The following is a 57,671-nucleotide window of genomic DNA, read 5'->3' as shown; positions in this document are numbered from 1 at the left end:
GCTACTAGCGATACCTGCCATGACGTCTTTATGTAGCTCGAACTTACGGCTGCTCGCATTAGGGAACATCGTGGCGAAGTTGGTACGAAACGTCTCACGCCCTTCATCAAGCGGGAACTCTTTTGCTGGCAATATTTGGAATTGTTCGATAGGTTTTGAGATATCTGGCAACTTGTGTAGCAGTGATAGTGACTCTTTGCCCATACTACTATCGTTGCCGCTCATCATTGTTTTGAGGTCATCAACGGTCAATGTCCGCTGGGTTTGCGGATTAAAAAAACGAATGGTCTCAATCTCATCATCAAACAAATCTAAACGTAGTGGAAACGGCTGACCCATGGCAAAGATATCAATGATACTGCCACGTACCGCGAATTCACCCGGCTCAAACACATTCTCAACGGCGCGGTAACCTGCCTTTGCCAACAATCCGCGCTGGGTATTGATATCAAATCGATCACCAACGCTCAAATCAAAATGCTGCCCAATCAGCCAGCTTGGCGGTGCTACACGATGCATTAATGCTTGTACAGATATCAATAGCACACCTGAAGTTGGCATATCGGTTAATAGATTGATACGCTCACTAACAATATCTTGATGTGGTGACAGCTCATCATAGGTCAACGTCTCCCAATCGGGGAACACATAAGCATCGACGCCGCAAAATGCCAATTCCGTCTCTATCTGATTGAGCTGGTTTTGGTCACGCGTCACCACAACTTTTAATCGGTCGGCAACATTCCATAGCGGTGTTTGCACCAGACTTGCTAGCCACAAACTGCTGACTGCACCATGCACAGGTGCCAGCCAACGCCGCTCGGCATTCTGGATAGGAAACAACTGCTGGTTAATTGGTTCAAACGCGTCAGTCAAAGCAGTGATAGGCATAAAGAGTAGGATCAATGTTAAGAGTCAGAGAGCTATTATACGAATATTTCAGCAATTACCAAAATTTATGCCGTAACGGTTTGTCACTTAGCATTTTTATTAAAAAACCAATAGCCAAATAGCTGATAAAGATTATATTCGTATATAAAGACAGGATGATTAAATGTAAAAACCTCAACGGCTAAGCTGAGGTTTTTGAGTGCTATTTATTAAGCTGGTGTTAAATTAATGGCTTGTCGCTAGCGATAATGCCATTATTATCGGCATAGACAAACATACCAGAATTTAGTGTTAAATCACCAAAGCTAATTTCAATATCGGTTTGACCTTCATCGCGGCGATTCGATTTACGCGGAATGCAACCAAGCGCCATAACACCGATGTCCATTGCTGCCATATCATCAACGTCACGGACGCAGCCGTACACGATAACCCCCGCCCAGCCATTATCAATCGCTGACTGCGCAATCATATCGCCTAACAGCGCACAACGCATCGAACCACCACCGTCAACGACCAATACCTTACCGTTACCATCTTTGTCTTTACCATCGCTATTTAGCAATGATTTGACGCGACTATTGTCTTCGAAGCATTTCACCGTCACAATTTCACCGCAGAACTTGTCCTTGCCACCAAAGCTATGAAAAGACTTACCTTCGATATTAGGCAAACACACCTGCGACTCAGGATTGGCATCCAATAAATCACAGGTCACAAAGTTCTCTTTATCCATTGTTATTGATTCTGGCATGTCTGACATAGTGACGCTCCTTGTTATGTATGATTGGTTATTCATGACTGATTATTTATGACTGGCGCTTAATTTTAATCGTTCCCTTAACTTAATACTTAGGCTATTTTTTAACTTTAGTCATCGCTAGCATTTGCTTATTTTCGATGATATCAGTGGTTTGGATAGCAGGTTCAGTACGGTATTTATTACGCTGATAAACATCATGCGCACTCATCGCCATGGCAATGGCAACGCGTTTGGCGGAAATGGGATGCAGTGACAATGATTCTGAAACTAAGGACGATATCAGCTGAAAGGCTTTTTGACCAATACTTTCAAGCGGACGACCTTTATGCTTGCCAAGTAACAAGGACGGGCGGAAAATAACTAGCTGCGTAAAACCTAGCGCCATAATAGACTGCTCAGTTTCAGCTTTTACGCGATTGTATAAAAACCGACTATGAATATCAGCATTCATGGATGATAACAAAAAGAAATTTTCAACACCTTTGTCTTGGCACAGTTTAGCAAAATTGACATTATAATCATGATCAACCTTTCGAAAGGCCTCATCGCTACCAGCCTGCTTCTTAGTCGTACCAAGACAGCTAAAAGCGTCCGTCTTTCGATCAACGCCAACACTGGCAAATATTTCAGCCAAATTATCAAAATCATTAACCTGATAAAAGCGCATGCTGGTATTGATATAGCGTGGCGGACGCCTTGCAATCACAATTAACGTGTCATAAAGCTCACTAAGCTGTTTGACAAGATGCTGTCCGACCAATCCTGTCGCGCCAATTACAATTGCTTTTCGCTGCATAGCCTATCCATTTATAGTGTGTTAGAAAATAGATGATAATGAAAAATCTGATTTTAAAGCCTATCACCAAAGCTTTTCATCTTAGGGCTTACCCTCATTTTGAAAATGGTGATAAAAATGAGATAAATCATAGTCAAATGAGGAAAATAGCGCAGATACTATCGAAATAGTAAACAGTATCGGGATATTAACCAGCTATTTGACATTTTTTTTAACATTGTTTGGCAAGATTCAGCCACTTTTAGCCCATTTAGAAGTCCATCGATTGAATTGAGGACATGCCCTAGTATCATACCTAAATTAACGCATAACTGAGGGTATTCTATAGAATTTATTGTAAGAGATTTTATCGGCTAAGCGATTTATTCACTCATAAGCGGTTTTTAGTGCAACAATATTGATAAGTATTTCAAAAAACAGCTGAGCAGAGACACAAAAACTGTCATATATATGATCACACAACTTCTTTAAGCATTAATCATCAAATATATTGTTCTAAGGGCGATAATTTGCTAAGATAACCGGCTTTACACGTTAACGCTGTTTAATTATTCCAAACAGTTTTGGCGCTTGCGATGCTCTATTGCTAATTTAGGTGCCTTTAATAACAGATAGGTACTTTAATATTAGACATCGACATCATGTTTGGCGAGACGGCTGCTCGTTACCGATGATGGTTAAACCCTTTTTTATTGTAATCCACATTCATATTTTTATCTGTCTTTATCAAGGAGATTCGCGTGGCTAATACTGCACAAGCTCGTAAACGCGCCCGTCAAAACACCAAACGTCGTCAGAACTCTGCGTCACAACGCTCTATGGTTCGTACTTACTTAAAACGTGTTGATGCGGCTATCGCAGCTAAAGATTATGACGCGGCTACCGAAGCTTACAAAAAAGCGGTACCAGTTCTTGATCGTATGGCTGACAAAGGTATTATTCATAAGAATAAAGCTGCTCGTCGTAAGAGCCGCCTGAACAAAACTATCAAAGGCCTACAAGCTTAAGATTGGTAACGTTTAGACCACATCTCGCCTTTATAGCGTGATGACTAAAACCTTGTCACTGGTTCTAATACTGGGGCAAGGTTTTTTTATGTCTGCTTGAAAAATGAGTAGTAATCTTTTCAATAGTATTTAGATTAAATAGTATTTAGATCCATTTCACCTCTGGTGGTAAGAGCAATGTATTAGGATGAAAGCCGGCAGCACGGTAATCTTCTAATAAAGTATGAATCGGGCGCACATATACTTCACCGCGCCAAACGAAGTGTGCACTGGCTTGTTCAAACGGCTTATCATCAAACCACAAAAACACGCCTTCCATCATCTTTGGCCAATCATTCCAATCAATCTCGACCACATCAAACATCACTGCTAAAAAAGCAGACAACAAAGTATCATGACTAACAGCAAGCATGAGATGCCCTTGCTGCGGCTGATATTGATAAAACAGCGATAAAATATCGAGACCGCCTTGGTAAGCGTTTTTGGTACCTTCAAGATTGCCTTGCAAAAATCGATTGATAAAGTTGAGCACGCCAATTTCTTTAAATACTGGATTTGCTATTTCAGGCTCAGTCACTAAGCTGCCAGGCTCGACCAACAATGACTGATGCGTAATATCACGTTGTAGTCCCGCACCTGCTTGCATCAGCTGCGCCGTGTCAATACAGCGTCCAATCGGACTTGAGATACTATCTACATCAAGCGAGTACGGTAAATGCCCTGCCAACCAACGCCCCCACGACTTCGCTAGTACTCGACCTTTAGGTGTTAAGGGTAATTGATAACTGGCAAAACCATTGCCATCAGAGCGTTCACGTAAGGAATGTCTGGTAAATAAAATCAGCCGTTTATCTTCAGGCAATAAGCTGACTGAGGAAATCATACTATCAGGCAAGTGTGAAGGCGCCGGAGCACTTGGAGTATGACTCGCAAGCTTTTCAGCAGACAGTTTTGAGGGAGTGTTATTGAGATATTTGCTCATGGTAACAAGCGTAGCAGATTTTTTGATATGAATGAACAAAATATCAGTTCAATTGTAATATTGCTTACGAGTCTAGGCGGTTAGACTTTAAAATAAGCGCTATTTTATATTCACTATTTTAAAAAATACGAATCAAGGTGACAAATAACTAAAAATATTTTTACTTTCAAGAGGCTAAAATTACTTAGCCGATATCAATGACTTTGTCCCACGCAAATGCTAATGCAGTGCTGCTCACCTCATTTGGATACGCACGTGGATTGACAATGATTCGTGTATTACCAATACGGTAATCAAATGCTTCGTGTGTATGTCCATGTACCCATAGTATTGGCGCCCAATCTTCATGCATCCAGCCAGACAAATCACTGACAAAAGCTGCATTACTTGGTAAATTCGCATACTTCTCAGACACCGATAATGGACTGATACTATGATGGCTCATCACAACAGTTTTTTTGCCAAGTGTTTTGGCGGTGATCAATGCTTGCTTTAACCATTGACGCTGCTTAGCATGGATTTGCATCGATACTTCAGGTGAAAAAAGCTCGCCTCCAGCATAGATTTGTTTATAGTCACGCATAAAGCGCATAGCAGCAGCTATAGTATCTTCATTGGCCTGATATTGGTAATCTGTCCATAAAGTACAACCTAGGATACGTATGTCACCAATATCAATATGTTGACACTGTAGAAAACGGACGCCTTGCTGCGACTGGGCATTATAATTATCCCAAGTCGCCAGCTTTTTATCAAAATGTAGTACATCTTCATTAAAGTATTCATGATTACCAGCTATGGTAATCACAGGCACTTGCAAACGTGCTGCCTGCTCTTGTAGCCATGGCATACCACTATCGCTGTTGGCAGTATCGCCCGCGACTAATACCACGTCTGCATCAGTTTTGGGAATATGCCCTAGCGGATGTGACTGACGCGCATAACTGTCAATATGTAAGTCACTTAAAATCTGTAATTTCATAAGTTCTAATATCATTAAATAAACGTAAATAGTTTAGCACTTTTTGATATACCTGCAAAAATTAAAAAAAGACAGCGGATTAGGCTGTCTTTTTTATCATGCTGACACTATAAAATGCTAAACACTTTGTAAATATAAAAATATTTTATAAGTATCTAAATACCTCGGAGTATCTTTTGTAATTTAGCGGCAGGATCTGCTGCCTGAGTAATTGAACGACCAATCACCAAATAATCAGAACCATCATCTAACGCCTGTTTCGGCGTACAAATACGTTTTTGATCATCTGCATTGTCGTCTAGCAAGCGAATACCAGGGGTAATCAATTTAAAATCTTGACCACATAGTGTCTTGAGCGTTTTAGCTTCTTGCGCTGAACAGACCACGCCATCAAGACCTGCTTGCTTGGTTAATTGTGCCAATCGACTCACTTGCGCATCTAGACCATGGGTAATACCTGTTTGCATCAATGCTTGATTATCCATAGAGGTCAGCACGGTGACAGCTATCAGCAAGGTATCAAAGTTACCGTCTAACAAGCGCTGTTTAGCCAATGACATCGCCTCTAAGCCTGCGCTGGCATGCACATTCACCATCCATACGCCAAGCTCAGCTGCCGCTAGTACCGCTTGAGCGGTAGTATTAGGAATATCATGGAATTTCAAGTCTAGAAATACGTCAAAATCACGCTGATGTAGCGCCTTAACTATCTCAGGACCACAGCGAGTAAATAGCTCTTTACCCACTTTTAAGCGGCATGATGTTGGATCTAACTGATCAGCTAATGCTATCGATGCCTCCATCGTCATATTATCTAAGGCAACGATGACTGGGGAATTCATTGTATTATTCATGGTTTTACCATATCTATATCAGAATTATCAAAACACTATATATGGACTGCTCATAGATCAGTACAAAATATAATTTAGTCTCGCTTTTGTTTGGTAAGTGTCGCGCCTTCATCTACAGTAAGTACTTCTGCGTCTTGCACTTGCACATTGGTTGCTGTCGAACCATAAACAGCTTCTTCCACCGTTGGCGCACTTGCTTGGCGATCAATGACAGCATTGGCTTGTGTCAGTTGCGCTTGCAAGTTCACATTCGCTTTTTGCAAACGCGAGATTTCCCACTTATTCTGTAAGACACGGAAGATAAGCAGTGCCAACAAGATGCCAATAACAATACCAAGCATAAGGCATAAAATCAGCAGCAATCCTAGATTCATCGTCGGTGCTTGCGAGAATAATAAATTTACGCCAACTTCGGTATTGTTTGCCAACACCAAACCAAGTGCATAAGCAAAGCTCAAAAACAGCAATACAAATAGTAAAAAGCGCATGAGACGTCTACCTCGATTTGGAATGTCGTTAGTGTTTTAAAAATAGCACTTTAAAACCTTCATCAACCCACACATTTATATGCTTATAAACTCACTAGTGATAAATTCTAGCAAAAGTGGCTGGCAAGCACTCTTGTTGGCAATTTTACCCAATAAATACTTTATAACACACTTATCTATTTGCTACTGTATCATTGACTGCTTCACGTAATGCTTTACCTGGTTTAAAGTGCGGTATCGCTTTGGCAGGTACAGGTACGCTTTCTCCTGTTTTAGGATTTCGACCCATACGGGCACGACGATGGTGCAGACAAAAACTGCCAAAACCACGAACTTCTACGCGTCCATCATTGGCTAACGTATCGGTCATCAAGTTTAATATTTCACGTACTGCATCATCGACTACAGTATCAGTCATATTGTCACAGTTCGCACTTAAATTACTAATAAATTCGGACTTGTTAATCGCTTGCTGCATTATTACGCTTGCCTTGTTGATTAATGGATAAGATGACTGTGAATTGAACCATCATTTTCGATAGCTGGTTACTTTTAAAACAAGCTATACATCAAGATCATAAGGATAAATAGCCATTCACTAAAACAATATCAGTGTCTTAAATAAGTAATAATTCACATCTCGTTACTCAATGTTGCAAATGATAGCGGATATTACGGTAAATGGAAATAAGAGTTTGCCTGTTTGAGCAAAAACCTCATTGATTAATAGTGCACTTAAAATTTAAGCAAAAAAAAAGCGACCATAGTCGCTTCTTTTATAATCTTATATCAATAACGTGCAGCTTACTGCATTTGCTCTTTGATCAAGTCACCAATTGTTTTTGGCTGTGCATCAGAACTGGCAGTAGTACTAGTCGTGCTAGTGCTGCTTAGCTCTTTAATCGCTTGACGCTCTTCAGCTTCGTCTTTCGCTTTGATAGACAAATTGATGTTGCGAGTTTTACGATCAACACTGATGATTTTCGCTTCAACGTCATCACCAACGCTCAAATGCTTAGTCGCATCTTCAACACGGTCACGTTGAATTTCAGAGGCACGTAGATACGCTTCAACTTCGTTAGCAAGCTCGATAGTAGCGCCTTTAGCATCTACTTCTTTTACTTTACCATTAATGATAGCACCGCGGTCATTGTTGACTAGGTATTCGTTGAATGGATCAGAGCTTAACTGCTTCACGCCTAGGCTGATACGGTTTGCTTCTGCATCTACTGACAATACCATTGCTTCAACGGTGTCGCCTTTATTGTAGTTACGGATAGCGTCTTCGCCAGTTTCGTTCCAAGAGATATCAGATAGATGAACAAGACCATCAATACCACCGTCTAGACCGATAAAGATACCGAAGTCAGTGATTGATTTGATCGTGCCAGTGATCTTATCACCGCGCTCATGTTTCTTATCAAACTCATCCCATGGGTTAGCTAGAGTTTGTTTGATACCTAGGCTGATACGACGACGTTCTTCATCGATATCAAGAATCATTACTTCAACTTCATCGCCCACTTGAACAACTTTTGATGGGTGGATGTTTTTGTTGGTATGATCCATTTCTGATACGTGTACTAGACCTTCAATACCTTCAGAAATCTCAGCAAAACAACCATAATCAGTTAAGTTGGTTACGCGTGCTTTAACCACACTACCTACTGGATAAGTGCCGCCAACGTTATCCCAAGGATCAGTACCAAGTTGTTTTAGACCTAGGCTAACGCGATTGCGCTCACGGTCAAACTTCAATACTTTAACTTTTAGGTCTTGACCAACTTCAACAACTTCAGATGGATGCTTGATACGGCGCCATGCCATGTCAGTGATGTGCAATAGACCATCGATACCACCTAGATCAACGAATGCGCCGTAATCAGTAAGGTTCTTAACGATACCTTCGATCTCGATGCCTTCTTCAAGCTTATTCAATAGCTCTTCGCGCTCAGCTGAATTTTCAGCTTCCATAACTGCACGACGGCTAACAACAACGTTGTTGCGCTTTTGATCAAGTTTGATAACTTTGAATTCTAGCTCTTTGCCTTCAAGATGCGTGGTGTCACGGATAGGACGAACATCTACCAATGAACCTGGTAGGAACGCACGTACTGAACCGATATCTACAGTGAAACCGCCTTTAACTTTGCTTGAGATGATACCTTTTACGATTTCATCATTATCAGCGATTTTTTCAAGGAAGTTCCAAGTTTCAACACGTTTGGCTTTTTCACGTGAAAGCAAGGTTTGACCCATGCCGTTATCAACCGCTTCAACCACGACATCAACGCTATCGCCAACTTCAACTTCAAGTTCGCCTTCTTCGCTTAAAAACTCTTCACGAGCGACGATACCTTCAGATTTCAGACCAGTATCAACAGTGATCCAGTCGTTATCAATGGCCACAACAGTACCAGTGATAACCGAGCCACGCTCGATATCCAGACCTGTTTCTTCGATGCTCGCTTCAAATAGTTCAGCAAATGATTCCATTATGTCTACCTTTGTATAGCCGTATCCTGTCCAGCACAGTACGGATCAAATTTATGATTGCATAAAACGAGAATACTGGTTTTATATCCCATACAATCATATATAAAAACGTTTGTTGTTAGTAAGCACATAACTTATTAAACTCACTAGCAACAACTGTCTTATATTGCAATGCCTTATACTTTTAAATCTCTATGATTTAGAAAGAATATTTTTATCACTCTCTAGAGATAATTAGCGTCTACTACTGTGATTTTATACTAAAATCAAGCGTATAGGAAACTTTTTCATACTTACTAACTTGTTTTTATTAACGATTAAAGAAAATACCTTTATCCTGACAATGTCTTTTCACTTGTGCATAAACTTCATCAGCATCTAAGTTAGAGCTATCTAGTAGTAGAGCATCTTCTGCAGGCTTTGATGGTGCAGTCGCTCGATTCTCATCACGATCATCACGAGCTTTAATTGTCGCTAAAATCGCGTCAAAATCTGCCGTCTGACCAGCATTTATTAACTGTGTTACGCGGCGCTCGGCACGCGCTTCAGCACTGGCAGTCAAATATACTTTTACATCCGCATCTGGGAACACCACCGTCCCCATATCGCGACCATCAGCGACCAATCCAGAACGAGTTGCCATATCTTGTTGCAACTTTAGTAATGCTTGACGAACTTTTGGAAATACGGCTATTTGTGATGCATAGCCGCCCACGGTTTCATTACGAACCTGCTCACCAACCGCTTCACCATTCACTAAAATATCAACACGTCCTGATGCATTGTTAGGTACAAAAGCAATCTCTAGGCGCTGCGTTAGTGCTAATACAGCCATCTCGTCAATGGCTTGGCCTCCGTCTGCCGCAACTAATCCCGCTTCAAATGCTTTGAGTCCAACGATACGATACAGAGCACCTGAATCTAGCAGTTGATAATTCAATGCTTGGGCCAAACGCCACGTCACCGTACCTTTACCTGCCCCACTTGGTCCATCAATGCAGATAACTGGATAGCGCAACACTGGCGCTTGGTTATCATTACTGCCAGAACTAAAGTTATCAAGTATAGCGTTATCAGCTGTAGAGACGGTCATAATACTCACTTAATAGTAGACGATACTGATACGACTTAGTGCATGCTAGCTGCAGAACAATATTTACTTATTTATCAAACGCTTGACAATTAATTCATCATTTCGTCATCAAATAGGGCGATATTATAGCAAAGAAACCTACCCATCACTAGCAGCAAGACCGATATCTTGTTAATTGCTTATGAATTGTCTTTCCTTTTTGCCGCTTTTCGTCGTTCACGGAAAAAGGTCTTAAGCATCTGGCTGCTATGCTCACGACATAAGCCATTATGTACTTCGATAGCATGATTATAAAAAGGCTGTATCGGTAAATTTATCTGACTACCAACCATACCCGCTCGTGGCTCGCTTGCTGCATAAACCAATCTATCTACCCGCGCATGAATGAGCGCTCCGATACACATCGTACAAGGCTCTAAGGTAACGTATAACGTTGTCTGTAATGGTAAACGATAGTTTTTTAAGCGCGCACACGCCTCTCTTAATGCAACAATCTCGGCATGAGCGGTCGCATCGTGACGCCCAATCGGTTCATTGAATCCTTGACCAATAATCTGCTGATCGTGTACCAGTATCGCTCCTACCGGCACTTCTCCACGCTCAGCACCTTGTCTAGCAAGTTTAAGAGCTAGGTTCATCCAGCTCATATCTTGAAGTGACCAAAATGCGCTGGCTTGCATATCTTCAATAACTAACTGACTATTTGCGGTTGGATATGGCTTCAAGCTTATATTTTGTTTATGTTTCATTTATTTTGACAACTATTGCGGTAATTGCCAATCGATAGGCGTTTGCCCATACTGTACTAGATAATCATTGGTCTTAGAAAACGGCTTGGAACCAAAGAATCCACCACGATTGGCAGCAAGTGGTGATGGATGTACAGCGGTCAGAATAAGATGCTTATCAGTATTGATATATTTGCCTTTTTTCTGGGCTTTACTGCCCCACAATATGAATACGGTATGTTCTGTTTGTTCATTAACCACATCAATCACCGCATCGGTAAACTGCTCCCAGCCTTTATTTTGATGACTATTTGGCTCACTTTCTCGCACGGTCAGAGAGCTATTTAATAGCAAAACTCCTTGCTGTGCCCAGTAAGTCAGGTCGCCATGTTTTGAGGGTGCGATACCAATATCACTCGCCATCTCTTTTAACAAATTATTGAGTGAGGGTGGCTTTGGAATGGCTTTGGGCACTGAAAACGATAAGCCCATTGCCTGCCCTGGTCCATGATATGGATCTTGACCTAGTATCACGACTTTAACTTGTGATAAAGGGGTCAGGTTTAACGCGTTAAATATTAAGGGTGCTGGCGGATAGATACTACTTTCTGATTGATAGGCTTCTTTTAAAAACGCACGCAAGTTGTCCATATTGTTAGAAGTTAACTCGTCTGCTAATGCCGTTTTCCAATCTTCTGGCAAGCGCACATTGTCTAAAATTGCTTGTTTTTGCGCTGGCGTTTTTGGCGTTTGTTCATCGAATAATTCCATAGTATGTCCTGTTATATTTGTTATCGATTAGATAAATATTGAATGGGGGGCGTGAACCAATCTCGCACATGAGAGCTCGTGATTTCATACGTTGGTTTTGTTATGAATTATAGCAATAAAAAAACGGCTACCACAGTAACATGGTAACCGTTGTTATTACATTAGTAGCAAAAACTTAGCTGGCGAGTGACTCAGAGTCTGGATGTGGCTCATGAGTCTCAACGACCGTCAAGATAATACGACTATCTGCTGATCCTTTATCTGTAGACTTATAATCCGTCTTACCACTGTACTTATCAAGCTTAACAGAATCACCATCTTGCTCATCATTAGCTTCAGGCTCTAAGGTAAGATGTACTACCCCACCATTGACCAAATCACCAAACAAAATCATACTTGCCAATGACTTTTTGATCTCATCTTGAATCAGACGCTGCATTGGGCGTGCACCCATTAGGCGATCATAGCCTTTGTTAGCCAAGTAATCGCGTACTTCGTCATCAATCTCTAAAGTGACTTGTTTATCATCAAGCTGAACTTGTAGCTCAACCAAGAATTTATCAACCACAGATACCACCACGGAGGTATCTAATGGGTTAAATTGGATGATGGCATCTAAACGGTTACGGAACTCTGGCGTAAAGACACGTTTGAGCGACTCTGTATTATCACGGCTATGGTCTTGCTGAGTAAAGCCCATTGAAGAGCGGCTAATACTATCAGCACCGACGTTGGTCGTCATAATCACAATGACTTGCTTAAAGATAGCCACACGACCATTGTTATCAGTCAACGTACCATGATCCATGACTTGCAGTAACAAGTTGAAGACATCAGGGTGCGCTTTTTCAATCTCATCAAGCAATAACACACAATGTGGATGTTGATTGATTTTTTCAGTCAACAAACCACCTTGATCATAACCGACATAGCCAGGAGGCGCACCAATCAAACGCGATGCAGTATGGGCTTCCATATACTCTGACATATCAAAACGAACCAATTCTACGCCTAACAAATTTGCCAATTGACGTGAAACTTCGGTTTTACCCACCCCAGTAGGACCGGCAAACATGAAGGAACCAATTGGCTTATCTGGTGCTTTGAGACCAGCACGTGATAGCTTAATCGCATCGGCTAATGTTTCAATTGCCTCATCTTGACCAAACACTAAATGCTTAAGATCACGATCTAAGTGCTGAAGAATACTCTTATCATCACTCGATACTGACTTGGGAGGAATACGTGCAAGCTTGGCAACAATCGCCTCAATATCTGCCACATCGATTTTCATCGGTGGTTTTTTCTTAGCCTTGGCAATTTTTGACTCACTGAACGATTTGGCGCGATCATTGGCTTTTGCAGTTTCCGCTTCATCCTGCATTTCGCTATCGCTATACGTGTCGCCATCGAGACCCTCAACATCGGCATCAATCTGAGCATCAAAATCTTGCTCTATATCCGCAATGAAGCTTTCTTCTGCATCAATATCATCAGCATCAGGAATCACGCCTAAACGCTTATAGGCACCTGCTTCGTCAATCACATCAATCGCTTTATCTGGTAAAAAACGCTCGTGAATATGCTTAGCAGATAATTGAACGGCGGTGACCAATGCTTCATCGGTATATTCAACGTTATGAAATTCCTCATAACGAGGCTTCAGACCGCGCAAAATATCAATGGTATCGTCGACACTCGGCTCTTTGACATCAATCTTCTGAAAGCGACGTGACAGTGCATGGTCTTTTTCAAACACTTGACGGTATTCGGTAAAGGTAGTTGAGCCGATACAGCGCAGCTCACCATTAGCAAGTGCTGGCTTAATCAAGTTTGATACGTCCATATTGCTGCTCATTGACGACCCTGCGCCAATAATCATATGAATCTCATCAATAAACAAGATTGCATTGGGCTTTTTCTTTAGCGCATCAAGCAGTGACTTCATGCGTTTTTCGAAATCACCACGGTATTTAGTACCAGCGATTAATGAGCCAATATCAAGGCTATAAATCACGCAGCCATTCAATGGTTTCGGTGCTTTATCATTAATAATCAACCACGCCAAACCTTCAGCAATCGAGGTTTTACCGACGCCTGGCTCACCAACCAATAACGGGTTATTTTTACGGCGACGACACAGTACTTGCGCGGCGCGCTCAATTTCAGGGCCACGTCCAATTAATGGATCCGTCTTACCTTCAGCCGCACGCTGGTTTAGGTTGGTCGCAAACTCAACCAAGGGATCTTTACTGGTTTTTTCTGAGGTACTACGGCGTTCACCCGTCATAGAAGCACGTGGCTCAGATGGCTCGTCTTTATCTTGACCATGCGATAAGTACTGGGTCAGCTCAAGACGGCTAATACCCTGCTTTTTGAGCAAATAAACGGCATAAGTATCGTGCTCTGAAAACATAGACACTAAAATGTCTGAGCCTTCAACAAGGCGACCACCACCAATAGATTGTACATGGAAAATAGCACGCTGCAGAATACGATCAAAGCTTTGGGTTGGCTGCGGTGACTGCTCAGTGTCTGCGTCTACCGTTGGCGTATGCTTATTGATATAAGCTTCTAACTCGGTACGCAGCGTTGAAACATTGGCATTACAGGCAGTTAGTGTATTGGCAGCGTGAGTATTCTCTAATAACGCCAATAATAGATGCTCAACAGTGAGGTACTCATGCGATTTTTGGCGCGCAAGTGTCATTGCTAAACGCAAAGAAACTTCAAGATGACGACTTAACATAACGACTTCCTACGGTTATACCTATCTTTATAATTGATAGCTTTATGAATGAGTTAGTAAGTAAATCAGGGCGACAGATGGATTGTTCAAGGGCTAAATCTGTATTATCAAAAGACTGCGCTAAATGATATTGACCATGTATTACTCAAGTAGCAGTGCTATCTACTTATCACCAATTAAGCGTTTTGATCACTCATACTTGCTTTTCTTTATCTCAACACGATACTTAAGAAGAGTCAATCTATTAACACAGACTAAAATGTATCAAGGCGTACTGCGCATCAATATTTATAGTAACGAAATAGTATGAAAGCTTCAAAAGCTGAGCAAATAAAGGAGAAATCGGTAATAGAATAATAAATGAGAGAATGAAAGATACAAATGACTTTTTTAAGCCATCAGCTGATTAAATTATAGAAAAACTCAAGTTAATAGGATGACTAGAAAATGATACGAGTGCAGCAATCATTTCTATAAAATTTAGACAGCTGTTTGATGTGATGACTTAATATAGATAAGGGTATATTAAAGAAAAATCAAGGTTAGGAAATTTTTATAATAAGGAATTTATGAGTGACTGCTTGGATACAGAGTACCTATCAAGCTCACAATGAGCGGTTTTTAGAGCTTGAAAGGGTTTCTAAACGATAAAACCATTGGAAATAATAAGATAGAAACACGAAAAGAAGATAGAACTTTAAATTCATGTTTACGCTATTTTCTTATTCGCCTTGATGTGGCTCAATCTGGGTCAATAATGGATAGCCTTCACGATGTGCCAGACTGTTTACTTTTTTGGCTTTGGTCTCAGCGATATCTTTAGGATAGATACCAGCAATGCCTTTGCTACTGTTATGAATCGTTAGCATAACTTCGACTGCCGAATCCATACTATGACGAAATTCGGACTGCAAAATATAAACGACGAACTCCATCGGCGTATAATTATCATTATACATAACGACGGCATACATAGGCGGCTTAGCCACTTCTGGCTCTGCTACCAGTACATCTGCTTGTGGCGAGGTTTCGCCTTCCGTATCGCCATCTTGTGCACGATGAGCAGGTATAGTTGGAAAGTGCCAATCAGCAACAGTTGGCAACGCTTGCAATAGGGTTTGTTTCATCATAATTGGCATACAAATTAATGGTTATATTTATAACGGAATAAAGGATGCTAGCAGAGGTTGGCAAACGCAATGCTTATTATAGCGCTCTTAAATATGAATAGATTAAGGCTCAATCGGGCTTTCGTCGACTTCGGGTAAATCTAAAAGTGATAGCGGCATATTATCAACTCGGTCGCCAAGCTTCCAATCATAGAGCTGCTCCACTTGTTGCCCGCCAGCTTGTAAGCTGAGTTTGACTTGTAACGGTTTAAAGCCTGATGGCATCATGAAACGACCACGAATACGAACGATACCTTCAATAGTATAAACTGGAGGATCTAGCGGCACCTCTACAAAATCATCGTCATTGAGCAACGTCAACGTTGGCTTTAGGCGTTTGGCTTTGCCATCGCTAGCAAGCATGCCTATATCGAAACCATATTCAAAGGCATTTTCAGGTAATGGCTCAATCTTTGCCGCTATTACTTGTAAAGGTATGCCGCCTTTGTCACGAAGGACATCAGCATATAATTCATTCAGTTGAGAGACTTGTCTATTCTCAACCGTTAATTCTTGCTGGTTTTCACGCAACTCTTTGATGTTCGCCAAGCTAATCGCCAGCTCCTGCTTAGCAGTAGCCGCTTGATTGGCCGCTATTTTATGACTAAGACGTAAATCTTCAAGCGCTTCTGTTGCCTCAGTGCTATTGATCATCGCTTGCTTGGTTTCAGTTTGCATAGAATGAAAGCCACGCTGATATCCTAATTTATGACCGAATATCAATCCAACAATGGCAGTCACCAATATGACAACGACAAAGAGAGCCAACACCAATGTGGATGCCCCTTGTTGGCTACCACCTACCTTAGTTACTGAACCAGCATTGGTTTTAAGAGAATGCGGACTACGCTCTAAATGATACAAATCAGAGTCTTTGCACGATGAAGGTGCGGGCTGTGAGCAAAAGCGTCGTACAAGCTTGACACGCATTTAGACAATATCTCTTAACAGTAATGGCAATATTATAGCGGAATTTATAATCAATACCTAGCACCATAAATGTGAATGATTTGACCACAGCTAAACATCTGCTACGGAACAATAGGTGCAAAGTTTAGACCCATTGTTTCATCGAATCCGAACATGACATTCATATTTTGTACCGCTTGTCCTGCTGCGCCTTTTACCAAATTGTCTTGTACGACAATCACTGTCAATTCCGCACGTTCATTGTCTTGATGCACAGCAATGCGTAAACGATTGCTGGCGCGGACACTACGGGTATCTGGATAAATACCTTTTGGCATGACATCAATAAACGCTTCTGATTCATAGCATGTTTCAAATATCTGCTGCCAATCAATAGCAGCACCCGCATCCGTCAGCTCAAGATGAATAGAGCTCAGCATGCCACGTATCATCGGCACAAGATGCGGTAAAAAACGAATGCGATGGGTGAACTGGCTGTCTAATAGCTGCGCCACGCCTTGCTCAATCTCAGGCAGGTGACGATGTCCTTCAACGCTATAAGCTTTAAAGTTATCAGTAGTTTCAGCATAATTAAGCGCAAGTGAAGCTTGGCGACCAGCGCCAGAAACACCAGACTTTGCATCGATAACGATGCGTGATTCCACCAGTCTCTCTGCTTGCTTATTTTGCATATCGATTATTGGTTTCAAACCCAAAATAGCAGTGGTCGGATAACAACCCGGATTACCGACGACTAAAGCAGTGGCAAGTTTATCGCGATTGACTTCAGGTAAACCATAGACAGCTGTCTTTAATAGCTCAGGACAAGCATGCGACTGCTGATACCAGTGCTCAAAATCGGACAGTGACTGCAAACGAAAATCAGCAGCCAAATCAATGACTTTCACACCGGCTTGCGTTAGCGCCTCTGCTTGCTTCATCGCTACGCCATGTGGCGTGGCAAAAAAGACCACATCACACTTTTGCAGCGTTGCAAGCGTCTCATCGCCCAAGTCGCTAAAGACAATATCTGATATACCGCGTAAGCTTGGAAATATCTCATCAGCGCGTGTACCAGCTTCGCTACGCGAGGTTAGCAAATCAATAGATACTTCAGGATGCGCAGATAACAAGCGAATCAGCTCAATACCCGTATAACCTGTACCACCAACAATCGCTGCTGAAATCATAAGATATTCCTTTTTATTTTACTTGGTAAATATCAGTGTTTGTTAAACAAATCTTAGATAGAAAGCTCGCTTATATGCCTGAACTTTGTCATTTTTAGATTCTAGCGGCTTTAGATTTTATAATCGTGCACCGCATCGATAAATACTTTGGCATTGTCAGGATTGACCCATTGCGTAATACCATGACCTAAGTTTGCTATATAACCCGTTTTTTCGCCGCTTGCATAAGCACTATCAAGCATTGCATTTACTTCAGCACGAATCGTCGCAGGTGAACCATACAATGTTGCTGGATCCAAATTGCCTTGAATGGCTTTACTACTCTGTAGTTTTTTATGCTGTTTGGTCAATTGACGCTGACTTTCAGCCAATACTTGGCGTGCACGATCAATGGGCATCGTCCAATCTAACCCTAAAACATCAGCTTGACTATCTGCTTGCACATCCAACCATAACCCACCGCCTTTGGTAAATAATACCACTGGTATTTGCGGATGGCGTACTTTTAATTCAGCGACGATACGCTTATTATAAGCATGAGAAAAATCGATAAACTGACGATGACCAAGCGCCCCACCCCAACTATCAAAAATCTGTAAAATTTGAGCACCAGCGACCACTTGTGCATCTAGATAATCAATGACAGAAGTGGCTAATTTATCTAATAATTGATGCAAAAAATCAGGGTTGCTATACAAAAAGCCTTTAGTATAACGATAGTCTTTTGAGCTGCCGCCTTCGATCATGTAGGTAGCCAATGTCCATGGACTACCAGAGAAACCAAATAAAGGCACTTGACCATTCAATGCTTTTCGGATGCTAGTCACTGCACGCATGACATAATCAAGAGAGTCATTGGGTTCCAGTACTGGCAATCTATCTAAATCTGCTTGTGTACGAATAGGATGTTTAAACTTAGGACCTTCACCCGCCTCAAAGTATAAGCCTAGACCCATAGCGTCAGGTATGGTCAAAATATCACTAAATAAGATAGCGGCATCTAAATCATAACGGCGTAGTGGCTGTAAAGTAACTTCAGTGGCGCGGTCCGTATCTTTGCACAGGCTCATAAAGTCGCCCGCTTCCGCACGAGTGGCTTTATATTCTGGTAAATAACGACCTGCTTGACGCATCATCCAGACTGGTGTGGTGTCTATTGATTCAAAGCGTAATGCCCGTAATAATCTATCGTTCTTTAAAGGCGCAAATTCTTGCTGGATCGAGTTACTATTGTCTGAAGCACTCATGTACAAATCTCCAAAACAACACCGCATTCATAATTATCAATGAATACGGTGCTGGATAAAATAAGTTGAATAAAAGAATATTAAAACGTTCAGATAGCGACACTCTATTACGAAAAGCCACACATGTTTAATGACGATTTATTGGTTAATAACCATTAAAAGCATTTAGGGTTTTAGAGTGTCATTTGCCGTTAATTTTTAATTGATAGTATCGTGCTTATAATTAAAATCGGATAAATACCATGAATGGTCTACATGGTCAGCGCTAAATTATCACGGTGTACCATGACCACACGCTCTTCATTATTACCAAGAATTCTATCAAACTGCTCAGTACGCTCACGAGCCACTCGGCAAGCATCACGAGAGGAGAAGTTCACTTGTCCAACCGCTAAACGCTCGCCCGTATCTTGATGCACCACCTCAACCACGTCACCTTCATCGAAATCACCGCGTACTTCCACAACACCGACCGGTAGCAAGCTCTTGTGATGCTCAACTACTGCTTTTGCTGCGCCTGCATCGACTATTAGAGTGCCTGACATACGTAAATGTGCGGCAAGCCATTGTTTGCGTGCAATGATTTTGTCTTGATCATTGGTGGTCAATAAAGTACCAACCGCTTCGCCTGATACCACACGAGTGATAACATCATCGATAGCACCGCTCACGATAACGGTTGGACAACCACCCATCGCTGCAAGACGACCAGCACGAATTTTGGTCAGCATACCGCCGCGACCAAGCTTGCCACCATCCCCTGCAATATCAAATAAGTAATCCGCCATCGCACGCTCTTGGCGAATCATTTTTGCATTAGGATTGTCACGTGGGTTGTCCGTAAACACCCCATCTTGATCAGTCAAAATGATATATAAATCGGCATTAACCATCGCCGCCGCCATCGCGCCCAAAGTATCGTTATCACCAAATTTAATTTCATCAATGGTAATAGTGTCGTTTTCATTAATAACCGGTAGCACGCGCCATTCTAATAATTGTGTCAACGCGCCCGTCGTATTGAGATAACGGCTACGATTAGACAAATCATCATGAGTCAGTAGCAGCTGCGAGCTTTGAATACCATGTTGGATTAATGCTGACCACCACGTTTCAATCAAACCCATTTGACCAATAGAAGCACAGGCCTGTAGTGCTGCTAGTTTCTTCGGGCGCTCCTCAAGATTCATTCGTACCACACCTTCAGCAACGGCACCTGACGATACTAGCAGTACTTCGACGCCTTGCTTGTGCAATTTAGCGATCTGCTTTGCCCACTCATATATGGCAGTTCGATCCAGCCCTCGACCGTTATTGGTTAACAACGATGAGCCAATCTTGACAATAACGCGCTGAATATCAAAGTTGCGAGTTTGTTTAATAAACCTTGCTTCTTCGGTCGTGTTTTCTATGTCACCTGCCATATAAACTCCTGTCTCTCATGTGAATTGATTACGGGGATTGATCTAAAAAATTCAAGTATATCAGCTCAAGCCTGTTAGCTTAAGGAACATAAATGACCTCAACACCATCTTCATCGTCATCGTCAAAATCAGCATCGTCGTCGCTTATATCTACACCTTCGCGAGCCGCTTTGCGGGCCGCACGATAGGCTTCACGCTGCGCCTCAGTGTTTAGACGTACTTCTACTTCTAAGCGCTCAAAACGGGTTCTTTGTGCTTCAGCGAAGATAGGATCTTCTAGTTCACGCTCACGCTCTAGCTCAATCTCATTCATTAAATGATATTTAACTGCATCAGTCCCTTCACCCATTAAGGTTGACGTGCGAAATACATCGCCTGCCCAATCAAGCTCGGCGACAATATGAGTACAAAGCTCATCTAACTCTTCGTCAGGCACCTGATCAATTTTGTTTAATATCAAAATCTGGGGCAAGTTGGATAACTCAGGCGAAAAACGCTCAAGTTCATTCAAAATAACACGAGCGTTGGCTACCGGATCGCTGCCATCAATTGGCTTTACATCAACCACATGTAACAGACGACGAGTACGAGCCACATGTTTTAAGAAACGAATGCCAAGTCCAGCACCTTCTGAAGCACCTTCGATCAAACCTGGAATATCTGCCATCACAAATGAGCGATGACGACCGATATCAACCACACCTAGATTCGGAACGAGGGTAGTAAACGGATAGTCAGCAACTTTTGGTCTAGCAGCAGAGACTTGACGAATAAAGGTAGATTTACCAGCATTAGGCAAACCAATCAAGCCAACATCAGCCACAACTTTTAGCTCAAATTTAAGAACTTTTAACTCACCTTCAAAACCAGACGTCGATTTACGCGGTGCTTGGTTGGTAGAGCTCTTAAAATGGGTATTGCCCAAACCACCATCACCACCTTTGGCAATCAGTAACGTCTGACCAAGTTCAATCAAGTCACCCAACACTTCGTCAGTTTCGGTATCAACTACCGTGGTACCGATAGGTACTGGTAAAAACAAATCATCAGAGCCCTTGCCTGAACAGTTTCTACTGTGGCCATTCTCTGCTCGCATAGCATCGTGACGACGGGTATAACGATAGTCCACTAGGGTGTTGGTGTTATCCTCTGCAATGACGTAAATATCTCCGCCCTTGCCACCATCTCCACCATCAGGTCCACCACGTGGGACATACTTTTCTCGGCGAAAACTGGCGATTCCGTTACCACCGTCACCTGCTTTTACCGTTACGACGGCTTCATCAATAAATCGCATCTTACGTTCCTTTATTTACACTCTAGTTTATAGACTCAATAGCAGTCATATACTGCTTCTTTTGCCTATAGGTATCTTTCAAAAAATAGGAGACTTACGTCTATGTTGCTATATATCATTGCTTTATCTGTGACAATAACACCCGATAACCAATTGGACTATCGGGTGCGGTATATATTAACTTAAAAAATCACATCTATTTGTCCATGCTAAAAGTGACTATTAAAGTACTTTCTTATAAAGAATACCTCAATATTAAAAACTCACTACTGCTGTACAAATGTATTAAGCTGGAATCTGTGTATAACTGATGCCTGCCATTTGTGTGGCTAAACGTAATACTTGCGTACTATAGCCAACTTCATTGTCATACCAGATATAAACAATGGCATGATTGTCGGTCAAAATAGTCGCTTGGGCATCGACAATACCTACATGGGTATCACCAACAAAATCCGTCGATACCGCTTCGGTAGAATCTGTATAAGCAATTTGTGTTTGCCACTGACTGCTATTAGATACTTTACGCATAAACTCGTTCAATGCATCAGCACTTTCTGGTGCTGTTTTAAGATTCAAGTTTAAAATCGCTAAGCTGACGTTTGGCGTTGGTACACGGATGGCATTACCCGTTAGTTTACCACTAAGCTCTGGCAGTGCTTTACCAACCGCTTTAGCAGCACCCGTACTGGTAATAACCATATTCAATACAGCACTACGACCACGGCGATCCGCTTTATGATAATTATCAATCAAGTTCTGATCGTTAGTGAATGAGTGAATCGTTTCAACGTGACCGTTTTCGATACCGTATTCATCGTTCAATACTTTTAACGTTGGGGTGATTGCGTTGGTGGTACAGCTCGCCGCACTGACGATTGTATCTTCACCGACTGTATCGTTATTTACACCATAAACAACGTTTTTAATCTCACCGCCAGCTGGGGCTGTTAATAGGACTTTTTTCACACCAGTCGATTGCAAATGCTTGCCAAGACCCGCTTCATCTTTCCAAATGCCCGTATTGTCAATCACTAACGCATCATTAATACCGTAAGTCGTATAATCAATCTCGCTTGGATCTTTAGCGTAGATGACCTGAACAAAGCGACCATTGATAATCAAGCCATTGTTTTCATCATCAACCACCACGCCACCAGCAAAGCTACCATGAATCGAATCACGCTCTAGCAATGATGCGCGCTTGGCCAAATCGCCAGATGCCGCAGGACGTACGACGATGGCTTTTAACTGCATACCTTTAGCACTTGACGCTTGTGATAATAGCAGGCGAGTTAAAATACGACCAATACGACCAAAACCGTATAGCACGACATCAGTCGCCGGATTAACCGTAGTGTCATCAACATTAACTGCTTGAAGTGCTGCTTGTAAATCACTGTCATTAGCGATTAATTGACCAACATCAACCTGTGCAGACTGAAGCTTATCATTAGCCGCTAGCGCTTTAACCATGGCTAAAGTGTCAGCGATATCAATAGATTTAGCGTCTTGGTTACGCAAGGCTACTTTTTGATGCAATGCCAATATTTGACCAACTGACGTCGTATTTAACGTGTCACCGAACAAGGTTACTTGTACGTCTTGCTCATTATAGAGCTTATTCAATAGCCCCATCAGCTCAATCGCTTGTTGCTCTTGATTGTTGTAGTTGCTTAAGTGGTCTTGATGTAATTGGCGTAAGGTATCAGCGTTGCTCACGAGAAACATCCTTATGGTCAGTAATGTGTGATCAGTAAATGATAGAGAATACAGATTAGATAGATTATGTGTGGTCTACGCAATCACTCTAGTATGGCAACCGCACGATATCGGTGTCAGTTATTGAGGTAGAGTATTGAGATCGCCTAGATTTTAGCCTAAAACGGCCTATTTTGCCAGTGATAACCGATCTGCTAGCGCTTATAAAGCATTTTATTGAATTATGCAGGTTATTATGAAAATAAAGGCAGCCAATTATGCTGCCTTATTGTTTATTATTGCCAGTATCAAATAGTGGATGATAAAGTACCACTACTATTTAACTCAGTATCTAGGGCGTGCCTTCATTTCAAAAATGGTGATAAAAACAAGATAAATTGCCGTCAAACAAGAAAAATAGCGCAGATAATATCGGGATATTAACCAACTATTTGACGATGTTTGGCAAGATTTGACCATTTTTAGCCCATTGAGATGACTATCGAGTGAATTGAAGACACGTTCTAGTCAGTGATGCTCGTTATGGAACGAGACTAACCGTTTGATTGGTCTGCGGGGTTAACTTAAATTCTTTTAAGTCATAGCCTTGCTGTTGAGCGATTTGACGATATTTGGCATAAGTTTCTTGAGTGACGTTTGGCGAACGTGCCAATAACCATAAATATTTTTTATCAGGTGTTCCTACTAAAGCAGTCTTGTAATCAGCATCACGTGCTAGTACCCAATAGTCTGCACGACCAACTGGCAACCAACGAATCCACGATGGTAAAAATGTGACCTTTAACTTACTGCCTGACTCATCAACAGGCTTAGCGATACCCTCAGAAGTAATATCAGAACCGTCTTTCTGTACGCATTTATTAGTGACTATGATACCTGAGCCGTCGGTTTTTTCAGTATAATTGGCGGTGACATCACTGGCACAATTGCGCTGAAAATACATGGGCAAACGACCTATCTCATACCATGTTCCTGCATACTTTTTTAGATCAACGCTATCCACTGTGGTCGGTGTGCTTGCAGACTTATGAATGATGGCGCTTGGCTTGATTGACAGTGTCTCTGTAGTGGTTTTATCGGTAGTGGCGTTAGCAGTCATGTCAGCGGTAGCATTGACTGGTGGCGTCGCCGCATACGCTGAGAATGCAGCTAATGGTATGATAATAGCTAGAGCTATACCCGTATGCTTGATAAGTCCATTCATAAATATACGCTCCGGTATTTCTTTGTATGATGAGTAATTAGAGGTTGATGATGAATCAGCATTTTGCGTTGAATGGTGGTTCTGTCCAGATTCTTTTTCGCTCAACTCTTGTGACCATTTATAATCGTTAGTGCAGTGACCACTATCCTTGGTACAGTAATCACTAACGAAATTACTGCTTTCGCTATGTTTTGAATCGCCGTCTTTGTTATTATTGCTGTTAGTCATAGTAGACTCTTTTGCCCGTAGTGGGCTCTTATCGGCGCTTTTATATCCAAAATAGTGATTTTTCGAAGACGTTTTTTTTGCCAAATGGGTAGAATATTGGTCATTTAGATTATCATGGTTGTAGCTAGCATCGTTGCTGGCGTGACCTGTCTGCCGTGTACTACCCTCATTCAGATGATAGTGGCACGACTGTGTAGTCTGCTTAGATTGAGAACCAGCTTCCTTTGTATCAGACCATGCTGATTGAGGTAACTTATTGGTTTTCATAGAGGTACCATTATTGATAGTGACTGTTAACTATTCTTCTTATATGCCCTATATATACTCTCATCTTCTGTGCGTCTTCAACTTTTAAAAATATATTGAATGTAAAAGCTGGCGCTGCAAAAACCAAATATTATGAGAGCAGTTAAGAGATATGTTGATAAGCAATTCGCTTATAAGAATATAGAGTAAGTACTCTTTGTTTAGGTGATATATATTAATGGCAGCTCAACTATTAAAACAGTGTCGCAATGTAGGAAAAAGCAACGGTTTGTAAGTAACTATGCGTTTATGCAGTAGAATAAATACCGAATAAACACATAGTTACTGATTGGATAAATATATTAAAAATCAATTATTTGCCCTGATAGATGCCAATTAATGGCAATTCTGGTTCAGAACTGGTCAGCATTGGTGCCAACACTCCCTCTATTAGTTCTTTACTATTCAAAGAACTGTCGAATACCAGCAACACTGATACCACCGTGCTCTAATACTTGATGAATCATCACAGGTGATAAACCACCCAAACCGATAATCGGCATGTCAGCCAATTGCGCCAATGCTGACCATGATTCCCAACCAAGTGGCACAGTATCAGGATGTGTATGGGTGACTAGTACAGGAGACAAAAAGGCGCCAATGACGGGCGGTAATTGCTGTTGTAACCGAGCATGAGCCAGTTTATTGGCAGCATCAATACTGGCGGCATCATGACAACTGACTATTAACGGATAATTTTTAGACAGCACTCTATCTTGTGTATCCTCCGACCATTGCAACAATGCGGTATGAGACAGCTGATTGGCAACGATTGAATTGGCAGTGGTTGTATCTTTCATTGCTAGCGGCGCTTCAGTGGTTAGGGTCTGTCCATTGACATCACAAGGAACAATCGCCTTAATATCTGGACGCATATGCATCAACTGCGCTGCTATACTTTCTGAGCCAGCTGCCTTTATTCGAATATATACCCAAGCATTGGCTGTTAGCTTGTTTTGATGAAAAGTCAGCCATGCGGCCACTGGATCAGGTGAGGCATCAAAATGCGTCAATGGATAGGTAATTGCTATCGTTGTTGGCACACTCAACCATTCGAGAATCGTCTGGTTAGCAGCGGGTAAATGATATTTTCCTGCTAATAAATCTGCCTTATCTACCCACGTTAGCGCCTGACCTTCTAGCCCATATTGGCGATGCTTATGCTGCTCATACTGCTGCGCGGTCAGCTCAACCTTATAAATCTGTAAACTGACCTGCTTATCACCATAATCATGATGCAGACGTCCAAGCTTGACCATCGTATTGTCACAAATTTCAATGCCTGTCTCTTCAGCGACTTCCCGAATCAATGCCTGCTCGGCATTTTCATTGGTTTCTATTTTGCCACCTACAAATTCATAGCGGTTGCCTTGATGCTGGGCGGCGTTTCTAAATCCAAGTAAATATTGGGCTTTATGATGAATGACCGCAACTGCCACGTTTACGATAAGTACTTTTTCACTGTTATATGAGCTATCAATGTGGTTATCTGCTTCATTTGGCATCGGCGTCTCCTTTATTACTGTTTTTTTAAAGTGCGATTTGATTGGTTTATACTTTCAAAAAACCAAGTCGATCTAAAATCAACCTATTGATTCATAATAACAATCAGCTAATTTTTATTTAGTTAAATTTCATTTACAAAAATTGCTTTAGATAAGTTTACACAATGACTGCATTTTATTTTATCAATTACCTTGCAAAATCCTTCAATGTAAATGATAATTATTATCGTTAAAGATAGTTACTGTATCGCCACTACTATTCAGCCATTTTTTATCAAAAGGAATTTACTATGAGCATGGTTATCTCTCGTTACTTGAATTGCCGTGAAAACCGTTTACCAACTTTACAATCACAACACTTATTTGCACTCACTAAAGAAGTGCGTATCGAGCATGAGGGTGAAGAGTATCGATTACGTTTAACACGTAATAATCGCTTAATTCTGACTAAATAGATTAATATCATTCATCATCAATATTAGGGCGTGTCCTCATTCTAAAAATGGTGATAAAAATGAGATAAATTGCCGTCAAACAAGGAAAATAGCGCCGATAATATCGAGATATTAGTCAACTATTTGACGCCGTTTGGCAAGATTTAGCCATTTTTAACCCATTTAGATAACTATCGATTGAATTGAGGACACGCCCTAGCCTACCTATAAAAAAACGCCTTCATTCAAAGGCGTTTTTTATTGCATAAAACGATGCGATTTAGAACTGCCAACTGTAAACCACATCCACCGCGTTTTCTGCCGCTGAGGTTGCCTCTACATAAATACGTCGAGTTAACTGATAACGAATAGATAAGCTATTTTGAGCATTAAATACCCCTACTCCGTAGCGTATATACAAATCAGGCGTCACGTAACCAGTGACATTGACGTTGGTGTCTTCACTACTGCCTGAGGCATCAACCGTTAAACTCTGAAAACCAAAAATCTGACCGATTTGATTGGTTAGATTGCGCGTGCCACTCAGTCCAAAGCTTAAGCCCGCGGCGGCTAGGTTATTCGTCACTTGCGATTTAAAGCCTTGCTCACTGATTTGGGTGGCGCCTTTGTTATTAATTCGACCTGTCACCAAAGCATTCATCGCCTGCTGTTGGGTCAAACCTGCATTATTAAAGACGATAATATTGGGGCTTTCTGTATTGCCTTTGACACGCACACCTACCGTTTTACCACTGATCGTTTTAACCGCCTCAATACTGAGGTTAGGTTTCATCACATCACCGTTGAAGCGCACTTGTCCGTAGTTAAGCTCTAGGTTCTGACCAAAAGCGTTGATATTGGTACGACGTGATACTTGCACCACCCCTTTTGCACGCATGACACCCGTGCCAGTTTGAGTGATATTAATCGCACCAGCTAAAGGAATAACGGCACCAAAACCACGGAAATTGATATCATCACCCAAGTCGACACCGATATCTGCATTGATTGACCAAGGTTTCGATATTGCCAATACCTCGTCAATATTGCCAATGAGACGACGATCAAGAACCACCGCATCCTCGGTTTGAGTAATGATATCTTCGCTGGCTTCTGGCGGACGAATGGTCGCTGACGGTACGCTGACCGCTCCCTTAATATCGACATAACGATCGCCTGGACGCACGATGATATCAATATCAGGGTTGATTTCTGCCACTAACAATGGTGGCTGAGTAATCACCAAACGCTCGCCGCTGACGCTAAGCTTGGCTTGGAGTTTTTGTTGCCAATTAACTGTCCCAGTCAAAACCCCTTTACCCGTACCACTGCTAAAGGTTCCATCAATAGTCGCTTGCGTGCCACGAATTTTGGCGTCAGTATTTACATTGGTTAAATTAATGGGCAAATCAAGCATCGCAATACGGCCATTAGCAAGTTTCACATCGCCATAGAATTGCGGCTTATCTAATGTACCGCCCAATCCTCCTGCCATCGTGACATTGCCCTCTAGCACTCGCATACCTGGGAAGAAAGGCTTGAATATCGCAAGGTTAAGCTCATTCAATACCAAAGCACCCGAAATTGGCTTAGGCGTCTTATAAGGATCAACGACCACTTCAGCATAGCCACGCGCACCGCCACCAGTGTTAATATCGGTACGTAGTTTGATGCCCTCAGGGACGGACAGTGCAATCAATGAGACCCGCTTATAAGGCAGAGTGACGGGTAAACTATCACCATCTTGAATCAAGCCGATTTTGCCGTTGTCTGAATACAGTGTGGTATTAATCGTCGGTGGACGACCACGTTGCCAGCCAACAATCGCCTTACCATTAATTTTGCCATGCCAGTCGATATCTTTGGGTAAAAAGACCGATAGTAATGACGTATCTAGATTTTGTAAGGCAATATTCACCTCACCTTTATCAGGTGACGCGATTAAATTTTCACGTAAGCATACCTTGCCCGTTTGATCGGTGGCTTGCCAGCAGTGCGCTGCCAACTGTACTTTTAAATCGTTATTATTGCCATTTTGATTGTTGGGTAAATTCACAATTAACTGCGCTGGCTGTAACTGATTTAAGGTCGCATATTTAGATTGAACACGGCCCTTACCGATGACGCCAGACCAGCTCAGTTTATCCCGATTGAAGCCGCCTTTAAGCCTTGCGCCAATCGTAAGCTGCTCATTGGCAACGTCAAGATTGACCACATGCGCCTGCTCAGTACCATTAAATGTTGCTTTAACGCTTTTAAAACTCTGTCCAGCTGCATCTAAGCCTTCAGCGGTGATAATAAGTTGACTTGGGCTGTTTGCTAAATTGACCAGCTTACCGCGCACGCGACCTTGGCGCAAAATAAAGCCTGGCAGCGCAATTCGCTCACCGACTAAATCGATATAAATAGTTGGCAGCGCTTGTCCTGCTGGCTGTGATAAGGTCGCACCGCCAGTGACTTTGCCAGCCAATTTATCTGACAACTGATCCAGACTGGTGATATTAATTTTGGTTTGTAATTGCTTAGCATTGCCATTAGCAGTGACATAATTATCACCCCAACGTAGCACTAAATTATCCGCGTTTAAGCTGTCTATCAAAGCATTTACTTGCTTATATTGCGCCTGTGCATCTTGCGTTTGTAGACGCCTGAAATAGCTTGCCAAATCTTTTGGCAGACGCATCTTCGCTGCTAAGCTACCTTTGGCACTAAGCGGTTGACCCTTTAGCATACCTCTTAAATCAATTTTTTTGATATTAATGATTTGCTGCGAGTCACTCCAGCGCCCATCCGTATCGATAGTGCCGGTGATAAGGCTTGGAGTATCTTTGAGGAAATAACCAATATTAAAACGATCCATCACTGCATCAATATCCCACGCAATGCCTTGACGTACATCAACCGTCCCTTTGGCGTCAATACTGCCTGCCGCGCCCACATGACGGAAACGCTTGATACGAATCAGCTGATCATCACCACTGGCATCAATGGTTAGCTTGCCCGCTGGCAGTTGCTCAGCATCTAGCACTCCATCGAAATTCACCGCAAAACGTTGCAGTTTGCCTGCGGCATTTTTACTATTCTTAGGCGCAGTTTGCCACTCGCCGCTGGTCTTCAAGTCACCGGTAATAATCGCTGGATTGTTGGGTAAAAAATAACCCAAATTAAATTTATAAAAGCGACCATCTATGGTCCAGCCGATATTTTTACGCAAATCGATGACGCCCTTGGCATTCACTGCGCCCGCTTCACCGTTGTAATTGAGCTTACGAATACTAATAAACTTTGGCGTGCCAGCCGCATCAATAGATAGGCGTCCTTTTGGTACATCTGCAGTATCGACTTGCCCATTGAAGCGCGCATCGAACATAGACAGCTCGCCACCAACGATATCGATTTTGGCATCACCCGCACCCGTTATACCAATAGCACGGCCATCTTGAGTCGCATCAAGTTGCGCCTGCAAGTCGGTATCGTTTAAGGTAATAATATGACGCTGACCACTAACGCCACCTTTAGTAATAGTCAATAAACGACCACGCGCGCTGACACTACCGGTTAGGCGCTCAAGCGGCAAATCACTTCGATACTGTTTGGGTAATAATCCATTGGTACGCGCATCTATCTGCCATGTGAGCGGACGCTTTTTATTTGCCAATTGAATCTGTCCAGTACCTGATAAGTCGCCCACGACCCCTTTATAGTTCAGGCGATTAATGTCGATGACATCCCCAGCTTTGCGCACGCGCACATCATAGTTGCCTTTAGGAGCGGCATTCAATTCATTAATGACCGCATTGGCATCTACTGATAACCGTGAGCCACGAATGATGACATCCGCCTGTCCACGCGGACTATCAATATTACCGATATTAGGCACATCGCGGCGGATTAGGTTTTGCCATTTGGCATCGATATACCAAGGCGCTACCTGTGTCGACTTCGCTGACGTTTTGCCTTGGACGATATTAGCATTCACATGCTCGCCATCACGTTGACGCAAATCTGCATCAAGCTCTATGTTACCAGCGCTGTTTTGCTGCTGATAATGTAATGACAGTCGACCATTCAGCTTTTGCGGTGCATATGCTTTGAAATCAGCATAGTCATCAGGAATAACGCGGCGAATATCAAAATTGCTCCCTGTCGCTCGTACTTTTGCATCAAAGCTGTCTTGCCAATCTAAAATACCTTGCAGAATTAAATTTCCAGCTGGCACCTGAGCATCTAAGCGATCAATACGTAACTGACTGTTTGCAATAACGGCGCGACCTTGATAGTGACCAGACGGAATGTCTTTAGCCGTCAGCTCAGTATTGATACGCAGACGTATTTCAGAGATCACCCCTGTCGCGGTAGCAGTACCACTTTTTAAACGAATTTTTTGGCTTTCCGCATAAGGGATCAAAATATCATCCCATTGCAATTTTGCCTGGAATGGCGAATCCTGATCCAATCCTTGGACAACAAAATCACCGCTCACATCGCTGTCATTGTAGCGACTACGAACTTTACCGACCGTACGTTTTAGCGTTCCTGTTGCTGTGATATTCAATGGATCAACGTAGGCTTTTTCTAGCGCACTGACTTCTGCAATCGCGCTTAAATCTAGCGGATAGTCGCCTTGTAAATCAATTTCACCTTGTAAGGCACTGATTTTGACGATATCAGCATATTGTAAATCGCCGCGACCAACCGTTACTATGCTACCGACCCATGTTAAATCACGGGCAACAATACCCTGCACAACGATGGGCTCTTTGGTCACTTGTTTATAAGTAATATTTTTTATTTTAGCGTGATCAAAGCGTAAGTTCACTGGTAGCTGTAACGTTTTATAATCGAACGGCTCACCCGTTGGTGGCTTGTTATTGATAATCTCAATGGTTTGTATGTCTGCATCACGCAGATGCACTTCTTTGGCAAATATGGCACGCCAGCCTATCTTGACGTAAGCTTTATCAACCAATACTTCAAGGTCTTCAGTCGCCTTGATATCGATATCAGTGACCCAGATACCATCACGTAAATTACCGCGACCATATTTAAAATCAATGCCCGTCTCAGCACTGACTTTCTCTAATATAAACTTCGTACCCGACTCTGTGCCCATTGCGTAAAAAAACACAGCAAACATGATGGCCAGCACAATTAAAATAAGCACCAGTAATTTGAGCAAAAATGACAGCGGATACCAACGTCTGACGGCACGAGCATCGCGCTGTGCTGGATCTTCATCTGGGGCATTATTAGGCGGGGTATTTTTTGTCAGCATGACACTCAACTACGTTAAAGAATGGTCACCGGCAATCGGCACGATAAATAAGGAATACAACGGATATTGCTAATAGCGCGTGTTGAACCTGTCTCTATGTCACTAACGGAGACGACTTAATAATGTTCAATACGCGCTAAATGATGTCACTACTGGATTGCATGGCTATAAAGGCGAGCCAATAAAGAAATGCAGTCTAACGGGTATGCTTTCTTCTGTCACCCCAGCCGCCACATCAACTCTTACCACACCGACTGGCGATGCCCAGCGGATACCAACACCGACGCCGACCTTTGTCTCAGTCTCGAAGTTTTTATCGTAAGCATTACCCACATCAGTGAAGAATGCCCCGCGGAATCCTGGTTTAAATTCATAATTATACTCTGCACTACCAACCGCAAGCACTTGCCCACCAGTCAAATAGCCTTTGTCGAGCGGTGACAAGCTCTCATAGTCATAACCACGAATACTTTGATCGCCACCCGCAAAGAAGCGTAATTTATAAGGCACATCATAAAAATCATCTGCCCAGATGTAGCCCGTATTCAGACTGCCCAGCACTTGATGCTTTTGCTCATCGCCAAAACTATAAATGCCGCTGACACCCGCGCGAATGATTGCCATATTAGTGTCGCTAAGGGCTTTATCAGCCCCTGCTTCAAGCGAGTAATACTGACGCATACCGCGAGTCGGATTGGTCACGCTGTCTACATCGGTTTTGTTCATACCATAACCAAATAGCAGCGCTTGCTGCTTAGGCTTAGAGGAAGTAAAGCGAATAGGTAGATCGTCCAACTCTGTTTCATCGACCCCAGTCTCTAGCTCATCTAAACGGTAATTCACAGAGTAGCTGCGATTCCAGCCACTATCACGGCGAATATTACGCGCCAATGCTGCTTTTAGCGTCGTAGTAGACAAGTCGAAGTTGCCTTCACCTTGGTCGATGACCTCTTCTTCATAGGTAAGACGCGCATCTAATTTATCGTTAAGTGGATGTTTCCAAGGTCGACTGGCATAAACAGCGACGTTTTTAGTAATTCTGGAAACTTCGGTCTCTGCACCAGCTTGATAGCCTTTACGATTGAGCAAATTATAGTCTATTTTTGCCGTCGCTCGCACGCCCGTATCTGTGCCGTAACCAAGACCTACTTGGGCATCGCGTGGCTTACTTGAAGAGACAAAAACATACAACGGTACTTTTTTACTTTCTGCCACTTGTTGCGGCGTTTTTCGACCAGCCAGCGTTGGTGGTACAAAGTTTTCATCAGTGATTAAGCTTTCTTCATCAGGGAATATTTTTTGCGCAATATTACTGATGCCGTCGCTTATTTTACCCAAAAGATTGTCCGCTTCTTGGTCTTTTTCATCCAATACACGGTCATTTGGTAAGCGGCTCAAGCGCTCTGCTTTTTGTTTGATAGCTTGTAGTTTATCAAGTGTAGCTGCATCAGCTTCAAAATCGATCGCCGCAATGTCGGCGGGATTGACTGTTTCACCGCTATTGGCAGTCGTATTGTCCTCACTCTCTGCATTATTTTCATCACTGTCATCAGCGCTATTGTCATTATTAACACGGCTACTATTAGAAGCAGCTGAACTTTCAGCACCATTATTGCCCGCAATTTCTGAGGCGCCATCACTATTAATATCGTCGTCGAGTGTGCCGCTATTATTGGTAGGTGTGTTATCAAAAGCCAAAGTACTGGCTTCACTGCGTTCATCTGGCGGCAATATCGACTCAACGTTGACTGTATTAAAATAACGAGTCGCTGATAAGTCATTGCTAAACTCGGTCACCGCTGGACGATAAAAAGGATCGCCGGACTTAAAGTCAAACAACTGTTGTAATAGTGACAACTCAACAGGTAGCTTGTCAGGATCTTGGGTTAAGGTGTTGGTTTCTTCATCGTATGTAAAAAACACAACGTCATCAAACTCATAACGATCACCAGTGTTGTAGACCAGCGACACATCTGCTGTATTATCTGGCAAGATAATATCAACGGATTTGTTGAGCCAATATTGATCAAAATAGCCATAAGTATTACTCAGCGACTCAAGAGCCGCCTTGCTATCTTTATAAACACGGTGATTGAAGATATCACCCACTTGTGGTGGCAAGTCTTTTTCAAGTGCTATATATTCTGGTTGTTCACTGCCTTCACCGCGAATCTCAACAATACGGCTGTCCACACGTACCGGCTCGCCCAGCTCTTCGATAATGACATCGATCGTGTCAGCATTGCGCTGACGTAGGCGTAACGTAATATCATAGTAACCCACTGCTTGGGCTGCCTCTAATGCTGTTTGGCGCAGGCGTGGCAAGGCGGCCGTAAAGTCGGTAACTGACTGAACCGTCGTATCATCAAGGGCAGCCTTGATGTTTTTCATGGGCTGAACGTCATTGTCCGCTTTGGTGAGCTTTGGCTTACCATTGACAACACCTTCAGCGGTCGCCTGCCGTAGATAAATTGTAGTATCTACATGTGGTAATGCCATCACACCTGCATTGAATAAACGGTTATAAAGGCGTTTCACGATATTGCCTTTATTACGCGCCATTGGCTTGGGCTTACTGGCTTGTTCGATACTCTGGTTTATTCCCTGAGAGTCCGCTTGATAGTCTGGCAAGTAGTCATCAGGATTGATGATATCTGACGTTGTACCATCTTCGTTGGTCTCATCACTGGCATTGGCGACAATCTCATTATCGAAAGTACCGGTTCCATCCACGCGTCCACTACTGACAGAGTCGCTAACATCGATCGGACGCGACATAACTTCAGCCGTCTGTGCACTTTCAGCAGCGCTCTCATTCCTACCTAATGTCTCAAGGTTGTTAGGAGTTGGCAGATTGGTCGCATCCAAATCCACATCTAAACCAATAGGCGGGGTTGTATCATCTAATGTAGCAATTGGCGCGTCAAAATCGCGATCGTTGTTGCTGATATCATTATTATTGTTATTAATAACGTTGGTACTATTAACGTTACTGCTATTAACGTCCGTACTATTATTGATGTCATCAATATCTTGGGCATTCTGCATATCCATCGCAGCGAGCTCACGATCAATCTCCTCGGGCGTCATCATCTGATAACCCTGCTGCTGTATGGCTGCGGCTTGTTGCAACAAGTCATCATTGGCGTTATCGGAAAGATCGAGCTGAGCATCATTTGCGCCAGCCATATTATCCATGGCATTTGCCTGAGAATTAGTCGTACCCTGAGGCTGAGCAGCTGGTTTTTTAGCGCTTTTATCTTGCGCATCAGACTTCTTAATGCCTAGGCTTTGTTCGCTGTACTCATCCAATACTGACTGATCGATAATGCCCTGCTCTACTGCCTTTTTTAGGCGCAATGCATCCAAAGCGATATCGAGCTGAGTATCATCATCTGACAGTGTGGTCGATTGAGTGCTTGCTGATTGATTGTTTGATTGATCGACAGCTATTTGATTGCTCGTAGGTTGTTTAGGAGAACTGATATTATTTGTGGTATCAGCCAATGCAGAAGGTGCCATACCGAAACCCACCAGGCTGGTAGCTAGCGCAGTGAAAAGTGCTGAGCGCGTAAAATGAATGCGCGGCGCATTGCCATGAGTTGCCATAGCTGCTGCACGACGTGTTTTTTGAAAACGGTCACTCTGAAAATCTTGGATTTTAATATCCTCTCGAACATTATCCGTATCACACTGCATCATCGATACATTGCGCGCAAGCGTTGAAGGCTGGTGTTTCATGTGTATTTCCTATCACCTCACGCGGCACAATATTATGAACGATAACAATCGCCTAGTCTTACCGGTGAATAAACTTATAGCAGTTGGCTGAATTATGGTTTACTTTCTTGCTTTGGATAATGACCATTTATAACGCAAACCTTGGTGTCAGATTAGCACCATGTTTTTATCAAGATATGGACATGCGTGAGTGGTAGCAAGCCTTTGCCATTACTCACACCTCGCGACGCAACCATGCAAAATTTACAAATCATAACTTAGATAATTATGAAATCATAGCGTCGAGCGCATGTATTTTTACCAAAGCCTTGCTATTATACGGCTTAATATTGATAAAACCTATGCTATATTTCGATAAGTTTTTGATACTGTTAATAATTATATAGATAATTACTTTCACTTTAAAAGCGGTATTTAGCGCTTTTCTTTGATCTAGCAACCGCGACCCGTCTGTAGGAATTTTCATGGCCAATCAGTTTCAATTATTTAAGCACCGCCGTTTTAGCGCCATGTTTTTTACCCAGTTTTTGGGCGCGTTTAATGACAATATTTTTAAGCAAGCGCTCATACTGGTTTTGACTTACACCGCTGCGAGTCAGTTGGGCATGGAAGTCAGTATTTTGAATAACTTGGCCGCGATGTTGTTTATTTTGCCCTACTTTTTGTTTTCTGCACTGGCAGGACAAATCGCGGATAAATTTGAAAAATCAAAACTCACACGATTGATTAAATTGCTTGAATTCGTGATTATGGTGATTGCGGCAGTAGGGTTCGTGTTTGAGTGGTACGCATTGTTATTTGTTGCGTTGTTTCTCATGGGTACTCAATCTACTTTTTTCGGGCCTATTAAATACGCCTACTTACCACAAGCGATGAAAGAAGATGAATTGGTTGGCGCTAATGGTTTGTTTCAAATGGGGACGTCGTTAGCGATCTTACTCGGTATGATTATCGCGGGTGTTTTAACCCAGATAGCACAGCCGCTCTATTGGATAAGTGTGACAGTATTGGTCATCGCCGTATTGGGTTATTTTGTCGCACGATTGATACCCCACATGCCAGCGATGCAGCCAAACCTAAAAATCAACTGGAACATTGTGACCACTAGTGTGGCGACGGTGCGCTACTTATATTCATTGCCTTTTTTGTTCTTTGTCATCCTTGGTAATAGCTGGTTTTGGTTTTATGGCGCGACGTTTTTGACCCAAACGCCAGAATTCAGCAAGGTCATCTTACATGGTGATGAATCAGTGGTTATTTTCCTATTAACCTTATTTTCTGTTGGTGTGTCGATTGGCTCATTATTATGCAAATCACTAACCAAAAACCAAGTCAGCTTACGTCTTTTGCCCTTTGGTATCGCCGGCTTAAGTATTTTTGCGATTGATTTGTATTTTTCACTGTCAAGTCTCAACATCAATGTGAATAATGCAACTCTGTTTGGCATCAGTGAGTTATTTGCGGTGAGTGGCAGCTGGCGCGTGTTTGCTGATTTATTCTTTTTGGGCTTTAGCGGCGGTTTATACATCGTACCGTTATATGCCTCTATGCAGGCCTATGCACCCAAGAGCCACCGCGCGCGCGTCGTTGGTGCCAACAATATCTTTAACGCGATATTTATGGTCACCTCAGCGATTTTCTCTATCGTTATCTTGAACGCTTTGGGATTCAATTTACCTCAGCTATTTTTAGTGACAGGACTCATAAACATTGCCTTCGGTGCCTTTTTATACAGTAAACTCAATAAGCATATTAAAAATGCAGTCATCCAAACGCACGATGAAGTGGCTCCATAAGTAAGATTGACATGCTGCTATAGCAATCGGTGTGTTATCAAATGGATAATATTGGTGCTGATAATTTAGATTGTTTGCTATAGTAATACCTATGCGTTAATCACTATCATTATTTTAGAAAAACAGATGCTGTTTTTAGAAGAACAGATAAGTTTAATTTTTTGATCGTATTTAAGCCATCAGGAGTGAATCATGGCCCTGCGTCCCTTATCCAAAGTCGACCAATTGTTACTTGGGGTCGATAAGGCATTACGAGCTGTCGTACCACATTCAAACCCTAGCACTCGTCCACTACCAGTCAGCAGTGACGAGATTCCTGAGCTCACTATCACCGAGGCGCGACATGTCGCAGGATTGATGCGTATCAATCATACTGGTGAAGTATGCGCGCAAGGTCTGTATCATGGTCAAGCATTTGCCGCCAAAGACAGTGGCGTCAAGCAAGCCATGCAGCAATCAGCCGAAGAAGAGGTCGATCATCTGGTCTGGTGCGAGACGCGATTAGACGAGCTTGGCAGTCATGCCAGTATCTTTACGCCATTATGGTATGGCATGTCTTTCGGTCTTGGCGCAGTCGCGGGTGCCATCTCTAATGAATTTAGTTTGGGATTCGTCGCAGAGACAGAAGCTCAAGTCAGCGAACATTTACAAGAGCATATCACCCAATTACCAGAGCACGATAAACGCTCAAAAGAGATACTGGCACAAATGGATATTGAAGAGTTGCATCATCGTGAGCTAGCATTAGCAAATGGCGGCGCAGCGTTATCACCACCTGTACGTCATACTATGCGCTGGATGGCCAATCGCATGAAAGCCACGGCATATCACTTATAATTGCCATCTGTGATAGCAGGTTTTAAGCGATAGGTTGTGATGGCAAGTTCGTTGTGAGGGTAAGTGCAGTGCGCTTTATCATTGATATTGCTCTCATTTACCCTGCTGTCTCTGGCATAACGTACACGCTATTGCTTTACTATTAACAATCCTACTACTGATAGCGCTCAGTTGAATTTGTTAGGGTATTAAAAATTTGTATGATTTTGCCGCAAAGACATGAGCTAATAACCATTCAATTGCTAAATAACAACTAAATAAATTAAGGTAACGATTTTTATGAAAGCCATCAACCAATCGACTCTCTCTGCCCGTGCGTCTAGCAAGTCGCCTAAACTGGCAACTCTGACAGCACTGGCAACAGCTTGTGCCATGCTATTATCAGCGCCTGTCAATGCGGCTGAAACCAATGCGGCAACAGATGCTGCAAAGACCGATACTGCTGCCACATCTGTGCCTAGCGCTATGGATTCTAGCAAACGTGTGATTCGCCTTGCTCGACCGACTGCGGCTAGTACAGGACAAGAGGGTACTCCATCAACTTCACCGACTGCGGCAGTGACAGCCAATACTCAACCAACTGACCTTCAAAGCAGTAGCGTTCCACAAAGCGCTCCTTTGCCAAATAATGCTCAGCCGTATCGTGCGCCAATGAGTACATTGCAACCACAAGATGTTGTACCAGCACCAAAAATACCTGAGTTCACCGGCACCACTCGAGTTTATGAGCCTGGTCCATTGACCGCTACTGGTGTCGATCTGCGTAGTGGTCAGCTTGCCAATATACCAACGCCGCAAGTACAATTGTCAGACGTAAGCTTTGTACCGACTGTGTTGATTCCTCAGCAAAACGGTAATAACAACGATCAGCTAGACGTGAGCTTGCTTGATGATTTCATCGAAGACGTCTCACCTAATGCTCGTCATTACCCACCAAACTTCCCTAACCGCTCACAGCGCCATTATACGCGTGAAAAAATCAAAGTATTGGCTGAGTGGATACAGCCTTATGCTGAATCACCAAATGCCTCTTATGATGTATTGATTCGTGCCGCTAAACTCAATGGCATGGGACGTAACTTAGATTTGGGGTCAGACTATACGATACGTGGTGGAAAATATGTTGACCGTGCCATTAAACTGCAACCTGATAGCGGCGAAGCCAACTTCTTATATGGCATGATGTTGTCAGAAGGCGGCGGCTTCAAAGAAGGTCAAAAATACCTAGACCGCGCAGTGTCTCTTGGCTATACCGAAGCAGAGCAAAGCTTGGCACAGTCAGACTTGTTAAGTGATCGCCGCGATAATGCACTAGAGCGCTTACGTCGTCTTGAACAGAAAAATCCTAACAATGACATCATTCGTCAGCAAATCAAACTTATTGAAGAGGGTAAATTCTACATTTGGGATATACCTGCGCCTGACATCAATGTTAAGCCTAGTGCTTAACATTGATTGGGTGTTTAAATGTCATTAAATGAATTTAACAAATACCATGATTGCTCCATAAGCTAGATTGACTCGACTAAGCCCCTGACTGTATATCGAAATTACTTCAATATAGAGTCAGGGGCTTTTTTATGTCTAGCGAAACTCCATTGAACCCAACTTGATGTCTACCTTATTTAAATGCGTGTTCGATTCGATTATCGAAGTTTAAACCGTATTTTTGAAATTTAAATAAAATAGTTTAATGCGAAAAGTTACGCTACACTTCTTCTTATAAATTACTGACTCAATCATGCTTTTACGACTAACTGGACTCACCTATGACTTTCGCTAGCCCTATCAAAAATATGGTGACGCATGCTAAGAAAACCCCATTTTCGATCACATCAGTCGCCTTGATAGCCGCGGTAGCATTACTACCTGCGTGCAGTACGGTATCAGTGAATAAGCAAGCGTCAGCGAAGACGATTACTGCGCAGCGCGGTAATATCGTCACCACCAATAAACTCAGCAGTGATACGGCATCAGCGCTCTTATCGGCAGGGCTCAATGAGCAAGCCTGTATGCAGCAGTTTGATTTATGCCTTACTCAGCTTACTGACAGTATTTTGAATGAACACTACCGTCCTGCTTTGGCAGTTTTTGCAGAGTTACACTACGCAAAAGCGCGACAGCTTTCTGCCTCTCAGGACTGCCGCAATGCGCTGGCTCGCCCGCCACTTGATCCTTATTATGCCAACGCACCTTTAGAAGATACAGAAGCTAAAGTCCAGCAAGAAAACACCAATCGCTGTCTAACAGGTTATCAAGAGCGATTATTCGATGCTATCAAATCCAGTTATACCTATTTATTTTATGACAGTTTGACGCATGATTTTGAGGGCTCAGATCAAGACAAAAGCCCCTCTCAGGCACAGAATCGTATTCCAAATGACACCGATATTCAGACCCAAGACATCTATAATGCCGCCAGTAATGATGTGATAACCCAGCTTTATAGATCAACCAACGGCTCAAATAAATTGATGGGCGGCACCAAAGTAGATTATTTACCCATATCCGCTAGCAATCTTAATGACAGTAGCCAAGCCGCGATTGCCAATTATTCACCGCTCAAAGGTAAACCTACTGATCAAGTCAACGTCATGAAAATACAAATTGATGATTATGATCTTGGTGTTTATTTGCCTAATGAAAATAACTATTTGCAAAATGCACATAAGCAGACCTCTGCACTAGCAGACTTGGTTTCCACTTACGAATTACGCCTCTCTGGGCTTAACTCAATCAGCAAACGTCCAGGCTTAGGTATCAGCTTGGTGGCCTCACTGGATGACCGCTATACCACCACGATTCGCCAATTATTAGTGTCATCATTGTCAGGTCGATTGACCAATGAAAAAGATGGAGACACAGATGAGAGCAAGCCAAGTTCGCGTATATACCCTACTGGACATTTGCTATTAACAGGATTGATTGAACCAAGCGGCGATAGCGTACTGGATGTACTAAGCAGTCGCAAACTCGATATTCATTTATACAACCCATACCAAAGCGAAAGCGTTAATATCCTTAATAGTGACTATCCACTGGCGGCTAACTTTTCTGCAGGTTATGGCTTGTGGCTGTCTGAGAACCAGCTAGATGGCGTCGGTTATCTCAATTTAATCACTCGCCAGCCAGAGGCCAGACTGCCCAAATTATTCATGCTTGAGCCTTATGATCCCAATAAGCGTGTCCTGATTATGCTGCATGGTTTGGCTTCTAGCCCTGCCACTTGGGTCAATTTAACCAACGATATTCTCAACGACGATAAGTTGCGTGATAACTATCAAGTGTGGCAGATATTCTATCCAACCAATTTGCCCATTTTAGAAAACCGTTATCAAATACAACAGTTAATCAACAGCACCTACGAGCAAACTGATCCTAAAGGACAAAATCGCGCCAGCAAAAACAGCGTGATTATCAGTCATAGCATGGGTGCCATTATCGCCCGCATGATGCTATCTGATGAGAACTTGGTCGATGACCTAGATCGATTAGACGATCAAAATGTGCTGTCTGACAGTGAAAAACGTAAGATTCGTGACGCACTTAAAGCATCATTTGGTGAAGATCAGCTAAAAGAACGCTTTGAGCTAAAAGCCTTACCCCAAGTAGATACGGCTGTCTTTTTATCAGCGCCTTTTCGCGGAACTGACTATGCAGATCGCTGGTTCACTCGGGCACTGCGCCGTATTGTCTATTTGCCAGTCGGTTTGGTAAAAACTGTCACGGACAACTTGGCAACTATTGCCACACAAGGTGATTTGGCACAAAATCCTTTGGGGGCGTTATATTTACAAAATGGCGCAAGTCAGCTGAGCGACAAATCCTCTTTTATACAACTGACGAAAGACATCACCATCAATGATCGTGTGACCTATCATTCTATCATTGCCAATAATGATGCCGATATTACTAAAGGACTGGCGCAAATGCAGCCAGCTGGTGCAAAGGTTGATTTGTCGCAAGCAGTAGAAGAAGACACCAAAGATGAGACAGTCGGTACCAGTAGCCAGTCTGATAGCTCAAAGCTCTCTGCCCAACCGCTAGTTGCAGCCGTCACCGTCAATGAAGATATCAGCCAAGCGCTAACTGAACGTCTCTCAGATGGTATTGTTCCTTATACTAGCGCTCATCTTGATGGCGCGGCCTCTGAGACGATTATCAGCGGTGGTCATAGCATTCAAACTAACCCGCAAACTATTTTGACATTGCGCCAGATTTTACATAAACAATTGCAGGAATAATGATTGCTTATGTCATATAGCACTGCACTGGTCTTTGCACTTTAAAATTAAGAGTAAAGCAGATGGCTTTGCAACTTTGTACTCTGTTGGATATTTGTGCCTATATTAGGACACAAATAAAACATTACTGTTATTAAGGTGAACTTGATAACACCTTGTTTTCCCAAGCGATTAGTCTGATATATCTGGGTTTATCTCAGCAGTTTTTAATGACTATCAGGTATGCGACCAATCTGTTGCGCAGCTTGCGTGTGCATCGAGGGAAGCGCATAATATATTGACAGCACCTGACAGTAATGTATTAATTTATAGGGATATAAATTACTTAATTCAGCTAAACAGTCGTTAGCTTAGCCGCACTCTATCCCTAAGATTGCTCGCTAATCAACACTGAGCCATTGCCCGTACTATTTTTTACCTTAATCTATAGACGATTGCGGGCAGTTACTTGAGCGTTTTATGGAAGCCAGCGCTATTCAGCTAACAGATAAGGGTAACCGTTTATGTTCGCTACGTTTATGATTGACCAGCTCGATGCGCTGATGCTCGCGCGTATCCAATTCGCTTTTGTTATCTCGTTTCATATTGTCTTTCCCGCCTTTTCTATCGGACTTGCCAGCTGGTTAACGGTGCTTGAATTCCGTTGGCTCAAAACAGGCGAGCCAATTTATGCTGAAGTTTATAAACATTGGGTCAAGATATTCGCCGTTGTTTTCGGCTTAGGCGTGGTATCTGGTGTAGTAATGTCCTACCAGTTCGGTACTAACTGGGCGGTATTTTCTGACAAAGCCGGTAACGTCTTGGGGCCACTACTCGCCTACGAAGTATTGACCGCATTTTTCTTAGAAGCGTCCTTTTTAGGTATTATGCTATTTGGTTGGGGGCGCGTGAGCAAACGTATGCATTTCGCTTCCACTGCCATTGTCGCCATTGGTACACTGATTTCAGGCTTTTGGATTTTAGCCGCCAACAGCTTTATGCAGACGCCACAAGGCTTTATGATGGGTGCAGATGGACTGTTATATCCTACCAATTGGCTTGAGATCATCTTTAGCCCTTCATTCCCTTACCGCTATGCTCATATGATGACAGCGGCATTCTTGACGACTGCCTTTGTCATTGGCGGGGTTGGTGCTTATTATATTCAGTCCAAAAAACACACCGAACACCGTCAACATGGTCGTGTCATGCTAGGTATGGCCATGATTATGGCGATATTTGTCGCACCCGCTCAAGTATTGATTGGCGATGAGCATGGTCTAAACACTTTAGAGCATCAGCCAGCCAAAGTCGCAGCGATGGAAGGTATTTGGGAGGATGAGCGCGGCGCAGCGTTACGCTTATTTGCTATTCCTGACCAAGAAAACCAAACCAATAAATATGAAATAAGCATTCCCTATGTTTCAGGTTTGATTCTTACCCATTCGTTAGATGGGGAAGTAAAAGGTCTAAAAAACTGGGCACCTGAAGACCAACCACCGGTGATGATTGTATTCTGGGCATTTCGCATCATGGTTGGTATTGGCATGTTAATGGTGCTGGTCGGCTTATTTAGTCTCTATAAATACTTTAAAAAGCAGCAGTATAATCCCGAAAGTGTTTGGTTCCACCGTGCTTGGATGATGATGACCCCACTTGGCTTTATCGCATTACTGGCGGGCTGGTTTGTGACCGAGACAGGACGTCAACCATGGACTGTATATGGTGTGATACGCACCGCAGAAAGCATGTCACCGCTCGCAGCACAGCAAGTAGCAACCACGTTGATTGGTTTTATTGTCCTCTATATATTTGTTTTCGGTGCAGGCAGTTTTTATATTCTACGCTTGATCGCTCAAGGGCCAAAACCGTACGAAGATCCTGCTGATGATAATTTCTATGAGCACTCAGTGACCGAAAGCCAAGGTCGTGCGCTCAGTGGCGATAGCAATCCTGCTAAGAGTACTGAAGAAGATATAGATACTCCTGCAAACGACGTCGATGATGGAGGGTTACGCTAATGTTTAACTACGGTGATGTATTAGACTTACCTTTAATTTGGGGCGGACTGATCGCTCTATCCGTCTTTATCTATGTATTGCTTGATGGCTTTGATTTGGGCTGCGGCATTTTGTTTCCCTTTGCTGGCTCAGATAAAAACCGTAGCCGCATCATGAACTCTATTGCCCCGTTTTGGGATGGTAACGAGACTTGGCTAGTATTGGGCGGCGGCGGCTTGTTCGCTGCTTTCCCAGTGGCTTATGGCATTATTATGACGGGGCTTTATCTGCCTGTTACTTTTATGCTATTCGGTCTAATAATGCGCGGTGTGGCATTTGAATTTCGCTTCAAAGCATCGTCACGTCGTCACGTATGGGACACTTTCTTTTTTGTTGGTTCAGTCGTTGCTACATTCTCTCAAGGTATTATGCTTGGAGCGCTTGTACAAGGTCTTGAGGCAAGCAACCGTCTCTATACTGGTGGGCCATTTGATTGGTTAACACCTTTCTCGATCGTCTGCGGCTTTGCAATGATTATTGGTTACGCCTTACTTGGCTCTACATGGCTCATTATCAAAACTGAGCATACCCTACAAGTCTGGGCACGCAAAGTGTCTGGCTGGATGCTGTCTGCTTTGGTAGTGGCAATGATCGTCGTCACAGCGTTTATGTATTTTTCAGACATTAATGCCCTCGAAGGCTGGTTTGGCTTCCCAGGTCTATTATATCTAGCGCCAATGCCAATTATAGTTTTACTATTATTTTTCTTGATGCGTAAAGACTTAAGTGGCGAGCGCGAATATCGTCCTTTCTTGTTGACTGTGGCACTGTTTTTGATGGGCTATATCGGGGTTTGTTTCGCAATGTTCCCATACATCGTACCGTATCAGATGACGATTTATGAGGCAGCCGCAGCTGACACCTCACTATCCTTTATGTTAGTTGGTGCCGTCATAATGCTACCGATTATCCTGAGTTATACCGCTTTTGCCTATTACACCTTTAAAGGTAAAACTGGACATGAGCATATGTACTAAGGGTAAACAAAGGATATAAAAATGTGGCTACTGCAAATATGAGCAGTGGCTACACTTTTTAAAGCGTATTAACACGTAGTAGGAGGCGAGCATGAAGAAGCTCAGTAAGAAACAGTCACAATGGGCATGGTTCATTGGGCTATATATAGCAGGGTTTGCAGTTATTTTTACGATTGCTCAATTGATCAAGTTGGCTATGGGCATCTAGCAATCATTTGCAGCCCACTTAGCCATGGCTATATCACATAAAAAAGCAGCGCCGATTCATCGACGCTGTTTTTTTATGTGATTACTTATATAAGATTAATAAGAATTAGGCATCTTAATCTAAGCGCCTTGATGGTGATCAACACCGTTACTTTTGATAAATTCATTTACCTGCGCCAAGCGTTCAGGCGTGCCCACATCTATCCAATTATCAGAAATGATTTCAGCCGTGATTTGGAACTTTATCATCGCTTGCTTGAGCAATGGTGCCAACGCCGCTGACTGACCTGATACCAACCCATCGACCAATCGTGGTGACATCACACTAATGCCAGCAAAGGTGTATTTGTCTGCATCACCAATCGGCTGCTCGCTGGCTAAACCATTATTAATCGCAAAATCACCGCCGTTATTATGCTCTGGATTGTCAATCAATAACAGATGTGCGCGCTGATCTGCGCCAAGCTTATAATCTCGCAACTGCGCAAAATCATAAGTCGTCCATACATCTGAGTTCACTAAGATAAATGGCTCATCGCGCAGCTTGCCAGTTTGTAACGCTTGAAAAATACCACCTGCGGTCTCTAGAGGCTCATCATCCTCTACTGACCAATGTAATTTAACACCGTATTGACTGCCATCACCCAGTGTATCCATCAGCTTATCAGCCAGCCATGACGCATTAATGGTGATATCAGTGATACCAGCTGCTTGTAGCGCTTTAATGTGCCAGACGATAAGCGGTTGCCCACCCACCTCGACCAGAGGCTTGGGTGTATCAAGTGTCAATGGACTCAGACGCGTGCCCTTACCAGCAGCCAAAATCATTGCTTGGGTAATCATTGCTCGGTCAATCTCAGACATGTGCGCTCCTTTTTTTATTTTATTGGATTATACATTCAGATTAAAACTTGCTAATGTTTTAACGTAACTTATCAGATGAGCATTCGCGTCAAATGAAGCTCGCAAGTGGTTCGTTCTAAATATATTGCTGTACGAACTTATTTTGATAAGCTGGCAGTATATTATCCCTGAGACTCTCATTAAACGGCGCTACTGCTCGTTGCATATGCGGTCTACCGTGCGCCTCTAACCATTCTAACTCGAACATTAAATCACGCATCACCTTAGGAATATCCGCCAAATAGCGGTCTTTGCCATCTCGCTCAGACAAGCGAATAAAAATTCCCAACACTTTTAAATGTCGCTGTACACCCATGACATTCATATCGTTTTCGAGCTGCTCTATGCTATCTGCCGTAGTCAAGCCTGCCTGCTTTTGCAACTGCCAAAAATTATTAATCCATGCAGAGACTTGGCTCTCTGGCCATTCTACATAAGCATCTCGCAGCAATGACACCAAATCATAAGTATAAGAGCCGATGACGGCGTCTTGAAAGTCAATCACGCCTAAGCGCGAGCGATCCGCTTGGTCTTGCATCAAATTGCGACTGTGATAATCACGATGGACGATGACTTGTGGTTGCTGCAAAATCTCTTTTATTAAGGCTTCTTTTAAAGTATTCCATAATGCTTTATCAAACTCGACACCGATATAAGGTATAAACCAATCGCTAAATAAATCCATCTCACGATCTAATAACTCGGTATCATAATCTGGCAATTGATGTTGCGACTTTGCTGTTTCAACTGGCACGGTCTGTAGCGCGACCAACGTCTGCATTGCCAACTGATAATGCTCATCTATCTGCGCAGGCGTCGCATCAACGAGCAGATGGGCGAACTCTATCGCACCAAAATCCTGTAACACCAAAAACCCTTTCGTCACGTCTTGCGCAATGAGCGTCGGTACATTGATCGCCGGTACCATCAGCTTAGTCACATTGATAAACTGGCGCATGGCGTCTTGTTCGTCCGCTGAATCCATGACAATATAATGTGCGACTGTCGTGTCATTACTGTCTGACAGTTGGATTCTATGGTATTGGCGAGCACTTGCGTCACCGGGTAGACTATCGAGTTGGAACGTTTGACCAGCAAATACTTGCTGTAACCAGCTCTCTAATTGTTGTAGACGGCTATTGAGTTTGGTATCGATCATATTAGGCTCTAAAAGTATTTTATCAGTCATAATGGGCATCGCAGGTTAAATATAAGTCATAAACAATTAAAGTAGTGATAAGTCAGGCAAAACCTTGTTAAAATAGCAACGTCTTGAGCCAAAAAAACTGCGGTAGCAGGCGTATTGGGATATCATTCGACATCTAGCGCTGAGCATAACCTCAGCAACCATTCAAAAAACAGCTTGGCTATATTATAAATTTTGGTAAATAGTGTAGCTGATTTGGTTTTTTTTGACTATGATTAGTCGTCATTATATGTAAAACAGCCAAATTCTTAAGATAGCATTATCAATCAGTGATTTTTTAGTCGTTTATTAACCGCCATACATGATTAATAATATGGTTACTAAATTCAGTATCGCAATTCAATAGGCTCTGCAATCATAGGTGTGCCCTTGTTATATTCTCCGCTTTACCAAAGCATCCGTTTGATCTTATTTGGTGCCTTAGGCTTGTCCAGCCTAACCGTTAGTGCTGCGCCCAGCAATGCTGACACACAGCAAACTGAGTCGCTAATCACTGACAGTAGCACCCGCTATATCTCTGATGTTACACCTGATGCCAATCGCAGTAGCGTCCAAAAAGACAGCGACTATAATGATATCCGCTATCAAAATAGCAATAATCAAAAGACTGACTTTCAGCGTAATACGTCTCAAAAGGCTGATACTGATAACAATACTTCAGACCGTAGTTTTGACAATACTTTTAATGAAAGCGCCTTCAACGACAGCATCTCTAATGAGAATGCTATTAATGAAAGCGCCTTAGACAACCGCCCTCTAGAAATTACCGCCATTAACGAGAGTGATGATCAAGGTTTTATACCAGCAGCAGATACGATTTCGACCACTCAAAACAATAGCACTGCCCAGCTTGCTGAAACCACTGCACCTAAAGCCGCACAGAAGACTGGTAAAGTTGATGTGAGTGATGAAAGTATTCAAGATAGTCTGCTGCGTTTAGCAGAGTTTTATGAGCTGACACCTGATACAGATGCCTCAACGTTAAACAATAGTGATTATGCGAACCAAAATGTCATTCAAAACGAGCTAACACCTACCCCGCAAACCATTCCAAAAGTGGGTAAAAACTTACAGTTATTACCGAATGCCGTAGATAGCGCCCAACGCTGCGAAGGTCAATGGGTTTACCCAAAGAGCAACCCCAACTATCAACGCGCGGTCAATGAGGCGGGAGCAACCAATGGGCAGCCTGCGCCGAACTTAAATGATCTTCCGAATAATCAAGCGCCGCTGTTTTCAGAATCAGATTATGGTTATTACGACAATGTCGACTATGCAGAGCTGTCAGGCAATGTCATCATCAATCAGGGTACCCAGCAGATAGAAGCAGAAAAAGTCTTGTTAGATTTGAGCAATGGCGTAGCCGCCGCTCAAGGTAAAGTCATGTTTACTGACCAAGCGACAGGTCAGCAAGTATCACCTAGCAACGCACTAGATAGCAATGCGCCAAATCGCTCATCGAATAACCCCCAAGCCAATTTCACTGAAAAAGCATCAAAAGGCGGGCTTATTGGGGTCGCCGATAGTTTAAATTATAATACTGAAACTGGACAGTCAACAGCCAATGATGTGGCTTTTGCTAGTGTAGAACTGCAAGCTCATGGTTATGCCAAGCGCTTGAACAGACCGAATGACAGTCAATATGAGCTAGATGATGTCATGTTTAGTACCTGTCCACCAACCAATCGTAAATGGCAGTTTGATGCCAAAAGCATTGATTTAGATACCGATACAGGTCGCGGCGAAGCTTATAATACTACTTTCCGTATCGCTGACGTGCCTGTGTTCTATTTGCCTTACTTCAACTTCCCGATTGATAATCGTCGCACCAGTGGTTTTTTATTGCCGAATGCCAGTATCAGTAGTGAAAGCGGTCTTGAGGTTGATATACCCTACTATTTCAATTTGGCACCCAATTATGATGCCACGCTCAATACCCATATTTATACCGATCGCAATCCTATGGTGTCAGGCGAGTTTCGCTATCTGACCGAAAGTTATGGCGAAGGTATTTTTAATGGTTCATATTTACCTAATGACAAAGAGTACAATGACGAAGACCGCTCTAGCTTCTTTTATGATCATTATTGGTCATCTAAGAGCATTCCACGCTTAAGCGGTGATGCAAAATACAGCTATGTGTCAGATTCAGACTACCTCAATGATTTTGACACGCTGGGTCTATCAGACAGCACCATAAACTTACCACGCCGTGCACGTGTCAATTATTATAATGACTATGTTGATGGTGAATTGAAGGTAGAAACCTTTCAAACTCTAGACGCTTTTACCAGTAATGGCAAACCCTTAGAAGACAAAGATAAGCCTTACTCAAGATTGCCGCAGCTCAAACTCGATTATCGACTGCCTTGGGCGAAGAGCTTCGATATCACTGGTGTACACGATTCCGCTTATTTCAAAAAATCCATCGACGATGGCTCTGAGAATGAAAAAAGTGGCGGGCGAATTTATAATAAACTCAGCGCCGTTTATCCAATGGAAAAATCTTGGGGTTATATCAAGCCCAAACTGAGCTTGCAACATCTCTATACCTCTTATGATGAGGATAGCTTAGCCGACAACCAGTTGAGTGATAAAGACGGTAGCCAGTCGGTATTTGTACCGCAAGCCAGTATTGATGCAGGTCTAAATTTCTATCAAGCAGGCTCGCCTTTTGGCGCATTCGACGATACCATGGGTGGCTATCGCTTGCTGAGCCCGCGATTGAAATACACCTACTCGCCATATGAAGACCAAAACGATATTCCGAACTTTAATACGCGTATTGCCTCTATTAACTATGAACAGCTGTTCTCTGACAGTTGGTTTTTAGGACATGATCGCTTGCAAGATTTGCATTCGATTACTCCTGGTATCAATTATCGTTACATCGACGCAACGGGTGTGACACGTTTTGATGGTAGCATTGCAGAGCAGTTTTATATCGATAATGGACGTGTTACGCTTGATGATCAGCAACCTGTCTTCACCTCTTCATCTTCAGGGATGGTTTGGGATACCAGCACGCAACCTTACAACAACTTTTGGGTTGATGTTAGTGGCGCACTGACCAATGATTATGATTTAAATTATATTACGACTGAGCTGCGTTATCAGCCGTCTGACAACAGCTTGTTTAATGTTGGATTTGTCAAACGTCAACGTGATGAAAACACCGATCAGCTGCCACTCTCTGCTTTTACCGCATCGGCTGTCTTTCCAATCAATAACAGCTGGCGAATCTTGGCTCAAGGTCAATACGATTACAATCGTGATAAAGTTCTTGATTCGTTGGTCGGCGTTGATTACGAAGATTGCTGCTTTGGTTTTGCAGTTTATGGTCGTCGTTACTACAATGACTTAAATGTCAAAGACAAACCAACGCAAGCCATTATGGCAGAGATTAGATTGAATGGTTTGGGTAGTGGTAGCAGCCGCCTGACTCGCTTACTCTCTGATAAAATCTTGGGCTTTGAACCTGTCCAGACTGCTTGGAAAGATTAAGACCGTGCTTGTATAAATATTTTTACTATATATTTCATAACCCAGTTTGTAACCCTATTATGGTCAACCCTGTCTAATATTTGACTGTTAAAAGTATTAAATAGTGTTGACCAACTACCATCCGATGCGATGACATTGATGAGGAGCATCATGAGATTTTTTTCTTTACGTCAAACCAGCCGTGCTGTATTGCTATCTATGAGTGCTAGCCTTGCGCTTACATTGAGCGCCCAAGCTGCCACCGTTAAACCTGCAAAAGCACAAGCGCCTCAAGCAAATGCCGTGACCACGCAGAATAACGTCAATCGTTTGACGCCAGCCAATAGCACCGACGGTATTATTGCTTTAGTCAATGAAAATGCTATCTTAAAGAGCGATTTGATCGATGCTATCACCCAAGCACAAGCACGTGCACAAGCGGCTGGTGAACCAATAGCAAACTCAGCACAGCTACAGTCTGAGGTGTTAAATGCGCTCATATTGCGTGAGTTACAACTGTCCATGGTCAAGCGCGTCGGTTTAAACCCTGATGAAGCGGCTATCAATCAACGCCTTAGTCAAATCGCTCAAGCAGAAGGGCTGACGAGCATCTCAGCTTTGCAACAGCGTTTGGACGCAGCAAAACCTGGTAGCTATGCGGCGCTACGTGCGCAATTAATCGAAGACGCAGCCATTCAAGCCTTGCAACAGCGCCAAATCGGTAACCGCGTGCGCATTAGCGAACAGGATATTGATGCATTTTTGGCCTCGCCTGAAGCCAAGCGTTTAAACCAGAGTGAGTATCAAACGATTCATGTACGAGTGCCCTACATGGATGACTACAGCCGACTCTCAGAAGCCCAACGCAATGAGGCGTTAAAGGTAGCAGAAGCTCTGCGTACTCGCCTGCTTGCACCAAACGTTGATGTCGCTGAAGCGGTCGCTGCTAGCCAAGGCAACTATCCTATTCCGCTACAAGGTGGCGATATGGGCTTTCATAAAGCCGCGTCTCTACCTACAGAGCTATCAAGTGAAATTACCAAACTTGAGGTTGGTGCGGTCAGCGCACCATTAATAACACCTGAAGGTATCGATATCATCAAACTTGCTGACAAAAAAGCCAGCGACACTATGCTGATACCGCAGTGGCGTACTCGTCACATATTGGTAAAAGTTGATGAGCTACAGACAGATGCGCTTGCTGAGCAAAAGATTAATGATTTGTATGAACAGCTACGCAGCGGCGCTGATTTTGCTGGTTTAGCATCGACCTATTCAGATGATCCCGGTTCAGCTGGGCGCGGTGGCGATCTTGATTGGGTGAGCGAAGAAGACATGATTGGTCCATTCGAAGCCATGATGAAAAACACAGCGGTTGGCGACTATTCTGCTCCTTTCAAAACCCAGTTTGGCTGGCATATATTGAAAATAGAAGGCAAACGCCAACAAGATGTTAGCGATCAATATCGTCGCAACATGGCACGTCAAGCGCTTTATCAGCGCTTAGCACCACAAGCCAAAGAAGACTGGCTACAAGAGCTACGCGCAGGTGCTTACATCCAAGTACTTGGCTAACTGATATAGGCATCGATAAGTCAAATCTAATAATGCTTTGTCAAAAAGGGTATATGCTAATGCATGTACCCTTTTTTTATTAACGTTCATTTATGCGCTAAAAATAATCAGAAGGTCATCTCAAATATATTGCAGCATGTCCAAACGCAAGAATATCGAATAAAGTTATTATAAGCATTACGCACACAAAGAAAAGCCCCGAACCTAGGGCGATTGGTTCGGGGCTATGGCGCTTCATATTGTTGTTATTATTTCTTCCATGCTGACTCATCCTAAGTCATAAACAGTATCCTATAAGACAGCGGGCTGACCTGTGCTTTTATTGATACTGTCTCAACACTGCATCCATGCGTATCCTTGTGTTGATGCAGGTATTGTAGGGTAATCAGTTTAATGCGACTAGAGGCTAAAGACCTTATTTAACGTAAGCATATGCTTACAGCCTCTTTTAACATTGCATCATACGATGGCTATAGTAATGGCAGGCTATCAACCCTAACTTCTCTGCTCTTCTGCATGTTCCTTTGAGACTTTTTCACCTTCTTTTTTACCTTCTACTATTTTATTATCAGTCTCTTTTATATCTTCCGCTTCTGCAGTAGGGGCATTTTGCGCTTGATTGCTCTCCTCTTCTGGTTCATATTGTAAAGTCGTCATAACAGGAAAGTGATCCGAACCTATCGACGGCATACGCCGAATATCTACCACCGTAAAGCAAGCACTATGGAAAATATGATCCAGCGCCCAACGTAAAAATGGATAGCTGACATGAAACGTATTGATAAAATGTCGACCAATACGCGGATCCAACAATCCTGAGATACGTTGAAAGCGTCGCGTGGTCTTTGACCATGCTACATCATTGAGGTCGCCTGCCAATATCGCCGTTTGCTTGTTTTCTTTGATGTGCTTGCCAACCATCAATAGCTCAGCATCGCGGGTAGTAGACTTATCCGCTTCCGTCGGACTCGGCGGCATGGGATGCAAGCAATACAACCAAATCACGCGACCACTTTGCAGGCGCAGTTGGGCATGAATAGAAGGTATGTCATCAATCATCAAGTACTTAACTTCAGGATCAATCAACTCAAGCTTAGAATAAAGATGCATCCCATACAGATTGTCTAGTGGCACTTTTACGGTGTAAGGATAATCAGCCTCGATTTGATGCAGCGCTTTTTCCCATTTTTCATCACTCTCTAGCGTAATTAAAATATCAGGCTGTCTTTGCTTGACCAAATCCACCAATTTTTGGGTGTCATCATTGGGCGTTAGTACGTTTGATACCATTATTTTTAGTTGATGCGCCTGCCCTTCTGGCTTGTCTTTTGCCTTTTGAACTTCTTTTTTCCATAGCTTGGTATAAGGCAATACCATCCTAAGCTGAAAGGCTAATGTAATGCTTAAGACGGTAAATAACAGCCACTGTCCCAGCTGCCACTCTGACCAAAAAATCAGCATACCAATCCAAGCGATGACACCCAACACCATGATCTGAATACGCGGAAATTCAACACCGCGCACCCACCAATTATCCAGTGGTATCCAGCCCCAAATCGTCACAAATGCGATGAACCCTGCTAGCCACTGTATGCTGTAATATAATAGTGAGAGATCCATAGTATGTATTAGCCGTCTATTAAATGATGAATATCGCCATGATTTTAACTGAACTGACGTTAGCTGTTTACTTTAGCATTTCAGAAGGTTATCGCCTACTAATGAGCATGGATTATTCGTTAACCGCTATAAAACATTACACTTTTAATTCGCCCACCATAACGAGTACTACGGACAAATTTTATTTTTAGGGCTATCTACTTGTGGCGAGTAAGGCATTGCCACTATCGCCATTAGGTTAATAACTTAAAGTTATACTGAACATCATTAATAGTGTATGAAAAACCACTAAAAACGGCCGAAACGCCTTGCTTTTTATGGCTATTCACGGCATTGTTATCGGCTGGCAATGCAACAATTTATGGTAAAAAGGATTGAGTTTCATGAGTAATTTAACAGTAGGCTTGGTAGGCTGGCGCGGCATGGTCGGTTCAGTATTAATACAACGTATGACTGAGGAAAAAGACTTTGACGGTATTACACCCGTGTTTTTCTCAACCAGCAACGCAGGTGGTGATGCCCCAAGCCTTGATGGTATTCATACCGGCCAATTAAAAGATGCTCATGATATTGACGCGCTAGCAGCTTGTGATGTCATCATTACCTGCCAAGGCGGCGACTATACCTCGCAAGTCCATCAACCGCTACGTGATAGTGGCTGGAATGGCTACTGGATTGATGCGGCAAGCACCTTGCGAATGGAAGATGACAGCATCATCATTCTCGATCCAGTCAATCGCGCCGTTATTGACAGCGCCCTAGCCAATGGCAAAAAAGACTTTATCGGTGGTAACTGTACCGTGTCATTGATGCTCATGGCGATTGGCGAGCTGTTTAATAAAGGCTGGGTAGAATGGGTCAGCGCCATGACTTATCAGGCTGCTAGTGGTTCTGGTGCTAACAACATGCGCGAATTAATCGCTGGCATGGGCGTGCTACACGATGCGGTCAAAGACGAATTGGCTGATCCTGCCAGCGCCATCCTTGAGATTGATAAAAAAATCGCTCAGACTCAGCGCTCAGATGATTTTCCTAAACAGTACTTTGGTGTGCCACTAGCAGGTAGCTTGATTCCTTATATCGATGTTCAGTTAGAAAACAAGCAATCCAAGGAAGAATGGAAAGGCGGCGTCGAAACCAATAAAATCCTTGGTAACGCAGAAGCTGATAAGATTGCTATCGATGGCATGTGTGTGCGCGTTGGCGCGATGCGCTGTCATGCGCAAGGCCTTACCATCAAGCTCAAAAAAGACATTCCGCTAGAAGAAATCGAAGCAGCACTTAAAAACAGCGGCAATGAGTGGTTAGACTTGGTCGAAGACGACAAAGAAGCGACCATGAACCGCTTAACGCCAGTAGCCGTGACTGGTACATTGACAGTTGCACTAGGTCGCTTGCGTAAGCTCAATATGGGCCCTGAGTATCTAGGCGCATTTACCGTTGGTGATCAACTATTATGGGGCGCAGCCGAGCCGCTACGTCGTATGCTTAATATCATCCGTGAGCAAAAAGACTAAGCTTATTTTCTTAAAAAGTCAGTACAAAAAAGACAGCAAATGCTGTCTTTTTTTATGAGCATATCATTTCCAAAAATTTGAATAGCACTGCAAACAGATGCAAACACTACTTATAATAAGCTCAGCAAATGTGACAACGCTCATCTTATACTTTGAGCCTAGTATTACTTTGGCTTGTAAGCAATCATCACTTCATTACGGCGCAAAAAAGGCAGCGTCCAAGGCGGATTATAACGTGCCAGTTCAGGCTCGCCCGTTATAGTCAAATTTTGGGTTTGCATCCAAGATTGTAGCTCTTCCGTTTTAGTCGCTACTTTTTTACTGCCTGCCAACCCTGAAAACTTAATCACACCGTACGTCTGTGCTAGCACCTCGGTAATCGTGATGTTTGGATTATTGGGCTTTGGTAGTGTTTGCATCGTATATTGACTGGGCATAGTAAATTGTACACGCCATTTACCGTCGTCTTGCTGCATGCTTACTGGTGCTGTCATCGCAATTTTTTGTGATTCGCTATCACTCTTTTTGTTATTGGGCTGCATTGTAACGGGCGCAGTCATGCTAATTTTACTACTGCCGCCAGCTGGCGCTGTATTATTGCCAAATATATAGTCGGCTAACACTTTAAACCCTTCGCGACTGGCGGAGTCTTGGTCACCACTTACCAACGTTTGCGCTACTAGCTGCTTATCGTAACGACGCAGCTCAAAGTCATCCATTTGCGACAACACTGTATAATTCGGCTCTTCGGTCGCCATAGCTGCTCCTGAGGTTAATAATGAACCACTTAATAATAAGTAGGTTGCCTTTTTCATAGGATATCTCCAGCAGTTAAAACATCGCTTAGCAATGGTTACTGTCTCGCCATTATGATTTCTACTTTACCAACTACTCATAAGTACTGTCTGTGTCTTTTGGTTATGACACAATACTATTAACCAAAAGACACATTTGTCAGATTGAGCTATGCTGAAGAAACCGTACAAGTAAACTTGGTAAACTAAGCGTATTAATC

General features: G+C 42.9%; 39 protein-coding genes (1 of these 39 running past the window's edge). 11 read left to right on the top strand and 28 right to left on the bottom strand.

Going from position 1 to position 57,671, the window contains the following annotated elements; translation table 11 throughout:
• From mfd to I3252_RS05105, 3 genes are all read right to left on the bottom strand, one after another.
• On the bottom strand, positions 1-891 hold the 5' portion of the coding sequence (gene mfd, locus I3252_RS05115; RefSeq protein ID WP_238034425.1) for a transcription-repair coupling factor. It extends 2,883 nt beyond the left edge of the window; only the first 891 of its 3,774 coding nucleotides appear in the window; it begins with the start codon at positions 889-891; the stop codon falls past the left edge of the window.
• Between the two features lie 220 nt (positions 892-1,111).
• Complete coding sequence (rraA, locus tag I3252_RS05110; protein ID WP_238034502.1) at positions 1,112-1,645, bottom strand: ribonuclease E activity regulator RraA; 534 nt, start codon at positions 1,643-1,645, stop codon at positions 1,112-1,114.
• 103 nt (positions 1,646-1,748) lie between these two features.
• On the bottom strand, positions 1,749-2,450 hold the full coding sequence (locus I3252_RS05105) for an NAD-dependent epimerase/dehydratase family protein (protein ID WP_238034424.1): 702 nt from the start codon (positions 2,448-2,450) through the stop codon (positions 1,749-1,751).
• A gap of 740 nt (positions 2,451-3,190) precedes the next feature.
• Here I3252_RS05105 and rpsT point away from each other — a divergent pair.
• Positions 3,191-3,457: a 30S ribosomal protein S20 gene (gene rpsT, locus I3252_RS05100; RefSeq protein WP_010200097.1), complete on the top strand. Its 267-nt coding sequence runs from the start codon at positions 3,191-3,193 to the stop codon at positions 3,455-3,457.
• A 145-nt stretch (positions 3,458-3,602) separates the two neighbouring features.
• On the opposite strand, the gene I3252_RS05095 is transcribed toward rpsT, so the two are convergent.
• From I3252_RS05095 to I3252_RS05005, 19 genes are all read right to left on the bottom strand, one after another.
• Positions 3,603-4,439, bottom strand: coding sequence for a histidine phosphatase family protein (locus tag I3252_RS05095; RefSeq protein ID WP_238034423.1), 837 nt, complete (start codon positions 4,437-4,439; stop codon positions 3,603-3,605).
• Between the two features lie 184 nt (positions 4,440-4,623).
• Positions 4,624-5,421, bottom strand: coding sequence for a metallophosphoesterase (locus I3252_RS05090; RefSeq protein ID WP_227685441.1), 798 nt, complete (start codon positions 5,419-5,421; stop codon positions 4,624-4,626).
• Between the two features lie 155 nt (positions 5,422-5,576).
• Complete coding sequence (gene pyrF / locus I3252_RS05085; protein WP_045445053.1) at positions 5,577-6,275, bottom strand: orotidine-5'-phosphate decarboxylase; 699 nt, start codon at positions 6,273-6,275, stop codon at positions 5,577-5,579.
• A gap of 74 nt (positions 6,276-6,349) precedes the next feature.
• On the bottom strand, positions 6,350-6,763 hold the full coding sequence (locus I3252_RS05080; RefSeq protein ID WP_045445050.1) for a lipopolysaccharide assembly protein LapA domain-containing protein: 414 nt from the start codon (positions 6,761-6,763) through the stop codon (positions 6,350-6,352).
• A gap of 172 nt (positions 6,764-6,935) precedes the next feature.
• On the bottom strand, positions 6,936-7,241 hold the full coding sequence (locus I3252_RS05075; protein WP_238034422.1) for an integration host factor subunit beta: 306 nt from the start codon (positions 7,239-7,241) through the stop codon (positions 6,936-6,938).
• Between the two features lie 326 nt (positions 7,242-7,567).
• Entirely contained in the window at positions 7,568-9,259 is a 1,692-nt protein-coding gene (rpsA, locus tag I3252_RS05070; RefSeq protein WP_238034421.1) for a 30S ribosomal protein S1, read from the bottom strand.
• A 310-nt stretch (positions 9,260-9,569) separates the two neighbouring features.
• Positions 9,570-10,352, bottom strand: a complete 783-nt coding sequence (gene cmk, locus I3252_RS05065) for a (d)CMP kinase (protein ID WP_238034420.1) — start codon at positions 10,350-10,352, stop codon at positions 9,570-9,572.
• Positions 10,353-10,531: 179 nt separating this feature from the next.
• Positions 10,532-11,101: a tRNA adenosine(34) deaminase TadA gene (tadA, locus tag I3252_RS05060; protein WP_193009479.1), complete on the bottom strand. Its 570-nt coding sequence runs from the start codon at positions 11,099-11,101 to the stop codon at positions 10,532-10,534.
• A 12-nt stretch (positions 11,102-11,113) separates the two neighbouring features.
• Positions 11,114-11,851, bottom strand: coding sequence for a uracil-DNA glycosylase (locus tag I3252_RS05055; protein ID WP_193009480.1), 738 nt, complete (start codon positions 11,849-11,851; stop codon positions 11,114-11,116).
• A 175-nt stretch (positions 11,852-12,026) separates the two neighbouring features.
• Entirely contained in the window at positions 12,027-14,600 is a 2,574-nt protein-coding gene (locus I3252_RS05050) for an AAA family ATPase (RefSeq protein WP_238034419.1), read from the bottom strand.
• Between the two features lie 722 nt (positions 14,601-15,322).
• Complete coding sequence (locus tag I3252_RS05045) at positions 15,323-15,730, bottom strand: ATP-dependent Clp protease adaptor ClpS (RefSeq protein WP_238034418.1); 408 nt, start codon at positions 15,728-15,730, stop codon at positions 15,323-15,325.
• 102 nt (positions 15,731-15,832) lie between these two features.
• Entirely contained in the window at positions 15,833-16,699 is an 867-nt protein-coding gene (locus tag I3252_RS05040; protein WP_238034417.1) for a hypothetical protein, read from the bottom strand.
• A gap of 101 nt (positions 16,700-16,800) precedes the next feature.
• Positions 16,801-17,868, bottom strand: coding sequence for an N-acetyl-gamma-glutamyl-phosphate reductase (argC, locus tag I3252_RS05035; RefSeq protein ID WP_055124420.1), 1,068 nt, complete (start codon positions 17,866-17,868; stop codon positions 16,801-16,803).
• Between the two features lie 110 nt (positions 17,869-17,978).
• On the bottom strand, positions 17,979-19,115 hold the full coding sequence (hemE, locus tag I3252_RS05030) for a uroporphyrinogen decarboxylase (RefSeq protein WP_045445031.1): 1,137 nt from the start codon (positions 19,113-19,115) through the stop codon (positions 17,979-17,981).
• A gap of 251 nt (positions 19,116-19,366) precedes the next feature.
• Complete coding sequence (gene proB / locus I3252_RS05025; protein ID WP_045445028.1) at positions 19,367-20,539, bottom strand: glutamate 5-kinase; 1,173 nt, start codon at positions 20,537-20,539, stop codon at positions 19,367-19,369.
• Between the two features lie 79 nt (positions 20,540-20,618).
• The gene (cgtA, locus tag I3252_RS05020; protein WP_238034416.1) at positions 20,619-21,836 is read right to left on the bottom strand and encodes an Obg family GTPase CgtA; all 1,218 of its coding nucleotides are present in this window, start codon (positions 21,834-21,836) and stop codon (positions 20,619-20,621) included.
• Positions 21,837-22,121: 285 nt separating this feature from the next.
• Positions 22,122-23,567: a glyceraldehyde-3-phosphate dehydrogenase gene (locus I3252_RS05015; RefSeq protein WP_238034415.1), complete on the bottom strand. Its 1,446-nt coding sequence runs from the start codon at positions 23,565-23,567 to the stop codon at positions 22,122-22,124.
• 511 nt (positions 23,568-24,078) lie between these two features.
• The gene (locus tag I3252_RS05010) at positions 24,079-25,257 is read right to left on the bottom strand and encodes a lipocalin family protein (protein ID WP_238034414.1); all 1,179 of its coding nucleotides are present in this window, start codon (positions 25,255-25,257) and stop codon (positions 24,079-24,081) included.
• Positions 25,258-25,697: 440 nt separating this feature from the next.
• Positions 25,698-26,801 carry an NUDIX domain-containing protein gene (locus I3252_RS05005; RefSeq protein ID WP_238034413.1) on the bottom strand — a complete coding sequence of 368 codons (1,104 nt, stop codon included), beginning with the start codon at positions 26,799-26,801 and terminating at the stop codon, positions 25,698-25,700.
• Positions 26,802-27,091: 290 nt separating this feature from the next.
• Between I3252_RS05005 and I3252_RS05000 the strand changes: the two genes are divergently transcribed.
• Complete coding sequence (locus tag I3252_RS05000; RefSeq protein ID WP_010200173.1) at positions 27,092-27,256, top strand: hemin uptake protein HemP; 165 nt, start codon at positions 27,092-27,094, stop codon at positions 27,254-27,256.
• Between the two features lie 259 nt (positions 27,257-27,515).
• On the opposite strand, the gene I3252_RS04995 is transcribed toward I3252_RS05000, so the two are convergent.
• Positions 27,516-32,510: a translocation/assembly module TamB domain-containing protein gene (locus I3252_RS04995; protein WP_238034412.1), complete on the bottom strand. Its 4,995-nt coding sequence runs from the start codon at positions 32,508-32,510 to the stop codon at positions 27,516-27,518.
• A 165-nt stretch (positions 32,511-32,675) separates the two neighbouring features.
• Positions 32,676-36,251: a BamA/TamA family outer membrane protein gene (locus I3252_RS04990; protein ID WP_238034411.1), complete on the bottom strand. Its 3,576-nt coding sequence runs from the start codon at positions 36,249-36,251 to the stop codon at positions 32,676-32,678.
• A 464-nt stretch (positions 36,252-36,715) separates the two neighbouring features.
• Here I3252_RS04990 and I3252_RS04985 point away from each other — a divergent pair, with 464 nt between their 5' ends.
• The 6 genes from I3252_RS04985 to cydB all read left to right on the top strand — a co-directional run bounded on the left by I3252_RS04985 (position 36,716) and on the right by cydB (position 46,144).
• Positions 36,716-38,047: an MFS transporter gene (locus I3252_RS04985; protein ID WP_055124429.1), complete on the top strand. Its 1,332-nt coding sequence runs from the start codon at positions 36,716-36,718 to the stop codon at positions 38,045-38,047.
• A 198-nt stretch (positions 38,048-38,245) separates the two neighbouring features.
• On the top strand, positions 38,246-38,884 hold the full coding sequence (coq7, locus tag I3252_RS04980; protein WP_238034501.1) for a 2-polyprenyl-3-methyl-6-methoxy-1,4-benzoquinone monooxygenase: 639 nt from the start codon (positions 38,246-38,248) through the stop codon (positions 38,882-38,884).
• 279 nt (positions 38,885-39,163) lie between these two features.
• Positions 39,164-40,333, top strand: a complete 1,170-nt coding sequence (locus I3252_RS04975; RefSeq protein ID WP_238034410.1) for a hypothetical protein — start codon at positions 39,164-39,166, stop codon at positions 40,331-40,333.
• 320 nt (positions 40,334-40,653) lie between these two features.
• Positions 40,654-43,128, top strand: coding sequence for an alpha/beta hydrolase (locus I3252_RS04970; RefSeq protein ID WP_238034409.1), 2,475 nt, complete (start codon positions 40,654-40,656; stop codon positions 43,126-43,128).
• Between the two features lie 503 nt (positions 43,129-43,631).
• A complete protein-coding gene (locus I3252_RS04965; protein WP_060490698.1) occupies positions 43,632-45,128 on the top strand; it encodes a cytochrome ubiquinol oxidase subunit I in 1,497 nt (498 codons plus the stop codon).
• Positions 45,128-46,144 carry a cytochrome d ubiquinol oxidase subunit II gene (gene cydB, locus I3252_RS04960; RefSeq protein WP_045445007.1) on the top strand — a complete coding sequence of 339 codons (1,017 nt, stop codon included), beginning with the start codon at positions 45,128-45,130 and terminating at the stop codon, positions 46,142-46,144. Before I3252_RS04965 ends, cydB begins: the two co-directional genes overlap by 1 nt.
• Positions 46,145-46,471: 327 nt before the next feature.
• On the opposite strand, the gene murU is transcribed toward cydB, so the two are convergent.
• Positions 46,472-47,215 carry an N-acetylmuramate alpha-1-phosphate uridylyltransferase MurU gene (murU, locus tag I3252_RS04955; protein ID WP_275949297.1) on the bottom strand — a complete coding sequence of 248 codons (744 nt, stop codon included), beginning with the start codon at positions 47,213-47,215 and terminating at the stop codon, positions 46,472-46,474.
• A 115-nt stretch (positions 47,216-47,330) separates the two neighbouring features.
• Positions 47,331-48,443 (bottom strand): phosphotransferase, encoded by a 1,113-nt coding sequence (locus tag I3252_RS04950; protein WP_238034408.1) that lies wholly within the window; start codon positions 48,441-48,443, stop codon positions 47,331-47,333.
• A 387-nt stretch (positions 48,444-48,830) separates the two neighbouring features.
• Between I3252_RS04950 and lptD the strand changes: the two genes are divergently transcribed.
• Together lptD and I3252_RS04940 are read left to right on the top strand one after the other, a co-directional pair.
• Positions 48,831-51,965 carry an LPS assembly protein LptD gene (gene lptD, locus I3252_RS04945; RefSeq protein WP_238034407.1) on the top strand — a complete coding sequence of 1,045 codons (3,135 nt, stop codon included), beginning with the start codon at positions 48,831-48,833 and terminating at the stop codon, positions 51,963-51,965.
• A gap of 150 nt (positions 51,966-52,115) precedes the next feature.
• Positions 52,116-53,519, top strand: a complete 1,404-nt coding sequence (locus I3252_RS04940; RefSeq protein WP_193009497.1) for a peptidylprolyl isomerase — start codon at positions 52,116-52,118, stop codon at positions 53,517-53,519.
• Between the two features lie 495 nt (positions 53,520-54,014).
• Here I3252_RS04940 and I3252_RS04935 read toward each other — a convergent pair whose 3' ends face one another.
• Entirely contained in the window at positions 54,015-55,139 is a 1,125-nt protein-coding gene (locus tag I3252_RS04935) for an endonuclease/exonuclease/phosphatase family protein (protein ID WP_193009498.1), read from the bottom strand.
• A gap of 383 nt (positions 55,140-55,522) precedes the next feature.
• Between I3252_RS04935 and asd the strand changes: the two genes are divergently transcribed.
• Complete coding sequence (asd, locus tag I3252_RS04930; RefSeq protein ID WP_109590430.1) at positions 55,523-56,656, top strand: aspartate-semialdehyde dehydrogenase; 1,134 nt, start codon at positions 55,523-55,525, stop codon at positions 56,654-56,656.
• 164 nt (positions 56,657-56,820) lie between these two features.
• Here the strand turns inward: asd and I3252_RS04925 are convergent, their stop codons facing one another.
• Entirely contained in the window at positions 56,821-57,471 is a 651-nt protein-coding gene (locus tag I3252_RS04925) for a heme-binding protein (protein WP_238034406.1), read from the bottom strand.
• Between the last annotated feature and the right edge of the window lie 200 nt (positions 57,472-57,671).

This window comes from Psychrobacter sp. Ps4, from assembly GCF_022129285.1.
GTDB classification, from domain to species: Bacteria; Pseudomonadota; Gammaproteobacteria; order Pseudomonadales; family Moraxellaceae; genus Psychrobacter; species Psychrobacter immobilis_A.
The sequence above is the reverse complement of the archived record's forward strand: the minus strand, read 5'-3'. Positions and strand labels throughout refer to the sequence as shown.

Excerpts from the sequence above, each read along its gene's own strand:
- rraA (WP_238034502.1), bottom strand. The coding sequence starts at position 1,645 with ATGCCAGAATCAATAACAATGGATAAAGAGAACTTTGTGACCTGTGAT.
- I3252_RS05105 (WP_238034424.1), bottom strand. The coding sequence starts at position 2,450 with ATGCAGCGAAAAGCAATTGTAATTGGCGCGACAGGATTGGTCGGACAG.
- I3252_RS05095 (WP_238034423.1), bottom strand. The coding sequence starts at position 4,439 with ATGAGCAAATATCTCAATAACACTCCCTCAAAACTGTCTGCTGAAAAG.
- I3252_RS05090 (WP_227685441.1), bottom strand. The coding sequence starts at position 5,421 with ATGAAATTACAGATTTTAAGTGACTTACATATTGACAGTTATGCGCGT.
- pyrF (WP_045445053.1), bottom strand. The coding sequence starts at position 6,275 with ATGAATAATACAATGAATTCCCCAGTCATCGTTGCCTTAGATAATATG.
- I3252_RS05080 (WP_045445050.1), bottom strand. The coding sequence starts at position 6,763 with ATGCGCTTTTTACTATTTGTATTGCTGTTTTTGAGCTTTGCTTATGCA.
- I3252_RS05075 (WP_238034422.1), bottom strand. The coding sequence starts at position 7,241 with ATGCAGCAAGCGATTAACAAGTCCGAATTTATTAGTAATTTAAGTGCG.
- rpsA (WP_238034421.1), bottom strand. The coding sequence starts at position 9,259 with ATGGAATCATTTGCTGAACTATTTGAAGCGAGCATCGAAGAAACAGGT.
- cmk (WP_238034420.1), bottom strand. The coding sequence starts at position 10,352 with ATGACCGTCTCTACAGCTGATAACGCTATACTTGATAACTTTAGTTCT.
- tadA (WP_193009479.1), bottom strand. The coding sequence starts at position 11,101 with ATGAAACATAAACAAAATATAAGCTTGAAGCCATATCCAACCGCAAAT.
- I3252_RS05055 (WP_193009480.1), bottom strand. The coding sequence starts at position 11,851 with ATGGAATTATTCGATGAACAAACGCCAAAAACGCCAGCGCAAAAACAA.
- I3252_RS05050 (WP_238034419.1), bottom strand. The coding sequence starts at position 14,600 with ATGTTAAGTCGTCATCTTGAAGTTTCTTTGCGTTTAGCAATGACACTT.
- I3252_RS05045 (WP_238034418.1), bottom strand. The coding sequence starts at position 15,730 with ATGATGAAACAAACCCTATTGCAAGCGTTGCCAACTGTTGCTGATTGG.
- I3252_RS05040 (WP_238034417.1), bottom strand. The coding sequence starts at position 16,699 with ATGCGTGTCAAGCTTGTACGACGCTTTTGCTCACAGCCCGCACCTTCA.
- argC (WP_055124420.1), bottom strand. The coding sequence starts at position 17,868 with ATGATTTCAGCAGCGATTGTTGGTGGTACAGGTTATACGGGTATTGAG.
- hemE (WP_045445031.1), bottom strand. The coding sequence starts at position 19,115 with ATGAGTGCTTCAGACAATAGTAACTCGATCCAGCAAGAATTTGCGCCT.
- proB (WP_045445028.1), bottom strand. The coding sequence starts at position 20,539 with ATGGCAGGTGACATAGAAAACACGACCGAAGAAGCAAGGTTTATTAAA.
- cgtA (WP_238034416.1), bottom strand. The coding sequence starts at position 21,836 with ATGCGATTTATTGATGAAGCCGTCGTAACGGTAAAAGCAGGTGACGGT.
- I3252_RS05015 (WP_238034415.1), bottom strand. The coding sequence starts at position 23,567 with ATGTTTCTCGTGAGCAACGCTGATACCTTACGCCAATTACATCAAGAC.
- I3252_RS05010 (WP_238034414.1), bottom strand. The coding sequence starts at position 25,257 with ATGAAAACCAATAAGTTACCTCAATCAGCATGGTCTGATACAAAGGAA.
- I3252_RS05005 (WP_238034413.1), bottom strand. The coding sequence starts at position 26,801 with ATGCCAAATGAAGCAGATAACCACATTGATAGCTCATATAACAGTGAA.
- I3252_RS05000 (WP_010200173.1), top strand. The coding sequence starts at position 27,092 with ATGAGCATGGTTATCTCTCGTTACTTGAATTGCCGTGAAAACCGTTTA.
- I3252_RS04995 (WP_238034412.1), bottom strand. The coding sequence starts at position 32,510 with ATGCTGACAAAAAATACCCCGCCTAATAATGCCCCAGATGAAGATCCA.
- I3252_RS04990 (WP_238034411.1), bottom strand. The coding sequence starts at position 36,251 with ATGAAACACCAGCCTTCAACGCTTGCGCGCAATGTATCGATGATGCAG.
- I3252_RS04985 (WP_055124429.1), top strand. The coding sequence starts at position 36,716 with ATGGCCAATCAGTTTCAATTATTTAAGCACCGCCGTTTTAGCGCCATG.
- I3252_RS04975 (WP_238034410.1), top strand. The coding sequence starts at position 39,164 with ATGAAAGCCATCAACCAATCGACTCTCTCTGCCCGTGCGTCTAGCAAG.
- I3252_RS04970 (WP_238034409.1), top strand. The coding sequence starts at position 40,654 with ATGACTTTCGCTAGCCCTATCAAAAATATGGTGACGCATGCTAAGAAA.
- I3252_RS04965 (WP_060490698.1), top strand. The coding sequence starts at position 43,632 with ATGTTCGCTACGTTTATGATTGACCAGCTCGATGCGCTGATGCTCGCG.
- cydB (WP_045445007.1), top strand. The coding sequence starts at position 45,128 with ATGTTTAACTACGGTGATGTATTAGACTTACCTTTAATTTGGGGCGGA.
- murU (WP_275949297.1), bottom strand. The coding sequence starts at position 47,215 with ATGTCTGAGATTGACCGAGCAATGATTACCCAAGCAATGATTTTGGCT.
- I3252_RS04950 (WP_238034408.1), bottom strand. The coding sequence starts at position 48,443 with ATGACTGATAAAATACTTTTAGAGCCTAATATGATCGATACCAAACTC.
- I3252_RS04940 (WP_193009497.1), top strand. The coding sequence starts at position 52,116 with ATGAGATTTTTTTCTTTACGTCAAACCAGCCGTGCTGTATTGCTATCT.
- I3252_RS04935 (WP_193009498.1), bottom strand. The coding sequence starts at position 55,139 with ATGGATCTCTCACTATTATATTACAGCATACAGTGGCTAGCAGGGTTC.
- asd (WP_109590430.1), top strand. The coding sequence starts at position 55,523 with ATGAGTAATTTAACAGTAGGCTTGGTAGGCTGGCGCGGCATGGTCGGT.
- I3252_RS04925 (WP_238034406.1), bottom strand. The coding sequence starts at position 57,471 with ATGAAAAAGGCAACCTACTTATTATTAAGTGGTTCATTATTAACCTCA.